This is a genomic window from Paenibacillus sp. J31P190 (assembly GCF_059692075.1).
In genome coordinates this window covers 631,437-687,631 of the sequence record NZ_JCAUAS010000002.1, presented here as the reverse complement: position 1 = coordinate 687,631, position 56,195 = coordinate 631,437, and the positions used below count along the sequence as shown (strand labels likewise).

Sequence of the window (56,195 nt, the reverse complement as noted above, 5' to 3'; positions counted from 1 at the left end):
ATGCGGATGGCAGGCTCAAAAGCATCATGTTTGCTTCTCATAACCAGAAGCTCGGTTTTATACCAAAAGAGGGAACGAAAGTGATCGCTCGCGGTAATATTTCCGTATACGAAAGAGACGGAGCGTATCAGTTCTATGTGACGGCGATGCAGCCGGATGGCATCGGCAGTTTGTATATGGCCTTCGAGCAGCTCAAGAAGAAGCTCGAAGGGGAAGGACTGTTCGCGGCGGAGCGCAAGAAACCGATTCCTCGGTTTCCGCGCGCGATCGGCGTGATTACGTCTCCGACTGGAGCCGCAGTGCGTGATGTCATCATCACGCTGCAGCGCCGCTACCCGTCGGTCCAGATTCTCCTGTACCCTGTATTGGTACAGGGTGCGCAAGCGGCTCCTTCGATCGTCAAGGCGATCGAAGCGATGAACCGGCTCGGTGAAGCCGACGTGCTTATCGTGGGCCGCGGCGGCGGCTCGCTCGAGGAGCTCTGGGCGTTCAACGAGGAAGCCGTTGCGCGGGCTATCTGCGCCTCCGCGATTCCCGTCATCTCGGCCGTCGGCCACGAGACGGACTTCACGATCGCGGACTTCGTCGCCGATCTCAGAGCACCGACGCCTACGGCGGCGGCTGAACTCGCGGTGCCGAACCACCTCGAGCTGAAGCAACAGCTGTCGCAGCAATCGCAGCGGCTGCACTACGGGCTGCTCCAGCAGCTGCGCCGCAAGCAGGAACGGCTGGAGCGCGCGAAGCGCTCCCCGTTCCTGACGAACCCCCGCAGGCAGCTGCTGATGCAGCCTGCGGAGCGGCTCGACCGGCTGGCGGAGCAGCTCGGTTACCGCATGCGCCAGCGCCTAACGCTGCTGGCGGAAAGACGATTGAAGCTGGAGCGCCGCTTATCCAGCTTCAATCCCAAAGAGCAGGCCGTGTCGGCAAGGCGGCGCTTGGATACTTCCAAGCGGCAGATGCTCACGGCCATGCAGACCCTCCTGCGTACGAAGAAGCAGGAGTGGCAGTCCGGCGTCCGTCATTTGGACGCCCTCAGCCCGCTGAAGGTCATGCAGCGGGGCTACAGCTTGGCGTACGACGAACAAGAGCAAGAGCTCATTCGTTCAGTCTCCCAAGTGAAGGTGGGAGATTTCGTTAAAATCCGTCTCAAGGACGGAAGGTTGAATTGTCAGGTATCGGGGATGGAGGAGAACAAAGATGTCTACGAGTGAAACGGAAGTAAGCTTTGAATTGGCCATAGAACAGTTGGAGCGCATAGTTGCCCAATTGGAAAGCGGCGATGTGCCTTTGGAGAAAGCCATTGAGCTATATCAGGAAGGCGTTCGGCTCTCCCATCTGTGCGGTGTGAAGCTTGAACAAGTGGAGAAGAAAATTGAGATGCTGGTTGAAGGTGAGTCGGGCACTGTGAGCAGGAAGCCTTTCCAACCTGTCTTAGAAGATAAGGGGAATTAGGTTGAATAAGACATCTACCATTCATGAATATATAGCTTCCCATGCAGAAATGGTTGAAGCGGCTTTAATCCAAGCGCTGCCTGCAGCATGGGACGTTCCTGGTTCACTGCGTGAGTCCATGAACTACTCCTTAATGGCTGGAGGCAAGCGCTTGCGTCCCATTCTGGTGCTAGCAGCAGCTGAAGTGCTAGGGGGATCCCTAGAAGCAGCGATGCCTGTTGCTTTAGCCATAGAGATGGTTCATACATATTCCCTGGTTCATGACGATTTGCCTGCAATGGATAATGATGATTATCGCCGAGGTAAACTGACGAATCATAAGGTATATGGTGAGGCCATGGCCATTCTAGCTGGCGATGCATTGCTGACTCATGCATTCTTCAGCATTACGCAGGCCCATAAAGGCCATGGCATTCCAGCTGAACGTGTGCTCTCCATCACAGAAGAACTTGCCATATATGCAGGGGCGAGAGGGATGGTTGGCGGTCAAGCTGCCGATATGCTCGGGGAGCAAGGCATTACAAAACTTGAAGAATTAGCTTTTATTCATATGCATAAGACGAGTGATCTCATTGTTTTCTCCTTGCGTGCCGGCGGTCATATTGCCGGAGCCACGGATGCGCAACTTCGCGCACTTAGTGAATTCGGCAATGCCATTGGTCTTGCATTTCAAATTCAGGATGATATTTTGGATATTATCGGCGATGAGAAAAAGTTAGGTAAGCCTGTTAAGAGTGATGAGAAGCAGCAGAAGGTAACTTATCCCTTTTTCATCGGGATCGAAGCCTCGGAGCAGAAGGTTAAGGATTTAACGAATCAGGCCAAAGAAGCGCTGCTTCGTGCACAGATTGCGCACCCAGAAAGGCTTCTTCAACTGGCGGATTACTTAATGCAGAGAGATCATTAATCCTTTATTGGGTGTATTATTCCCTTGCCTTTTTGTCGTTTTACACGAAATACCCAATTTATGATATAATAGTGAAATCGATCTCAGTATTTTCACATTGAAAGTGAGGAAACAAGCGTGCTGCTCGAACAAATCAATCGGCCTGAGGACTTGAAGCGTTTATCCTTGACGGAGCTTGAGATATTGGCTGGTGAAATCCGTCAATTTCTGATTGAGAAGCTGTCCGTTACAGGTGGACACTTGTCCTCCAATTTAGGTGTGGTTGAGCTCACCATTGCTTTACATACCTTGTTCCACAGCCCGTATGATAAATTTATTTTTGATGTGGGTCATCAAGCTTACGTACACAAAATTTTAACCGGTCGCAAAGATAAATTCGATACCCTGCGCAAGTACAAGGGACTTTGTGGATTCGTGAAACGTTCTGAAAGTGAACATGACGTCTGGGAAGCCGGACATAGCAGTACTTCGCTGTCAGCCGCAATGGGAATGGCGATGGCTCGCGATCTGAAAGGTGAACATAATAAAGTTGTTGCCGTTATTGGTGATGGGGCGATAACCGGTGGTATGGCGTTAGAAGCAATGAACCACATTGGTCATGAGAAAAAAAATATTATGGTCATTCTGAATGACAATGAAATGTCGATTGCGCCCAATGTCGGGGCTATTCATAATTATTTGAGCAAAATTCGTTCGGATCGTCATTATTTGAAGGCCAAAGAAGAAGTTGAACATTTACTTAAGAAAATTCCTGCCATCGGCGGCACCTTGGCCAAAACCGCGGAAAAGCTGAAGGACAGTCTGAAATATTTTGTGTTAAACGGTGTTTGGTTTGAGGAATTAGGGTTCACTTATATTGGGCCTGTAGATGGACATAATTTACCGGTATTGCTCGACACGCTTAAACAGGCCGAGAAAGTCAACGGTCCTGTACTTGTTCATGTCGTAACGACCAAAGGTAAAGGGTATACGCCAGCTGAACAGGATTCGCACAGTTGGCATGGTCCAGGACCTTACAAGATTGAATCAGGTCAGGTGCTTAAATCCGTAGGTCCTCCTATGTATACAGAAATTTTCGGTAATACGTTAATCGAGCTTGCTGAGAAGGATTCCAGAATTGTTGCTGTTACGCCAGCTATGCCTGGAGGTTCTGGGTTACTGAAGTTCGCGAAGCAGTTCCCCAATCGGATGATTGACGTCGGGATTGCGGAGCAGCATGCGGCAACCTTATGTGCAGGTCTTGCGAGTGAAGGTTTGAAACCCGTATTTGCGGTATATTCCACTTTTCTACAGAGAGCTTACGATCAAGTCGTCCACGACATTTGCCGTCCTAAGTTGAATGTTACATTTGCTATTGACCGTGCAGGGTTTGTGGGTCCAGATGGCGAAACCCATCATGGTGCATACGACATTTCATTTCTACGTTCGCTGCCGAACATGGTGCTTATGATGCCTAAGGACGAACGTGAATTAAGAGATATGATGCAGACTGCTCTTGAGTACAATGATGGACCAATCGCATACCGCTATCCTAGGAATAGTGGAACGGGATCGAGTGTTGTTGAAGCGCCAAAAGCGATTCCAATCGGTACGTGGGAGACATTGCGTGACGGGGATTATGCGGCTGTACTTGCTGTTGGACCGATGGTGCAGATTGCGGAAGAGGCAGCCGAACAATTAGCTAAGGAAGGCATCAACCTTCGCGTTGTCAATGCAAGATTCATTAAACCGCTTGATGAAGCTTATTTACTCCAGCTAGCAAGTGAGTCCATTCCAATCATCACGATGGAAGAAGGTTCTATCCAAGGCGGATTTGGCAGCAGTGTAGTAGAATTCTACGCAGCCAAAGGGGTCGTTGGATTGCACGTTCAAATCATGGGTATCCCGGATTACTTCGTTGAGCATGGAAGCGTGAAGGAACAACGTGAAGAAGTTGGACTTACCACACAAAACTTAATCACGGAAGTGAAGAAGCTAGTGCCACGTAAACGACAACGAGCTTAGGCTATGGATGATAAGAATAGGAGTAACACAAACACAATGTCATCGGATAAAGAACGATTAGATTTATTGCTTCTTGAGCAAGGCTATTTCGAAAGCAGAGAAAAGGCAAAGGCCGCCATTATGGCAGGCCTTGTTTTTGCTGATGAAGAACCTGTAGATAAAGCAGGTATGAAGATCAGCCGGAAGGCTGTATTGAAAGTGAAAGGTGCGCTTCATCCTTATGTGAGTAGAGGCGGCCTTAAGTTAGAGAAGGCATTGAAACAATTTGATATCGATTTAAATGGAGCAGTTATGCTTGATATTGGAGCCTCGACTGGCGGATTTACAGACTGTGCTCTGCAAAATGGTGCTTCTTCTGTGTACGCCGTCGATGTTGGCTATAATCAACTGGACTGGTCGCTTCGTAATGATGAACGTGTTCATGTTATGGAGAGAACGAATTTCCGCTATACGAAAATGGAAGATTTGAACGGTCCGCGACCTACATTTGCAAGCATTGATGTATCTTTCATTTCGCTTCGAATTATTTTACCGCCACTGAAAGAGATCTTGTTAGATCAGGGGCATGTGGTTGCCCTCATTAAACCTCAGTTCGAGGCAGGTAGAGAGAAAGTCGGCAAATCCGGTGTTGTACGCGATCCAGATGTTCATGTGGATGTGCTGACCACTGTGTTAACTTTTGCAGAAGAGTTAGGCTTTCGCTTGAAAGGGTTGACATACTCACCAATCACAGGAGGGGAAGGGAATATTGAATTCCTTGCCTATTGGTCTAGTGATTCTGATGACGTTGCTTCTCTTGCTGACGCTTCATCCCTGAAAGAGTTGATCGCAGTGACGGTCAAAGAAGCACAAAAATTGCATGGCAAATAAACTCATCTTTGAGAACGCCTTTTTGCGGCCCAGAGATGGGTTTTTTCAGTAGATAGGAAAATATCCGTTTTATACTTTTCTACATGGTATCTATCTTGATAAACGCACTCGTCCCTAATGAACGATGGAGTCATTTATCCTTGCTTCAAAAAAAGGATTTTCCGGGTAAATCCGCGAATACTATGGCGAGGTGAGGGACATGGAACAAGGCGATGTTAAAGTCATTTTGTTAATCCTGATCATAGTTGTAGGCATTATCTTTTGGCGATTCCAAAGGTGGCTAGACGGACCCAATAAGAAGAGAAGAAGGATTCCTAGACACTCAGAAATACCGCAGGATGAAGTCGTGGAGCTGCTTGAAGGAGCAGGTTTCGATGTGCTTGCCGGAAAAACCAAAATTCCCATCACCATGAAGGTCAACGAAAGAGAACAGCTGGAAAGCCGGTTATTCATCGACTATTTTGCCCAGAAAGAAGAACAAATTTACCTCGTAAAAGTAGCGAAGGAACGTAAACCGCTTGAAATGACAGGAAGCGCTGTTCGCGATATGCTTCTAGCCTATAGTTTAATTTATCCAGAAGCTGACGGCGTGCTTTATGTGGATATGGCACTAAACAAAATTAAAAAAATCACATTTCATATAGAGGTGTAAGGATGAAAGGTCAAAGGCATGTAAAAATCAGAGAGATTATTACGAACCACGAGATTGAGACGCAGGATGAATTGGTGGAGACTCTTCGGGCTGCTGGCTTTCATGTCACACAGGCGACAGTCTCACGCGATATCAAAGAGCTACATCTGATTAAGGTTCCTTTGGATGATGGCAGATATAAGTACTCCATGCCGGCGGATCAGCGATTTAATCCGATGCAAAGACTGCGTAGAGCTTTGAGTGACCATTTTGTTAGCATTGACCATACCGACAATCTTGTCGTTATGAAATGTTTGCCAGGCACAGCCAACACGATTTGCGCACTTATTGATAATCTAGAGTGGAACGGTGTCATGGGAACGATTTGCGGAGATGATACCATTCTTGTGATTTGCCGCGGCAAAGAGAACAGCCTCACTTTTGTGAATGATGTCATGTCATTACTATCTTAATTTCAGGAGGAGCACATGCTTACAGAACTTTCGATTCGTAATTTGGCTGTTATTGAACATGTACATATTCGTTTCAAAGCTGGTTTTCATGTCCTAACAGGAGAAACAGGCGCAGGTAAATCGATTATTATCGATGCTTTAACACTCATAGTTGGTGGTAGAGGATCTTCGGAGTTGGTACGTTACGGTGCAGACAAAGCAGAAATAGAAGCAATGTTTGAATTACCATCCACGCATCCGGTTTGGCATACGCTTACAGAACTCGGCATAAGTGCAGATGCCGGTGAGCATTTGCTCATTCGAAGAGAAATTACGGCAACTGGTAAAAGCTCCAGCCGAATTAATGGCCAACTTGTTAACTTGACAATGCTTCGTAAAACGGGTGAGTGGCTGGTTAATATTCATGGTCAGCATGAGCATCAATCCCTGCTGAATGTTGATGAGCACATTCATTCTCTTGATTTATTTGGTGATGCTGAAGTTGAGGCTGCAAAGAAAAACTATCAAGCTAGCTTTGATCAATATATGAAGCTGCAAAAAGAGCTGAGAGAGCTTCAAGAAACAAGTAAACAAGCGCTTCAAATGCTAGATTTATATCGTTTTCAAATCGATGAGATTTCGGCTGCAAAGCTCAAAATGGGGGAAGATGTGACCTTAATCGAAGAGAAGCGAAAACTGGCTAACGCGGAGAAATTATTTCAAAGCTCTTCCGAAGCCTATGATTTCCTTTATGCGACGAATCGCGGGTTAGATGCTGCCGGAAAGGCGGTTTCCAGACTGCAGGATATCGTACAACTTGATCCAACGAAGCTAAGTCCTCTTCTCGAGCAGGCGCAATCCGCTTATTATCAGATGGAAGACGCAGCTTTTCAACTGCGTGACTATCGAGATGGCATCGAGTTTAACCCGTCGCGTTTGGATTTTATTGAACAAAGATTAGATATGATCACGTCTCTTAGGCGGAAATATGGAGAGAATATTAAAGAAATACTCGGTTATTTGGATAAAATAAAAAATGAAGTCGATACCATTGAAAATAAAGATGAGCATATTCGCAAATTAGAAGACAAGCTTGCGACCGAAGAAAAGCAGTTGGGCGTGGCGGCTTTAGATCTTTCCAATTTGCGCAAAGGGATAGCAGAACAGCTTGCGAATCAAATTGAGCATGAACTTCGCGATCTGCAGATGGAACGCACACAGTTCCGAGTTAAAGTAGAGCAAACACTTGATGAACGCGGCATTCTTGTTGAAGGAAACAAAGTTCGATACTCACGGCAAGGAATTGATCAAATTGAGTTTCTCATGGCACCCAATCCTGGAGAGCCTTTACGCGGTCTTAGTAAAATTGCTTCTGGCGGAGAGCTTTCTCGTATTATGCTCGCGATGAAAACCATATTTGCACGCATTGATCAAATTCCTGTCCTTGTTTTCGACGAAGTCGATACAGGTGTAAGTGGCCGCGCGGCCCAAGCTATTGCAGAAAAAATGTCCGTTTTGTCAACTAACTGCCAAGTTTTCTCGATTACGCATTTACCTCAAGTGGCAAGCTTCGCTGATGTACATTTCTATATCCGGAAAGAAGTGGATCAAGAACGTACGTTTACACGTGTTCAAGATATGCCTGATTCTGGACGAATTGAGGAATTAGCGAGAATGCTTGGCGGAGTCGAAGTGACGGAAACCACCCTGCATCATGCTGGGGAAATGCTTACCATGGCAAGAAATAAGAAAGCAAGGGCATGAAAGTATAGATAGTCAGCATTTTCAGTTATAAAACGGGGAGAGTGGGGTTAACTTAAAGGTACGCATTTGACGACACCCATCGTCAGGGCTCAAGGAAGTGTGAAGGAGCGTGAAGATATTGCAATCCAGCAAAAGAAAAAGATTGTTCGGACTCCTGCTCGTCTTCTTCGTTTGTATGGTAAGTTTGTCTCCGCCTTTTCAAAGCTTTGCCTCCTTCCCTCAGGAACTTCGCTTATTCAGCGGTCAGGGGAAGCAGCTCCAACTAACAATGCCGGTCAACGCCCAAGTCACGGTAAAAGATACGGATATTGTAAAGGTTAACGGCAATGCCAAGCACTCATTTCAAGTTAATTTGAAAGAACCCATCTCTTTGCAATCCGATCACTCTGGGCAAACAGAAATGAAGCTCAAGCTGTTCGGTGCAATCCCCATCAAGACAGTTAAAGTCAATGTAGTACCGGATTTGAAAGTCATCCCAGGAGGTCAAACGATCGGTGTGAAAATTAAGTCTGCCGGTATTTTGGTCGTAGGTCATCATTTAGTAACTGTTGCCCAAGACCAAAAAGTTTCACCTGGTGAAGAAGCAAAAATTCAAGTAGGTGATTTAATTACTAAGATCAATGGCAAAGATTCCAAGGATGTTAGTAAGGTTGCTGATCTTGTAGCCAAATCCGGAGAAAGCAAAACACCGCTGGAGCTAAAAATCCTTCGTAACAATGAAGAGATGATTGTGAAGCTGCAGCCTGTCTATGACGTCGTAGATAAGTCGTATCGCTTAGGCCTGTACATTCGAGATTCAGCTGCGGGTGTTGGTACTCTAACCTTCTACGCACCAGATCAAGGCGTGTACGGGGCACTGGGACATGTTATCACGGATATGGACACCCAAACGCCAATCATCGTTGGTGACGGCGATATTGTGTACTCTAATGTGACTTCTATTTCTAAGAGTCATAATGGAGATCCCGGTGAGAAACATGCTACCTTGTACAAAGATAGTAAAGTTATAGGTAATATCGAAAGGAACACGGCATTCGGTATTTTTGGAAAAATGTATGCTGCTCCTGACCACAGCTTGGATAAAGAAGCCATACCTGTTGCTTTCGCTGAAGAAGTGAAAGAAGGGCCTGCTCAAATTTATACGGTCGTGGAAGGACAGAAGGTTGAGAAATTTGATATTCAAGTTGTCCATGTATCCAAACAAGACATTCCCGGAACAAAAGGTATGGTAATTAAAATCACTGATCCACGGTTGTTAGATAAAACAGGCGGTATTGTTCAAGGTATGAGCGGCAGCCCAATTATCCAGAATGGCAAGTTAATTGGAGCTGTCACACACGTATTCGTGAATGATCCTACAAGTGGCTACGGTTGTTTCATAGAATGGATGCTTCAGGACTCGGGTATTATCCTTAGACCTTCATCAGGAGCTTCGTACAAAGAATCAAAGGCGAGCTAAAAGCCTTTGATTCTTTATTTTATTTTAACCTCATTCTACATGGAAAAACACGGCTTCATGTGAAATTGTCGAAAAATGTTGGAAATAGAAGATAAATATATTATTATATAAGAAAGTGAATTAAAAGAAAAGAAAAATAATATTCGACAGAAGGAATTTAAGTTGGGGTGTCGAATACCTTTACTTAAGAGAGAATTACCAACTTGTATGAGTAGCTAAAGGAGGATTTTAAGTTGCAAAAAATTCAGGTGTTACTGGCAGATGATAATCGTGAGTTTACCCATTTATTATCAGAGTTCATTGGTGAGCAAGAGGATATGGAAATTGTAGGAGTGGCGTACAACGGTAACGAAGTTCTTCGTTTTCTTGAACAACAACGTGAATTGCCGGATGTACTCATTTTAGATATTATTATGCCTCACTTGGATGGTCTGGGTGTACTTGAAAAAATGCGTGAGATGAATCTTCCCACACAACCGAAAATCATCATGCTAACCGCTTTTGGGCAAGAAAATATCACTCAAAAAGCTGTGCAACTTGGAGCCTCTTACTACATTCTTAAGCCTTTTGATATGGAAACGTTAACGAATCGTATTCGCCAGCTTGTTGGCAACAATCAAGCATCTGCAACAACTTCAACGTCGCGTGCAAATATTGTACATATGCCAAAAGGTAAAAACTTAGATGCTAATATCACTAGCATCATACATGAAATCGGCGTTCCTGCGCATATTAAAGGATATCAATATCTTCGGGAAGCGATCACGATGGTTTATAACAATATCGAAATCCTTGGTGCGATCACCAAAACTTTGTACCCAGCTATTGCTGAGAAGTACAAGACTACACCTAGCCGCGTTGAGCGTGCTATCCGTCATGCGATTGAAGTCGCTTGGACGCGCGGCAATATTGACAGCATTAGCTTTATTTTTGGCTACACGATTAATATCTCGAAATCGAAGCCGACGAATAGCGAATTCATCGCCATGGTCGCCGACAAATTGCGCATCGAGCATAAGGTTTCTTGAGAGGGTTAGAATCTTTGTAATGTTTCGGAGGTCATCAGAATGAAATATGAGCTCGGTCGCTGCCTACTTAGTGAGCGATTACTTGAGTCCAACATGACTATCGGTGAACTCGCTCGAACATTGTTCTACAAGCCAGAGCGGATTACCGACTTTGTTGAAAACAAAAGAATCATGCCGCTTAAGTCTGCTATATCTATCGCTGACACCCTTGGGTGTGATGTGAATGATTTGTATGAATTGGTTACGATCGAGTCTAATGTTTTGAATTGATGGCTGTAATTCTATATATCAAAAAGCGGGCGCTCTTATCCAGAGCGTTCTTTTTAGTTTGTTTTTAAATTTAGAATGAAGAAAGGAATGTTAGAAAGACTACCTATGAAGATAGGTAGCCCTTCTATATTGATTTCTAATTACCAAACAAATGCGCTAGTGATGATAACCAGCAAAATGAACAGTACCAAGATTGCTGCTGGAGAAGTATAACCTACGCCAGTTCCACAACTCATCCGAATCAACCTCCAACTGTTATTGGTTTGTGTTTCAAGATAGCTTATGACTATTTTTGAGGAAAGTTTGGGCGAATCGAATGATTGTGCTAATGTCCCTGCTCTTGAAAAAATGCGATGGGAGGTTGTTAATCAAATCTTGGAACCACACGATGCGGATTTACGTTATTACATCTAGTCGATTTATTTTCATTTGAAATTAACAAGACTATTCCATTAAGTTTAAGCTTGGAGGCGGCATAGAAGTTGTTATTTATATTGACGAGTATCGTAGTGGGAATTGTGTGCGTTATTGTTCTATTTATGAATGTTTACCCTGTTTTTGGACGGAAACCATCGAAGGAGAAGACTCTGGCTTTCTCTCGATCCTCTCAATATTTGAATGGGAAATTCGAAAATCCTGTTCCTACCATGATGAATATGGGCTTCAAGAATACAATGGGGATCTTGCTCGATTTTGCGAAAAGCAGTCCTAATCGACGTCCTAATACGCAATTAGTTATGGGAACCCCCGATTTGACCAAGGATCTGGAAACGAAAGTGACCTGGTTTGGTCATTCGGCTTCCTTACTAATGATCGATGGGAAAGCCCTTTTATTAGATCCCATGTTCGGGAAAGCTCCTTCTCCGTTTCCATGGCTCGGGAAGGGAAGATATAGCGGTGGATTGCCTTTTGAAATTGAGCAGCTGCCTGTGATTGATGCCGTCATTTTGTCACATGACCATTATGATCATTTGGATTATGGAACGATCATGAAAATTAAGCATAAAGTGAACAAGTTTTTAGTCCCGCTCGGGGTTGGCGGTCATCTGATCAGATGGGGTGTCCAGCCAGTGAAGATCGAAGAGTATGATTGGTGGGATGAGTTAACGTTTGAAGGTTTAACGTTGGCCTGTACGCCAGCTATACACTTTTCGGGGAGAAGCATGACGGATCGCGGTGCTACCCTATGGTGCTCGTGGGTGATCAAAGGAAAGCAGTCCTGCATCTTTTTCAGCGGTGATAGTGGGTATTCCCCTCATTTCAAAGAAATTGGGCTTAAATATGGTCCGTTCGATCTTACTTTGATGGAGTGCGGTCAATACGATGATCGCTGGTCTGATATTCATATGATGCCAGAAGAAACGGTTCAAGCCCATATGGATGTGAAAGGGAAGCTGATGATACCGATACATTGGGGGGCATTCACGCTGGCCTTGCATGACTGGACAGATCCGGTAGAACGTGCCACAAGGGCAGCGCATGTTAACAAAGTGTCAATTGTCACACCGAAAATAGGTCAAACTGTTACCGTGGATGCCGCGGAATGCCCGATAGAAACTTGGTGGAAGTAGAGGAATCAATGCCAACTATACGACAGGAGTTACTTATTCATGCATCTATCGAGGTGTGTTTTGATTTGGCAAGGAGTATAGATATCCATGCGGAATCGACCTCTCATACGAAGGAACGAGCAATAGCAGGCAGGACTCAGGGATTGATTGAGCATGGAGAAACAGTGACTTGGGAAGCTTATCATTTAGGTATTAAGCAGCAGTTGACTGCCCAGATTACTGAGATGGAGAAGCCGAATTACTTTGTAGATGAAATGGTAAGAGGGGCATTCAAGCGATTTCGTCATACACATGAATTTGTTACTGTAGATCAAGGTACTTTGATGGTAGATACGTTCGATTACACTTCGCCTTTTGGAGGATTGGGGAAGATTGTTGATCACTTGTTTCTAGCAAAGTATATGACTCAATTTCTTAAAATGCGCAATGACTATGTGAAGAAGATTGCTGAAGAGATAGCCCGGTCTACAAGGTCTGTTAGGTAAGAACTGGATACTAAGACTCCCACATGGTATTATGGATAAGGCTGGTAGGTCGAAGTGATCAGGAGAGAAGAAGAATCTATGGTTGAACAAAAAAGTGAACGAAAATTTCATTTTCTGGGTGTACTGCTTGGTATAGCGGTCGATAACTTAGGGACTTTGATATCGACTACGTTAATTGGCGGTATATATTTTGCTAATCGCCCGGTGGATGAGCAAGATGTAAGTGTTATATATTCGAATGTAGGCCTATTACTTTTGCTTTTGGTAGTTGGTTTGTTCTGGTCGTTTCTTGGCGGATACATCGCCGCTAAGGTTGCGAAGCGTGCCGAATACTTCAATGCGGCCATTATTGGCGTCATCGGTGCTGCAATCGGATTTGATTCCATGTTAACGAATCATAGCATTCCATTATGGTATGAGTTGATTGGTTTTGTCGTCATCGTACCAGTTTCACTGTTAGGCGGATTTGTGGCCTTGAAGAGGAAAAAAGCCCCATTAAAATGAATGTAGGATCGTAAAAAAGAGACTCGGTGATGTCGCTCACCGGGTCTCTTGGCGTTATTACCACATTTAACTAGTTGTAGTTGGCATGTGAGCGAGCATGGTTGCCTTTACTTTGTCGATCGTTTCTTGTAAATTCATATTCTCAAAAACATGCTCACAATCTTTGCGGTAGGAGACTTCCTCTATGTAGTGGTTCATGTAGTGGTCTATGACGTCCGTTGGCGTGTTTCGAGCAAGCATGCGTTCCATGATCGTTTGTTTGTTGACATAGATGAACAAGCGGATTGCTCTTTCTCCAAATGTATACTTAAATCGGTTAGCTGCATAACGATTCACAATGACATAGATAAGTCCGTCTTTGCGAAGCGCTTCATCGATGTCCGCTTTCTTAATCCCATAGAAATTCCCGTCAATTTCAACAGTTTGAAAAAATTCACCAGCAATGTCACAATCGATGAAAACTTTGCGTGAGATGAAATTATAATCTTTCCCGTTGACTTCTTTGGGTCTAGGTGTTCGAGTTGTGTAGGAGACGACAGATGAGAAACCAAGTTCTTTGGCAATGTGATGGGCAATTGTTTTACGACCGGAACCGCTTGTGCCAGTAAATACAAACACCAATCCATTCGTTTCATGACTGCTCATATCAATTCCTCCTTCATATAATGAAAGCGATATCTTGATAGATTCATTATAGTATGAAAATTCTGAAAATTAAAGAAATACTTTCTCGTATGATAGGAATCAAAGGGTAAAAATACGCTATAATAGATAGCATCACTTCGTTTAAATGGAAAGGAATCTAACTATGCCTAAATATGCGAATTTGAGTGCGGAAGCAACGGAATTTTTACGTCAAAAAACCGGAAGCAATCACTTAGAGTGCTATACCTATATTGACCCGGAGCGTGGAGAGGATAGTTTTTTTATTGTTAAAACGATCAACAAGGTCATTCAAGTTTCTTTTGCCGAAGTGACCTATGATCCAAGCAGTTACCAGAGTTTGATGGAAGGACTCTACCAAGCCATCTATGAATAAATACGTGACAACCCTATCGATAGATGGTAGGATGATCGTAATTGCATATCAATGGAATTAGGTGCCATATATCCTTTCGGATTTATGGTTAAAAGGGAAGACCGGTGAAATACCGGCACGGACCCGCCACTGTAAAAATCGCCGTTATTACGGTAACTCCTTGCAACATGCCACTGGGTATCAACCTGGGAAGGTGCAAGGGGATGATTAAGTCAGGAGACCTGCCTAGTTCAACAACACAATAACCCTACGAGGAATTAGGGAGTGTTAGAGAGCGGTTACTTCTGGTTTTATTAACTGTAGTAATTTACCAAGCATTTCTAACATGACTTATGTTAGGGATGCTTTTTTTGTTTGTGTAATTATGGGGAAGGGTGATACAAATTGTCAGGAAAACTGCTCATAATCGGCTTTGGGCCGGGGAGTTTTGAACATATTACGAAGCGTGCACGGGAAGCGATTCAGGAAAGTGAAGTTATCATTGGATATAACACCTATGTGGATCTTATCGCAGGTCTGTTAACTGAACAGCAAGTAGTTCGAACAGGCATGACGGAAGAAGTGAGTCGTGCGCAAGAAGCTGTGCGGCAAGCGAAGCAGGGGAAGAAAGTTGCTGTTATTTCCAGTGGAGACGCCGGCGTGTATGGGATGGCCGGTCTTGTCTATGAGGTATTGATGGAACAAGGCTGGACACGTGAGGATGGTGTCCAAGTGGAAGTGATTCCTGGCATTTCAGCTGTTCATTCGGCTGGATCTCTGCTAGGTGCTCCAATTATGCATGATTCATGCACTATAAGCTTAAGTGATCATCTTACGCCATGGGAGCTGATCGCTAAGCGGGTTGAGGCAGCGGGGATGGCTGATTTCGTTATTGCCCTCTATAACCCGCGAAGCGGTAGACGGACCAGACAAATTGTTGAGACTCAGCGCATTCTCCTTAAGTATCGTTCTCCTTTAACGCCTGTAGGGATTGTTAAGAGTGCGTATCGAGATCGTGAGCATGTTGTAGTGACGACGCTTGCTGATATGCTGAATCATGATATTGGCATGCTAACGACCATTATTATTGGTAATTCCGCTACCAAGCTGTATGACGGTCTCATGATAACACCACGCGGTTATCAGCGGAAATATACATTAGGGGCTGAAACACAGCCACTTAAGCCACATCAGAGGCTGAAATCCGAGGCCGAGCCATGGGCTTTGGAACAATTTGATGAACAAGATTGGGATGAATCTTTGGAAGAGTTCGATGAGGAAGATGAACTCATGGATGATGAGGTTACCGAAATGAAAGAACCATCCCAGTTGAAGTCTTCGCCGAATCTGTCACCAAGTAACTCCTTACAACTTGCAATGGAAGCGTTGCAACTAGTATCCAAAGGGAATGAAGAGGTGCCATTTGAATTTGATAACAAGCTGACTGCGACCCAATCAATCTTTGAGTTTGCAGTAAGCCCCGGCATCGCGAATAAAAAGTTAACAGCAGCCCAACTATGTGCGTTAGGCGAGATTGTTGGAGATCGGGGAGATATTGAATACTCACCGCATCATCAACTGATTGTTCGTGTGCAAACCAATAACCCTAAGCAGATTACATCCGAGTTAAGTGCACTAGGATTATTATTATCACCGATTGGTGATGTTGCCCAAATCAAAGCTTGCGACTTTTGTAATTTGGAAAAAGGAGAATCTATTCCTTATGCGGAAGCCATCCATCATCGGATTGGCAATCTAGAAGTACCTAAAGAGTTGAAAATTGGGTTCAACGGGTGCGGAATGGCTTGTTATGGGGCTGTTCAGCAAGATATCGGCATCGTGTACCGCAAAGAGAAATTTGATCTATTTCTTGGCGGAAAAACAGTAGGTCGAAATGCACATGCTGCTCAGCCCGTTGCAGAAGGAATTGACCCTGAGGAGCTTGTTGAATTAGTTGGCAGAATCGTGGAACGTTACCAAAAAGAAGGACACCCGAACGAACGATTTCATAAATTTTTCAAGCGTGTTAAAGAAATTGAAGGTTACCGCCATCAAGAAATGGTTGGTTTCGTCATCGAAAATGCCATTTGCGGCGATTAGAATGAGGGGGAAATAAAAGATGAATGCTGTTTTATTTGTGGGTCATGGGAGTCGGGAAGAAGGCGGGAATGAGGAAGTTCGCCTCTTTGTTTCAGAAATTGCGAGTAAGATGCAAGAGCAAATTGTGGAGACATGTTTCCTGGAATTTGTTCAACCAACGATTATGCAAGGAATTGATCGCTGTGTAGAGCTAGGGGCTACTCATATTGTGGTCATTCCGATTATCTTATTTGCGGCTGGACATGCGAAAATTCATATTCCGTCTTCTATCGATGATGCGAAATTAAAATATCCTTTAGTGAAATTTACATACGGTAGACCTATTGGGGTACACGAACAAATTCTGGATATTTTATCCTCTAGGGTAGAAGATCTCGGAGTTCAATTGAAAGAGGACTTAGGTGAAACAGCTTTACTTATTGTTGGACGTGGAAGCAGTGATGCAGATGCGAATAGCGATCTGTTTAAAATCTCTCGTTTATTCTGGGAGAAGCTTCAGGTGAAATGGGTGGAAACAGCCTTTATTGGCGTTACAGCGCCTCTGATGGATGCTGGAATTGAGCGCTGTTTGCTGCTCGGTGCAAAGAAGGTAATCATTTTGCCGTATTTCCTGTTCACTGGTGTTTTGATTCAACGAATGGAACAAATGGTTCAAGGGTATCGGGAGACATATCCAGATAAACAATTCCAAATGGCTCCATATTTTGGATTCCATCCGCTGCTTCAAGAGATTTTGATTGGACGCGCACAGGAAGCGCTACAGGATGAAGTGAAGATGAACTGCGACATGTGCCAATATCGGCTAGAGGCGATGAAGCATATCGATCATCATCACCATCATGATCATGACGATCATCACCATCACCATCACGATCACACTCACGACCACGATCATCATGACCATGGGCATAAACACGACCACGACCACGATCATCACGAGCATGATCATGACCATGCTCATTCAAGAGGTGACAAACGATGATTCTCGTTCTTGCAGGTACGAGTGACGCTAGGGAGTTGGCGTTAGGAATTCGCGCAGCAGGATATGATGTGCTCACAACAGTTGTGACCGAGAGCGCAGCAAAGAGCATGGAGGCAGAAGGGCTTCCGGTACTCACGGGTCGCCTAACCGCGGAAGACATGAACCAGCTAATTCAAGATAAAGGTTTACACGTGGTTGTTGATGCGACCCACCCTTTTGCGGAGGAAGCGTCAAAGAATGCGATGGCGGCGGCTAAACTGGCGGCTGTACCTTATGTTCGTTTCGAACGTCAAAGCTTGTCCATCGAGCAAAGTGCACTTGTTACGACGGTTGATGATTATAAACAGGCTGCAGAGCTTGCGGCTGAGAAGCGTGGCAGCATTATGCTGACAACCGGCAGCAAAACATTGAAGATTTTTGCTGAACGCCTAATTGGGCTTCCCGATACGAGGCTCATTGCGCGGATGCTTCCACGCCAAGATAATATGGAGAAATGCGAAGAACTGGGTATTGAGCAGAAAAATATTGTAGCCATGCAGGGCCCTTTTTCCAAAGAGTTAAATAAAGCTCTTTATGACCATTACAAAGTTACCTTGATGATAACGAAAGAAAGCGGGAAAGTCGGAGCTGTGGATGAGAAGCTCGAAGCAGCGCTCGAAATGGGTATTCCGAGTATTGTGATAGGAAGACCGGAACTAGAATATGGGACGCTCTATTCAGACTTTCAAGGCGTTATACAATTTGTAAACGATAGCATTCATAAGGAGGGCTAAATACGATGGATTTTCACACGGATTTTAAACCGTTAACCGTACAACCGCAAGAAATCGAAGAGAAAAGCTTTGAGATGATTACTGAAGAATTAGGCGAGCATACGTTTACACCGGAGCAATATCCGGTTGTACAGCGTGTGATTCATGCTTCAGCGGATTTTGAATTAGGACGCAGTCTTGTCTTTCACCCGAGAGCCATCGAGGCAGGTATTGCTGCCATTCGAGCTGGCAAACTCGTTGTTGCCGACGTTCAGATGGTGCAAGTCGGCATCAGCAAACCGCGTATCGAGCAATTCGGCGGCGATGTTAGAGTATATATCTCGGACAAGGATGTCATGGAAGAAGCAAAGCGTCTGAACACGACTCGGGCAATAATTTCAATTCGCAAAGCGATTAAGGAAGCGGATGGTGCTATTTATGCCATCGGGAATGCACCGACAGCCCTGCTGGAGCTGATTCGACTCGTCAAAGAAGGAATCGCGAAGCCGGGGCTCATCGTTGGTGTGCCTGTTGGATTCGTTTCCGCAGCGGAATCGAAAGATGAACTGGCCAAACTGGACATTCCGTTCATCACGAATATTGGCCGCAAAGGCGGCAGTCCCGTTGCCGTCGCCGCCGTCAACGCGCTGTCCATTATGGCGGCGCGTAAGGAGTAGCGCCTATGGAGGAAGTACCGGGCAAGCCGCTGCGCCACGGCTACACCACCGGCTCCTGCGCAACCGCAGGAGCCAAAGCAGCACTAGTGGCGCTCATCGAGCAAGCGCCGCAAACGCACGTGCACATCCGTATCCCCATCGGGGAAACGGTTGAGTTTGCTCTGCACAGCTGCACGTTCACGCAGCTGTGGGGCGAAGCCGCCGTCATCAAGGACGGCGGCGATGATCCCGATGCGACGCACGGTGCGGAGATCATCGTGCGCGTAAGCTATCGTGCCGAGCCCGGCGTCGGCATCGATGGTGGCATTGGCGTCGGGCGCGTGACGAAGCCCGGCCTGCCGGTTGAGATCGGTCAAGCAGCGATCAACCCGGTTCCGCGGAAAATGATCCGAGAAACCGTGCAAGAAGTGCTTGACCATTACGAGATCGTGCACGGTGTAGACGTGCTCGTATCTGTGCCCGCCGGCGAAGAAATCGCCAAGAAGACGCTGAATGGGCGTCTTGGCATCCTCGGCGGCATCTCGATTCTCGGCACCCGAGGCACGGTGGTGCCGTTCTCGAGTGCGGCCTATAAGGCCAGTGTCGCACAGGCGATTCGCGTAGCCGTGAAATGCGGCTGCAAGCATCTGGTGCTCTCGACCGGCGGCCGGACGGAAGTATTCGGGATTAGCATGTATCCCGAGCTTCCAGAGGAAGCTTTTATCGAGATGGGCGATTTCGTTGGGTTTGCGCTGATACAAGCTCAAAGACAAGGCATTCGTAAGGTGACGTTGGTCGGCATGATGGGCAAGTTCTCTAAGGTGGCACAAGGTGTAATGATGGTGCATTCGAAGAGCGCTCCGGTTGATTTTGGGTTTCTTGCGCAGGTCGCGATCGAATCGGAAGCATCCGATGCGCTTATTGAAGAAATCAGGGGCGCCAACACAGCCTCGCAGGTTGGAGATTTAATGGCTTCTACGGGGAATTTGCGTTATTTTGAGCGATTATGCGAGCGCTGCAACTTAGCTGGACTAGAAGGGGTTGCAAGAGACGGGTTTGATTTCATAGAAACAGTGATCATTTCGATGAAAGCCGAACTCTTAGGGAAATCGGCGATGGTGAAGCGAAGCGAGAATGGAGAGTTGGCATACGAATGAGTAGAAGTGTAAAAGTGATTGGTGTCGGCGATAACGGATTAGGGAGCCTGCTCCCTTTATATATCAAATGGATTAATGAAAGTGAAGTACTTGTAGGCGGAGAGCGGAATCTTGCCTTTTTTCCTGAATATAAAGGCGAGAAAATCGTTATAAAAGGCAGCTTGCCAGAGCTCATGAGTAAACTTCAGAAAGAAGAACGTTCCGTAGTCATCCTGGCTTCGGGTGACCCGCTCTTTTATGGGATTGGCGGTTATGTTGTGAAGAAGCTGGAAGGTGTACAAATTTACCCGGCTGTTAGCTCGATTCAACTGGCTTTTGCCCGGATGGGGGAAAGCTGGCACGATGCTTATATCACAAGCGTTCATGGACGGAGCATCAAGGGCTTGGCGCAGCGAATAGACGGGAAGGACAAAGTGGCCCTTCTCACGGATGAAACGAATTCACCGAGTGCGATTGCGGCTTATTTGCTTTCTTTTGGCATGACCGAATATCGTGCCTTTGTGGCTGAGAATTTGGACGGAGCCGAAGAACGTTGTGGTTGGTACGATTTGGACCAGCTGGTCACGGCAACATTTTCACCACTCAATGTGGTTATTTTGAAAAAACAAGCCCCAGGACCTGTTTGGCCGCTTGGTATTGAAGATGATCAGTTCGCTCAACGCAAACCGGATAAAGGGTTAATAACGAAAAAAGAAATTCGCGTACTAAGCATCAGTCAATTATCTTTACAAGTGGATAGTGTCGTTTGGGATATTGGAACTTGTACAGGCTCCATAGCCATTGAGGCGGCACGTATAGCTAGAGAAGGTGCTGTATTTGCCATCGAGAAAAACGAAGACGATCTTGGGAATTGCCTGGAAAACAGCGCCAAGTTTCGCGTTGATCTGACAGCCGTGCATGGCAGAGCACCAATGGGTCTCGGTACTTTTGCAGATCCGGATGCGATCTTTATTGGCGGAAGCGGTGGAGAGATGCAAGAGCTGCTAGAAATATGCGCAGCTAGACTGAAGCCAAATGGCAGGATTGTGTTGAATGCAGCGACGATAGAGACGTTATACGAGGCTGATAAGACTTTTGAGAAGGTTGGTTTTACAACGCAGATATCGCTTGTACAAGTATCGCGCAGCAAGCCTATCCTCCATATGAAACGATTCGACGCACTGAATCCGATCTACATCATCACAGCGCAGCGCAAGCAGTCAGATATGGAGGGAGGAACAGGCAATGAGTAATCTCGGCACGTTATATGGTTTGGGTGTTGGCCCAGGCGATCCTGAATTAATTACGGTCAAGGCTTTTCGATTGTTAAAAGAATGTCCGGTCATCGCTTACCCAAGAAAGAAGCGTGGAGCCAAGAGCTATGCGCTAGCGATTACGGAGCTGTACGTGAATACGGAGCAAAAAGAAATGATGGGGCTCACTTTTCCCATGACAAGGGATAAAGAAGCACTTGAAATGCAGTGGACGAAGACGGTTGAAAGTGTTTGGGCACATTTGGTGCAAGGGAAAGATGTTGCCTTCGTGACGGAAGGCGACCCGATGATTTATAGCACCTACATTCACTTGATGCGTCTTATGAATGAACGTCATCCTGAAGTAAAGGCTATCTCTATTCCAGGGATTTCTTCGATTAATGCGTCTGCTTCCCGTCTGGGCATCCCCTTAGCGGATGGTGATGAGCAAATTGCCATCGTCCCTGCTATGGACGACTACGACAAGATGCGCAAGGCCATTGAAGAACATGATTGTGTCGTGTTCATCAAGGTCGCTAAAGTGATAGATTTGATGCTATCCGTACTTCGCGATCTCGGACTCGTGAATAAGGCATCCGTTTTAACCAAAGTCACTTCCTCGGAGGAAGAGATTTGGCGTAATATGGAAGAACTGCAAGGACGAGAATTAGAATATTTAACCTTGATGGTGGTGAGAAAATAGATGAAACTCTATATTATTGGTGCGGGACCAGGAGATCCGGATTTGATCACTGTGAAAGGCTTAAAGCTTCTTCAGCAAGCAGATGTTGTGATGTATACGGACTCGCTTGTGAATGAAGAATTGATCGCAAAGGCGAAGCCTGAAGCAGAAGTACTGAAAAGCTCGGGCATGGAGCTGGTGGAAATGGTTGGCATCATCGTCGATCGCCTTAAACAGGGAAAGATGGTCGTGCGCGTGCACACCGGAGATCCGGCCATGTTCGGGGCAACGATGGAACAAATCGCTCTGCTGCGTAAAGAAAACATAGGCTATGAAATTATTCCAGGCGTAAGCTCTGTTTTCGCTTCAGCCGCGGCAGTTGGGGCGGAGCTCACGATTCCAGACCTTACCCAAACGGTTATTCTAACTCGAGCGGAAGGTCGTACGCCAGTTCCTGAGCTTGAGAAATTGCGCGATCTTGCCGCACATCATTGTACGATTGCTTTGTTCCTGAGTGCTACTTTAATCAAGAAAGTTGTTAGCGAGTTTGTTGAGGCGGGTTGGAGCGAGGAGACACCTGTTGCGGTCGTTCAGCGTGCTACGTGGCCGGATCAGTTAATTGTTCGCACGACGGTAGGGAAGCTGGAAGAGGATATGCGGAGCCATGGCATCCGCTCGCATGCGATGATTCTGGCAGGCTGGGCGCTGGATCCGGAAATTCACGGCAAAGAGGAGTATCGCTCCAAGTTATACGATAAATCATTTACACACCGCTTCCGCAGAGGGGTTAAGCCATGACGATCAGTCTGCAAGAAGGAGTCATTCCTGTTATACGACAGCAAAATGACTATGCGATCGTAGCTATTACGAAACATGGTGTTGAGATTGCACGCAAGCTGAATGAACGAATGAGCGGCACAGATGTCTATTACATGAGTAAATTCGTCAAAGGTGATGAAGAGCAGCGCTCGATTCAACTTTTTACAGGAAGTGTTCGGTTACTTTTTCCTGCCTTATTTCCTGCCTACAATGGACTTATTATCATTATTTCACTAGGTGCCGTCGTACGTATGATCGCTCCCTTACTTCAGGATAAGAAGAAAGATCCTGGTGTTGTTGTTATTGATGATAATGGGGAGCATGTCATCAGCGTGCTTTCTGGGCATTTGGGCGGGGCTAATGAGCTAACCCATGAGGTCGCAGCTGCAATTGATGCAAGGGCTGTTATTACTACGGCATCGGATGTTCAGAAAACGATTCCTGTTGATCTCTTCGGCCGCCGTTTCGGCTGGGTTTGGGATTCGGCAGATAAACTGACCCCAGTCAGCGCTGCTGTCGTTAATGAAGAGCGAATTGCAGTTATTCAGGAATCGGGTGAACCGAATTGGTGGACGCATGAGCGACCTATACCCGCCAATATTAGGCGGTTCACATCGATTTCGGAGGGTCGAGCAAGCGAGCCGAATGCCGTTCTGCTCATTACGCATCGGCTTTTGGAGCCAGAGGAGGAGAGTATTCTAACTAACGGTGTGCTGTACAGACCGAAAGTTATTATACTCGGAATAGGCTGTAACCGCGGTACTTCAGCAGATGAAATTGAACAAGTCATACAAGTAATACTTGAAGAGCTATCATTTTCCATTCGAAGCGTGAAAGCAGTGTGTACGATCGATTTGAAGAAGGACGAAGTTGGCTTGCTCGAGGTTACCCGTAATCACGGCTGGGAGTTCATCACCTATACTCCTGATGAGTTGAACACAGTGACCGTTGAGGCGCCGTCTGAGACTGTGTATCAGTTTACAGGAGCGTATGCGGTGAGTGAGCCGGCTGTTAAGCTTTACACAGGCCAAGACAAACTAGCAGTAGTTAAGAAAAAATCAGGAAATGTCACCATTTCTGTGGGATTACTCGACTTTACAGGTTCTGCTCCATTCGAGCGAGGTATCTTGTGATGGATCGGCGGATTGTCATTGCGGGCACAGGCAGTGGTGTAGGAAAGACCACCTTGACCATCGGGATTATGGCTGCTTTACAGAAACGAGGAATTACGGTTCAGGGATTTAAGTGTGGGCCCGATTATATTGATCCAACCTATCATTCGGCAGTGACGGGCAGGCCTGCACGCAACTTGGATTCATGGATGACTGGGCGTGAAGCGGTGAAGGAAATATTTGAACGCGGAAGCCAAGGGTCAGATATATCGATTATCGAAGGTGTTATGGGGATGTTTGATGGCAAAAACCCGCTAACAGATGAAGGCAGTACCGCAGATATAGGACGCATTCTAGGTGCTCCGATCGTGTTGATTGTCAACATTGCCAGTATGGCAAGAAGCGCCGCTGCGATTGTTAAAGGCTTTCAGCAGTTTGGTCAAGGCGATAACATTGTAGGTGTTATTGCCAATCGAGCAGGTAGCGAAGGGCATTATAAGATGGTTAAGCAAGCCATCGAGCAGGAATGCGGTGTTCCTGTCTTAGGGTATCTGCCGCGCGACACAAACATTGAACTACCTGAAAGGCACTTAGGTCTGGTTCCATCGATTGAGCGAGGTGAGCTCCAACCTTTTTTTGAGCTTTTGGCTGACAAAGTGACGGCACATATAGATCTGGACCTTTTGTTAGATTTAGCCGCAGCTGAGCCAATAAATAGTAAGTCGGTTTTATTCACTAGCAAAGATCAACTTGACGAACCTAAACGAGTTAAAATCGCGATTGCCAAAGATGCCGCATTTCACTTTTATTATCCTGAAAATCTGGAGCTGTTAGAGGCGAGCGGTGCGGAATGTGTATTCTTTTCGCCGCTTGCTGGTGAACAGGTTCCTCCTGATGCAGATGGACTTTACATAGGCGGAGGGTTTCCTGAGGAATTCGCAGAGCGATTAGCTGCTGAAAATGGGGTTAAGGCGTCTGTCCGCAGCCGAATTGAGGAAGGTATTCCGACACTCGCTGAATGCGGGGGATTTATGTTCCTGACGGAAAAAATTGTAGATACGACGGGAAATGAATTTCCAATGGTTGGCATGATCCCCGGTAAAGTCACCATGCAGACAAAGCTAGCAGCATTAGGTTACCGCGAGGCTACAGGTGTAGAGGGAAACTTTTTGCTGCCCTTTGGTGAAGAGGCTCGCGGCCATGAATTTCATTATTCAACTTTTCAAGCTAATGAGGGTGCGGATGTGAAAGCTGCCTTTCAATCGAAGGGTAGGCTTGGAACCAAAGCAGACGGGTATCTCACCGGGAATCTTGTTGCCGGTTATACACATTTGCATTTCGCATCAAATCCGAATATGGTGAAAGAATGGATTCATGCGTGTACGCAGTATCAACAAAGTCGTAACTAACAATGAAACCCCTTAGCTGAGTTAGCTAGGGGGTTTCGTCATGCCATTATTTTATGAAGGTTAGCGCTTGATCCGCGATTGAATATTTGTAACGGTCAAGACAGTTGCAAAGGTAATCTTTGCGGCAGATCGGACAAGGTTCTTTCATTAATCTATTCAAATCAGTCACTTTGCCGATACCCGTTTCGGAATCTCTTTCGAAGAAAAGACGGCATTTGTTGCGGTCTTTCAGTGAGACAACGACTTCGAAAAGACCATTTTTTTTGTTATCACTAACTATTGTTGCATCTACTACTTGCGGATCGTATGCCATTGTAATTCCTCCTAAGAGTTTTGCTTTAGCAAAACTTTCTACGTAAGCTTAAGCATAAACTAGCATTGTCGTATAGGGACCCTTGACCTGCGATCAAAGTCTCACCTCGTTGTTTAGCTTGTGCGCATTAGTATATTATATAAATAAAAAAGATTTAATTCAATAGGAGGGCCTACACTCGTGATTATGGACTATTGTGAACAGGAAATGACGGAAGGGAAGGTACAACTCCATATCGGCCTTCAGTTTGAAGATGAACCTGATTCCTTATATGTAGCGGAGTTAGAGCTGGGAGATAACGGAGTTGTGAGCGAGTGGAAGCTGTTCTTTAACGGGTTTGATTGTAACTATACTTTTCGTCCTGCGGAAAAAGAAGCGTTAGTCCGTTATGCAGCGGAACAAGGAATTACGATCCAAGAACGTTATGAAGCATGAAAAAAGGAATCGTCACCATGCGAATGGTTCAAATTCCTTGATTTGTGTTTATGATTTTGTTTCGTTAGTAATTGTTTCAGTGTAGGCGTCGTTTTCGTTACTGGGTTGACTCCATGCCAGTGCAGTCGATGGATAGCAGGATCTAGCTTACCTTCGCGTAAACTTCGTTGTCGATTTTTTTGTGCTTGGGTTCGTGACATTCGGATTCCTCTTTTCTTCATTCAAATTGGATTGTTACTCTTGTTCATTGTAATTAATCAGTTGCCTAGCTGCAATGGAAAGTTTTCTTATCAATTATATATTCACTTCATTTAGAAAAGGGTGAGGGTTTGCGTATTCAAATTCAATTAGCCGTATCAGGCGAAATGGTTAAGCAGGATGTACTTGAAATACCGGAATATAAACTTGGTGAAATGACGGATGAAGAAATCGAAAGTGCGATTGAAATAAAAATCCGCACATGGGTAGATCGCATGGTGCAAGTTGAATGGGAAGTGCTGGAATAACGAAGAAAATAACGTAGTTCGTAAAGAGCTCCGAAGGAGATTAATCCCCTTCGGAGCTCTTTGTGTGCAACGGTATGTATGTTTAGTGAACGATGTTGCCAACTCCGGTCTTTTGCAAGGCGTGCTCCCAGCTTGGGTAATAATACAGGGCATTTTTCATAAGATCAGGATGCAGCTTCTTCACATTTTTTTTGGCTAGCGACTCTCCGGTGTTGTGAAGCTGTACAATGTGGCCTAACACTTCGTCTGCGCTCATGTTTAGCTCCATGGATGTTTCATCTCCTTTCAATTAGAATATAACCCAATACTTGCCATTGGATAGGTAAAATATACATAGAATATAGTGGCAAAGGGCAAAATAAGCGAGCCAAGAGACGAAAGGAAAGTCGGTGTCTATCATGAATTGGCCCTCGTTGTCATTGTTTTCTTCGAAGCCGCTGCCGCTCTGCAAAGGGAAGATTAACGTTGGGGCGATTACGAAAGTATTGCTGCGTGATTTGCCGCCAGGCCGAATCGTTGTTCTTCAGCACCGTGACTTGGATGAAGTCATTGCACAGGAACTCATCGATCGTAAAGTCAAAGCGATCATTAATTGCCACCAAACGATGAGTGGCACATATCCAACCCAAGGCCCTCTGCTGCTGCTGCAGCAGCATATACCGATTTGGGAAGTGGAGTCGTCGGCGTTCGAAGTTTTTGAACCAAGTAAGGAGATTGCGATTTATGAGGACAGGATCATCATTGGAGATCAGCATATTGCCTGTACCGCATTTACACGTGAGAACTGGATGAACTTGCAGCAAATTGCGAACGATCAATCGTCAAGGCTATTGGAGCAATTTATTGATAATACGTTAACCTATGCAATTCGGGAGAAACAAGCTGTTATGGAGCCGCTGCCCACACTACACCTTAGGGTAAATTGCGAGGGTAAGTATGTATTGGTTGTTTCCAGAAGGAAAGGGTATAAGAAGGATTTGCTTGCCGCAAAAGCATTTATCTCAAAGGTCAAGCCGATTCTGATTGGGGTTGATGGGGGAGCAGATGCGCTGCTGGAGTGCGGTTATCAGCCGCATCTCATTATTGGGGATATGGACAGTGTAACAGATCGAGCCCTTTTGTGCGGTGCGGAGTTAATAGTCCATGCTTACCCGAATGGAACGGCACCGGGGATAGCTCGTACGAACGCATTAGGGTTATTCGCGCATATACTGCCTTGTTTCGGAACCAGTGAGGATGCGGCGCTTTTACTCGCCTTTGAGCAGCGGGGGGAGTGGCTAGTTACGGTTGGTGCGCATACCCATATGATTGATTTTTTGGAGAAAGGGAGGGAGGGCATGGGAAGCACGCTTCTTGTTCGGATGAAGGTAGGGTCGCGTTTGGTAGATATCAAAAGTATAGGCGCCCTGTATAAGCAGCCGTATCTATGGACGAAAGAGGTTGCCACCACTGCTTTTCTTTCACTTTTGTTTATTGCTTTAGGGCTTTTTCAGCTTCACTGGATATTGAAACGAGTTGCTCACGTAGTTTGGAATCTAGGAGGTGAAGGATGAAGCCTTATCTATCCATCATTATTCCAGCTTGGAATGAAGCGAGCACGATTCCGAGTACACTTCAACATTTGTTAAATCAGGCCGACTTTATTAAGAGGGCGGGAATGAGGTTCGAAATTATTGTGGTCGACGATGGCAGCGCTGATAATACCTATGAAGCTGCTTGGCCTTGGGTGGACAAGCTGGTCAAGCATGATCGCCGGCGCGGCAAAGGAGCGGCGATGCAATCAGGTGTCGCCAAGGCTCGCGGCGACCTGCTGCTCTTTCTTGACGCCGACTTGCAGGCTACGGCCGGGGAGGCGCTCGTCCTCATCGAGCCGCTGCTGCGGCGCGAAGCGGATATGGCGATAGCGAAGCTGCCGCCGTCCGGCGCCAAAGCAGGCTTCGGCTTGGTCAAGGGCTTGGCCCGCCGCGGTATTCACCGGCTCAGCGGCTATAAGACCGAAGCTCCCTTGTCCGGACAGCGAGCGGTGCGTGCTGATCGGCTGCGGGAGCTTGGAGGGTTCGCGCGCGGCTTCGGCGTGGAAGTCGCGCTAACGATCGATGCGGTGAGGCATGGCCTGCGCATCGTGGAGCTGGACGTGCCAATCACGCACCGGGAAACGGGGCGGGATTGGCACGGATACATGCACCGCGGCAGGCAATTCGCCGCGGTCGGTTTCACGCTCCTGACTCGCTGGAAGGAGAGGAAGCGGGTATGGTTCTCATCGGATCGATCCTCGATCTGATTGTGCTTGGAGCGGCAGGGTGGTGGATGCTGCCGCACGTAAGGCGCTTTCTGGAGGCCCATGGGCAAGTAGGGCCGAACTATCTTGGCCATACCATCCCTCGCGGGATGGGGGTCGTTCTTTGGTTGCTCTTATGGCTTCAGGAGCTGGTTCTTCAAGGTGCTGTTAGGTTAGAATCTTCGGGCTTGATAGGCGAAAGTTCATTCCTGAAAGAGCTTAGTACCCTTGAAGTGAATAATCGGGCATTCACTTTTTCCGCTACATTTATTTTCTTATTAGGTTGGACAGATGATTTAATAGGCAGTAAAGCCGTAAAAGGTCTAAAGGGACACTTCCAATATTGGATGGAGTCAAAGACTTTATCGATGGGAGCCGTTAAGGCGTTAGGCACATTAACAATTGCCGCATGGCTTGTTGTAGCGGTCGGAAACGATCAAACCCCCATCTGGCAGATGGGGGTTGAGCTTATCCTGCTGATACTCATGACGAATACCTTGAATTTGCTTGACGTTCGCCCAGGTCGTTCCTTAAAAGCATTTTTGGGTAGTTCTTGTGTGGTATTGTTCGTGGGCTTGTATTTTTTGGAATTGGAAACGAGTATGTTTTTTCCAATGATCCCAGTATGCATGGGTGGATTGATTCTTTATAGCCTTGATATTCGAGGCCTAGGGATGCTGGGTGATGTCGGATCGAATCTACTTGGTTTTACATTAGGTTATGGAATCATCATGATCTTGCCTTGGGAAGCACAATGCGTGATTGTTGCTGTAATCGGCTTCCTTCATAAACAAGCGGAAGTGAGTTCCATTACGCAAATGATTGAACAGAACCGATTCCTTCATTGGTTAGATCGTTTAGGCCGGACTTGAAAGTTCGGTCTATTTGCGGCGGTTTGGTTTAAATCTTGGTGCTACATAATTTCGTTTACGATCACGGAAAAACGTCCATCCCCCAATAAAAGCAACACCTAGAAGAAACAAAATAAGCCCAAGGATAAATTTTCCCCACAGGATATGACCGTCCGTATCGAATTGAGCGAAAAAGGCATCCTTCATGGCTAGGAACCCATAGGTAGCTGTCAAACCGGGAATGACGAGAAGAAGAATAGCAATAAATCGATAAAATGGCGCTCTCATAGCTGCTCCTTACTTTGCATGATACATGTTTTATATCATCATACTCTGAATCTGTTAGTGTGTCTAATTCACAAATAAGACTATGATTTGGTGACCAAAAAAGGGTAATATAATAGAGTGAAGTGTATACATATGAGGTAGTGAACGCTTAATAGGGAGGAAATACATAATGAGTGAACATAGATATGATGTCGTCGTTCTTGGTGGTGGTATTGGAGGTTATACCGCGGCTATACGGGCGGCACAATTAGGGAAAACTGTAGCTGTCGTGGAAAGGGACAAGCTAGGAGGCACTTGTTTACATCAAGGCTGTATTCCAAGTAAATCTCTCCTTCGGAGTGCGGAAGTATACGCAACAATGAAGAAAAGTGAGGAATATGGCATTTCTGCTGAATCCATCGAAGTCAAGTTTGACAGTGTGCTTAACCGTAAACAACGAATTGTTGATCAACTGCATCAAGGTCTGCAATTCCTGATGAAGAAAAATAAAATTACGGTCCATTACGGCAATGGCCGCATTATTGGGCCTTCTATCTTTTCACCACGCAGCGGTGCTGTTTCTGTAGAGAAGGAAGACGGGGATATCGAAACGCTTCTATCGAGTAATTTGATCATTGCTACAGGTTCCAGACCACGTAGTTTACCAGGTTTAGAGATCGATGGTACCCATATTTTAACGAGTGAAGACGCTTTGCGTATGGAGAGCCTTCCGAAGTCAATCATCATTGTAGGTGGCGGTGTGATTGGCGTAGAATGGGCTTCGATGCTGAGCGATTTTGGCGTAGCGGTTACCATAGTTGAGCTGGATAAACGATTAGTGAGCTTAGAGGATGCGGATATCTCCAAAGAGCTGGAGCGCTTGTTTAAGAAACGCGGCATTAATCTGGTTACTGGAGCAAAAGTGCTTCCTGATTCCGTTAAGGTGACGGAAGGCAGTGTTACTTTACATGCGGACAAGCAAGGGGAAATTGTTGAATTAACAGCAGATAAGGTGCTTGTTTCTGTTGGCCGAATAGCCAATATTGAGGGAATTGGACTTGAAAATACAGATATTAAAATAGATAAAGGTGTCATTCGTGTGAATCGGTTCATGCAAACGACGGAATCACATATCTATGCGGTTGGCGACGTTATTGGAGGACTCATGCTGGCTCATATGGCCGGTCATGAAGGGATTTTGGCTGCTGAACACCTGGCTGGTCAAACTCCGCATGAGCTGCAAGCGCATCTCGTTTCAAGATGTACGTATACAAGACCGGAAATAGCTAGTGTTGGTTGGACCGAACAACAGGCTGCCCTACAAGGACACAAAGTGAAAATTGGCAAATTCAGCTTCAAAGGGATTGGAAAAGCACTTGTATATGGAGATACAGATGGCTTCGTAAAGGTTATAGCAGATAGCGAAACGAATGATATTCTTGGTGTACATATGATTGGACCGCATGTGACTAACAGCATATCTGAAGCAGCACTTGCACAGGTACTGAATGCGACGCCTTGGGAAGTGGGACAAACCATTCATCCGCATCCCACTTTATCAGAAGCATTAGGAGAAGCAATGCTGGCCGTGGATGGGATTGCAATTAGCGGATAAAAATTGTAATCATAAACATTTGCGTTTATAATAAGCATATAGAGTCAAGTACTAGGACCAGGTAATAAATTTATGTGGTACCTAAAATTTCTAAAGGAGGCAACCTCCATGTCTATTGGTCAACTATATAAACATAGAAGTTTAGGTTTGTCTGACGACGAAGCCGTTCGTATGTATACAGTCATGAGTCTTGCTGCTAAATATGATGAGCGAGCTTTCATGCTTCAACGCGCAGGTAAAATACCTTTTCACGTATCTGGTATGGGACAATATGCGGGGCAGGTCGGGATGGCTTTTGCGATGAAAGCGCAGAAAGATTATTTTTTGCCGTATTATCGTGACTATGCGTTCGTACTATCTGTCGGCATGACAGTAAGGGATTTAATGCTGGCGGTTTTTTGCAAAGCAGAAGACGTTAACAGTGGTGGAAGACAAATGGCTGGTCACTTTGGCGATAAGAAAAATCATATCGTAACAGGGTCGTCCCCTGTTACGACTCAAGTTCCGCATGCTGCTGGTATCGCGCTTGCAGCCAAAATGAAAAAGCAAGACTTCGCCACCTTTGTTTCCTTCGGTGAAGGCTCCAGCAATCAAGGGGATTTCCACGAGGGCTGTAATTTCGCGGGTGTACATAAGCTGCCTGTTATTTTCGTTTGTGAAAATAATCAATACGCGATTTCTGTACCTCTTCATAAACAAGTGGCAGGAAAAATCGCAGATCGTGCGCTGGGGTATGGGTTCCCTGGTATTCAAGTAGATGGCAGCGATGTATTAGAAATGTATCGGGTGACGAAGGAAGCAAGAGAAAGAGCCGTTCGTGGCGAAGGTCCAACGCTCATCGAAATGATTTCTTATCGACTCATGCCTCATTCAACGTCGGATGATGACATGCTGTACCGGACGAAAGAAGAAGTTGAACAGAACCGTCAAAAAGACGGCATCCTTAAATTCAAAGAATATTTAATGGAATGCGGTCTATGGAGTGATGATCAGGATCGTGACCTTCAGGAACGGCAAAAGCAAGAGATTAATGAAGCTACAAAGTATGCGGATCTCGCGCCTTATCCGAAACCGGAAGATACGCTCCTTCATGTTTATGCAGAAGGAGATGACCAATAAATTATGGCTGTAATTACATATTTGGAAGCAATCCGTTCTGCCATGCAGGAGGAAATGCAGCAGGATGACAACGTCTTCGTACTTGGTGAAGATGTTGGTAAAGGTGGCGTCTTGAACACGACCAAAGGGCTGCGTGATTTATTTGGTGAAGAGCGAGTTCTAGACACGCCGCTAGCGGAGTCTGCCATTGTAGGCGTGGCTATTGGTGCTGCGATGTATGGGATGAAACCGATTGCCGAAATTCAGTTTGCTGACTTCATCTTCCCAGCAACGAATCAAATTCTTAGCGAAGCGGCTAAGATTCGTTATCGTTCTAATAATGATTGGACTTGCCCGATCGTCATTCGTGCTCCATATGGAGCGACCGGAGCAGGTGCCTTATACCATTCCCAATGTCCGGAATCTGTTTTCTTTGGCACGCCGGGTGTTAAAATCGTAGCGCCTTCGAATCCATATGATGCGAAGGGGCTGCTGAAGGCAGCAATCCGAGATGCTGATCCTGTGTTATTCTTCGAGCACAAGAAATGCTATCTGGCGTTATCTGCGGACGTGCCAGATGACGACTACATCGTGCCGATCGGTAAGGCCGACATCAAGCGCCAGGGCACAGACATTACAGTCATCGCCTACGGTATGGTTGTCAATTATGCATTACAAGCAGCTGAAGAGCTTGCGAAGGAAGGCATTTCCGCACATGTACTCGACTTGCGCTCCCTACAGCCGCTAGACAAAGAAGCTATTTTGGAGGCTGTTCGGAAAACAGGCAAAGTGCTCATCGCCCATGAAGACAACAAAACAGGCGGCGTTGGTGCTGAAGTGTCGGCGATTATCGCCGAAGAAATGCTGTTCGAGCTCGATGCGCCTATCGCAAGACTTTGCGGCCCAGACGTCCCGGCAGTTGGCAGCAATCCACCGATGGAGAAATTTTTTCTGCTCAATGCAGATAAGCTGAAGGATGCCATGCACCAGCTTGCTATGTTCTAATTTACACATCTAATATCCTTTCATTGATCATTTCCTGAACTTAGGAGGTACACGCATGAACCAAACCAACAGCCGACTAACCGAGGTCACAGTCCCGCATCTAGCGGAGAGCCTCGTTTCGGCTACAATAGGCAAATGGCTCAAGAAGCCAGGCGATTATATCGAACAATACGATGTGCTTTGTGAGCTTTTCACAGAGAAAGTGAATACGGAAATGCCTTCGCCAATTGAAGGCACACTTGTAAAAATTATTGTCGGCGACGGCGAGACAGCTGCTGTTGGTGAAGCCATTTGCTTGATTGAAGAGCCTGGTGCAGCTTTAGCGAACGGACCATCAACCGCTGCAGCTTCTAGTCATGCTGGAGCTGAACAGGCGGAAGACTCCGACCAAAGCATGCGCGGTCGTTATTCACCAGCTGTTCAACGGCTTGCCCAAGACAATCGCATAGATTTGTCTCGTGTCGCAGGAACGGGGCTTGGCGGAAGAATTACGCGTAAGGACGTTGAGCAATTTATCGCCTCTGGTGGAGCTAATGCAGCTCCTGCCGCCGTACAAACGAATCCACCGGCAGCTCCTGTTGCTCCACAAACCGCTACACCTGTGGAACCGCAGCAGGCTCACCAGCCTGTTCGCAGCTCGGGCATCCATTTATCCGCCAGTCCGCAAACGCCGTTGATTGAAGCGGAAGGACATTCATTAGACGCTCGCAATGAGCATTTCATTGACGTTACACCAATGCGCAATGCCATTGCTTCAAAAATGCGCCAGAGTGTAACAGAAATTCCGCATGCTTGGACAATGATTGAGGTCGATGTAACGAATCTTGTTGTTCTGCGGAATAAAGTGAAAGACGAGTTTATGCGCCGAGAAGGCATTAACTTAACGTACTTGGCCTTCATGCTGAAAGCGGTCGTCAATGCCATTAAGGATTACCCGATCATCAACTCCGTCTGGGCCGTAGATAAAATTATCGTGAAACGCGATATTAACATTTCGTTGTCTGTAGGAACGGAAGATTCGGTCTTGACGCCAGTCATCAAAAAAGCGGATCAAAAAAATATCGCAGGACTAGCCAGAGAAATTGATGAATTGACGAAGAAAACACGTGCGGGGAAATTATCGTTGAATGATATGGTTGGCGGGACATTTACTGTAAATAATACAGGCTCCTTCGGCTCGATTCTGTCTTATCCGATCATCAACTACCCGCAAGCTGCTATTGTGACCTTCGAATCGATTGTGAAGAAGCCCGTTGTTATTCAAGATATGATTGCGGTTCGTTCGATGGTTAACCTTTGTCTGTCATTGGATCACCGTATTCTTGACGGTGTCATCTGTGGCCGGTTCCTACAGAGAGTGAAAGAAAATTTAGAAAGTTATAACGCGGATACAAAGATTTATTAAACTATGAATCAAAAAATAATCCGGCAGTAAACAATATGCTTGATAGCAGCATCGTGATCAGCATTAGGTAAATCACGATTTTAAACCAACGCTTATTCTGTAACAATGAAGATTCACTCCTTTTTCGTGAAAAAGCTTGTACGGTTTTATTGTAACTCATAGAGTGTATCGGAGGAAAGTACATGATTCAGCAAAATCGTTTGGTGGAAGAGTTCATCTCCCTTGTGCAAGTAGACAGCGAGACCCGATTTGAGCAAGAGATTTGTGTCGTTCTTAAAGAAAAGTTCAGTCGTTTAGGGTTGCATGTTGTGGAAGATAATTCGATGGCGAAAAGCGGGCACGGATCAGGGAATTTGATCTGTACACTTGAAGCAACGGACAGCAACGCAGCAATTCCGACTATTTTCTTCACTTCTCATATGGATACGGTAGCTCCTGGGAAAGGTATCAAGCCGCAAATTGGCGATGATGGCTATATCCGCAGCGATGGAACGACGATCCTTGGTAGCGATGATAAAGCGGGTATCGCGGCGATGATCGAAGGCATTCAAGTGTTAAAAGAGCAAAACATTCCACATGGCCGCATTCAATTCGTTATTACGGCAGGGGAAGAGAGCGGTCTGAAAGGCGCCCGCGCCATGGATCGCAGTGTTATGGAAGCTGAGTTCGGCTTTGCACTTGATTCTAACGGCGCCATTGGCGATATCGCAACCGCAGCGCCTGGTCGTGCAGAAATTGAAATTATTTTCCACGGAAAGTCCGCTCATGCTGGCGTTAATCCCGAAGATGGCATCAGTGCCATCCAAGTAGCGAGTAAAGCGGTTTCGCGTATGTCGCTCGGTCGAATTGACAGCGAAACGACTGCGAATATTGGCAGTTTCTCAGGCGTAGGTCCTTTGAACGTGGTATGCGATAAAGTGAAGATGGAAGCGGAAGCACGCAGCATTGTTCAGCATAAGCTGGAAGCTCAAATCGCCGCGATGAAAGAAGCTTGCGAAGCAGCAGCAGCTGATGCTGGCACTACTTGCGAGTTTAATGCGGATATTGTGTATGCTTCCTATATGCATGATGACTCTGCTCCGATTGTACAATTAACCGCTAGAGCACTCTCAACCCTCGGATTGACAGCTCGAACCTTCCACTCCGGCGGCGGCAGTGATGCGAATATCTTTAACGGAATGGGCATACCAACCGTTAATCTCGCTGTTGGTTATCATGAAATTCATACAACAAAAGAACATATTGCCATCAGTGATTTAGTCAAAACGGCTGAATTACTCGTTGCTCTCGTGAAGGAAGCTGCGAAAGTTTAATTCACCACTTTTCTAGAGAACCGATTAGTCTGCCAATGACATGGCATGGCTGGTCGGTTTTTTTGTCATTCACCCGATAAATTGGGGTAAAACGAAATCAATCCTCATATGCTTCGAGTAAGACACGTCCAGGAAGGGGAAACTGGCTTGATGATACGGGATGAGGGAACGGTTGCGGATATTATTTCAGTCAGAGAGGGACTACAGATTGTCACTGTACGGATGCGGAGCGGTGAGCTTGAGCGTGCTGTACACTACACGGATACATTACCTTTGATAACTCCTGGGGATGTGGTTGACTTAAATGTAACAGCCATGAAGCTGAGGTTAGGTTCAGGGGGATTTCATATCGTAATTTCCATTCGTGACCGAGTATCAGACATCGATTCAGCATCTACATCATCAAATGGACACATTATGAAGCTCAAATATACCCCAATGCAGCGAAGTGTGCTCGCTATTGAAGAGCCTGCTAGTTCGTTTCATTCTTCATTTCAAGGTGATATGAATCTAGAGGGGATGCCCGTCTTGCTGGGAGAATTGCACAGTATGCTGCCTGTCGTGATGTGCTGGCTCAGATATCGGCATCAACAAAGAAACTCATCTGATCGTGCTTTGGAGGTCGCCTATATCATGACAGATGGGGGTGCTCTTCCACTCGCATGGAGTGAGCATGTGGCGATACTTGAGGGGATGCAATGGCTTAAAACAACCATGACTTATGGTCAAGCCTATGGAGGTAAGGTGGAGGCGGTTAACAAATTTAGTGCATTAGTTGCAGCGAAGCATGTAGTCAAAGCAGATATCAGTCTTGTAACTATGGGACCAGGCATTGTGGGAACGAATAGCCGATACGGTTTTTCGGGTCTTGAGGTTGGCGAGCTCGTGAATGCTGTATACGCTCTAGACGGGATTCCCGTGGTCATCCCTAGAATTTCTTTTGCTGATCCTAGGATTCGGCATCAGGGCATTAGTCATCATACGCTTACTGCGCTGCAGCTGGCAGCGAGATGTCCGGCTGTAGTGCCTCTCCCAATTTTGGGTGCTAAGGAAAATGCTATTGTGCAAAAACAAGCGCAGAATCTGCAGCTGCATCAAATAGAAGCCATGCCAAGTCCATCGATTGCGGAAATCGCTGAAGCTTTTTCGCAGTATCCACAGCCCATTACCTCGATGGGAAGGGGATTGTCGCAGGACCCGGCTTATTTCCAAGCGATTTGTGCGGCTGCGGATTGTGCAAGCCAGTTACATAATCCACTAGTGTAATGGTATTCCCACCTTGCTGCAGCATCAACTGCAATTGACGCTTGATTTCCCAGGCCTTCCCTACAAGTCGAATTTGACGGTCGGTTACATAGCTCTTCATATCCACTTTCCTCTTTTCAGGTGAAATTTTGATATAATGAACGATATGCGTGAATGGGACAAGTTAGACCAACTTTAACAAGGGTGAGGTGTTCGTATGACATTACACAAAAAATTCGAAGAAATAACGGTTAAGACGGAATCTATATTCAAAGGTAAAATCATTTCGCTGCAGGTGGATCATGTGAAGCTGCCAAATGGGGAGATTGCAACACGTGAAATCGTAAAACACCCCGGCGCTGTAGCTGTTATTCCGCTATTAGGAGATAAAATGATCGTTGTAGAACAATATCGAAAGCCGCTGGAGAAAAGTCAGGTTGAGATCCCGGCCGGCAAGCTGGATGTAGGTGAGGAGCCGCTAAAGGCAGCTCTACGCGAATTAGAGGAAGAAACGGGTTATCGCACGGATAATATGAAGCTAGTCAGTTCCTTCTATACCTCGCCAGGTTTCGCGGATGAAATCATTCATCTCTATCTCGCAGAAGATTTGGTAAAGGGCGAAGCGAATCCGGATGAGGATGAATTCCTCGAATGCGAAGCGATTACTTTGGAGCAAGCACAGCAGTATATGCGTGAAGGGCGAATTAGCGATGCGAAGACGATTATGGCTGTTTACGCTTGGCAGCTGTATCTTTTAACGGGTCAAATCTAAATGAATGCTTATTATGTTGATCTCCATATTCACATAGGTCGATCAGAGAAGGGACAAGCGATAAAGATTAGCGCTTCGAATGACCTGACTTTCTTCAATATTGCGCAGGAAGCTGCCGTTAGAAAAGGAATGGACATCATCGGTATTATCGATTGTCACTCGCCTTCTGTTCAGGATGACATTATGACGTACTTGGATCGGGGTGAGATGGAGGAGCTGGAGGGCGGCGGCATCCGGTATCAGGACACGACGATTATGTTGGGCAGTGAAATTGAGGTGCGGGATCCAGGCATGGGCCCGGCCCATTTGCTTGCCTATATGCCTAATCTGAAAGTGATGCAGGGGTTCACGCAATGGATGAAGGGGCACATGAAAAATGTGGAGCTAAGCTCTCAACGCATTTATGTACCCGCTCGCATTCTTCAAGAAGAAGTGCTAGGAAGAGGCGGTATCCTAATACCCGCGCATATTTTTACTCCGCACAAAAGTGTGTACGGAAGTGCGACTTCTAAGATGGAGTATCTTCTAGATCTTAAAGGCATCTCTGCTGTTGAACTTGGTCTAAGCGCTGATTCCGATATGGCCGGTTTAATTTCGGAGCTTGACCAATTCACATTCGTTACGAACTCAGATGCACACTCTCTTGGTAAAATCGGACGTGAGTACAACGAAATGAAGCTTGCTGCCCCTATGTATGAGGAACTCGTTAAAGCTCTGCATCGTCAAGAGGAACGCGGTATCATAGCTAACTACGGCCTTAATCCACGGCTTGGGAAATACCACCGAACTTATTGCAGCTTATGTGAATCCATTTTGGATGAAAGTGAAACGACTGTCCAGCGCTGTGCCGACTGTGGCAGCAATAAAATTATTAGAGGAGTCATGGATCGGATCCTGAACTTAGCAGACCGTGAAAAAGCTTTCCTTCCGTCTTATCGACCTCCGTATCATTTTCAAGTTCCACTTGAATTTATCCCAGGCCTAGGGCCTAAGAAGCTTGACCAACTGCTTCGCCGCTTCGGAACAGAAATGAATGTGCTGCATCGCACGACACCGGAAGAGCTTGCAAGTGAAATTGGTGAAGAAATTGCTTCTTATATTGTAAAAGCGCGAGAGGGCACCTTACAGCTTGAAGTTGGCGGCGGGGGTAGGTACGGCAAAGTTAAAAATCGTTCATAGTTTCCAGCACTCGCTCATAAGCTTGTCTTTGTAGAGGTTGACACAAGGAAGGAGCTGCGAGATGAATAGGAACCTAACAATGAAACAATATATGAAGGATAATTTGCCGCTATTTATATTCGTCTCCGTTCTTTTCATCATAGGGGTCGTGTTCGGCGCCGTGATGGTGAATGCACTTTCTTTGGAGCAAAAGCAAGAAATGACTCGTCATTTGGGTAGTTTTTTTCATGAAATTAACGAAGGTGCGGAGTTTGACAGCAGGCAATCGTTCGTTCAAGCTTTCGGCATGCATATGAAGTGGATTTTGTTGATATGGCTCTTTGGTTTGTCTATTGTCGGGCTGCCGCTGATTCTCGTTTTGGACTTTCTCAAAGGTGTGCTAATTGGGTTTACGGTTGGGTATCTGGTCGGCCAAATGTCATGGAAGGGCATGTTATTTGCGCTTGTTTCCGTTGCGCCGCAGAACCTGATTGTTATTCCGGCTATCCTATTTTGCAGTGTAGCGGCTATGGCGTTCTCCATCTATATGATCAAAAATCGCTTCATGAGCCGAAATGGCAACATATATCAGCCCTTTATGCGATATACAACGCTAACACTCCTAATGGGGGTATTCCTCCTTGGAGCAGCGCTTTGGGAAGGATATATGTCACAATTGATGATGAAATGGGTAACGCCTATGCTTGTTGGCCTATATGGATAAGAGATCCACTTATGTTTCTGTTTGACTTTGTCAGTCAGCTCCCCCTATAATAAAAAGAGTGGCTAAAACTGGGCTTGGATGCCCACCTTTCTGAGGGGGAGGCATATGGAAGCAAGGATCGAGAAGATTAAGCAGCAATTGCAATCCCAAGGGTACAAACTAACCCCTCAACGGGAAGCGACAGTACGCGTACTTTTAGAGAATGAACAAGATCATTTAAGTGCTGAAGATGTGTTTATGCTTGTAAAGGACAAGGCTCCAGAGATCGGACTGGCAACAGTTTATCGAACTTTAGAGCTGCTGAGTGAGCTGCATGTCTTGGAGAAAATGAATTTTGGCGACGGTGTCGCTCGTTACGATTTACGTGACGACAGTACACGTCATCATCACCATCACCTAATCTGCGTGCAATGCGGAGCCGTAGATGAAATTATGGAAGATTGGCTCGGACCTTTGGAAGAACGGTTAGAGCAAGATTTTCATTTTCAAGTGCTAGATCATCGACTTGATTTTCAAGGTATATGCTATCGCTGTAACGATCGAGGCAAACCGGACTCATTGGACAAATCTAAAATAACAGTTTCCGAATAGAAGCTGTTTATACAATGAAAATGCCTGTAAGCACACCCTGTGCATACAGGCATTTTTGTGTTCTTTTCATATACTAGGTAATAAGAAAAGTAGGATATTTACTCACATAATTCGCATAGAAGGATGGCACATTATGTTTAGTGATAATAAGGAAGAAGGTAGCAACTATGACTCAGCAACCTATTGTAGTCGGCGTTCCAAAAGAAATCAAAAACAATGAAAACAGAGTAGCTTTAACGCCTGGAGGAGCGGGTATGCTCTTGATGGGAGGACATCAAGTGCTTGTTGAAACTGGGGCTGGTGTTGGCAGCGGCTTCGGTGATGAGGACTATGCTCGCGAAGGTGCCGTTATTGTCGCGGAGGCTGCTGAGGTATGGGCTCTCAGCGATATGATTATGAAAGTTAAGGAGCCTTTACCAGCAGAGTATGGTTATTTCCGGGAAGGGCAGATGCTGTTCACCTATTTGCATTTGGCAGCGGCAGGAGACTTGGCTGAACATTTACTTAATAAGAAAGTGACAGGGATTGCCTACGAAACGATTCAACTTCCGAATGGCTCATTGCCGCTTTTGACACCGATGAGTGAAGTCGCTGGCCGGATGTCGGTACAAATTGGCGCCCACTTTTTGGAAAAATTCTATGGGGGACGCGGCATATTATTGGGTGGTGTACCCGGTGTGCCGCCAGCCGATGTCATTATTTTGGGCGGAGGGATCGTTGGGACGAATGCGGCCAAAATGGCGCTCGGTCTTGGAGCTAATGTTGTCATTATTGAACGGAGTGCCGATCGCATGAGAGCTCTAGACGACATATTCGGAGGAAGACTGCGAACATTGATGTCTAATCCTCATAATATTGCGAGTGCTGTACAGAAGGCGGATTTATTAATAGGCGCTGTTCTTATCCCTGGAGCTAGAGCTCCAAGATTAGTAACGGAAGCAATGGTTCAAAGCATGAAGCCAGGCGCTGTGATTGTGGATGTTGCCGTGGACCAAGGTGGATCGATTGAAACGATTGACCGTGTGACAACGCACAGTAATCCCACTTATGAGAAGCATGGTGTGCTGCATTATGCGGTTGCCAATATGCCTGGTGCCGTTCCGAGAACTTCAACACTGGGGTTAACCAATGTGACGATACCTTATGCCATGGAGCTTGCCAATAAAGGTTTTGAACAGGCTGTAGCAGCTAATTACACACTCCAATTAGGCGTGAATACGTACAAAGGGAGCGTAACGCATCCCGCAGTGGCTGAAGCACTAGGAATGCCGTATGTGAAGTTGTCCGATCTGTCATAATCATAGACCAAGCCTCATATCCTGATCATAAAAAGGGGATAGAAATGAGGACTGGCTATGATATTTTCATATCGAAAACTAATTGTTCGCTTACGCTTTATTTTACTTTTTATGACTTTGACTGTGATTCTATATCAAGTTATGCTTGTTCTAACGGGTTGGATTCAACCTGTGAACAAATACAGAACACCTACGGGAAAGTCGGTTAAGGTGTTTGGCCATCACGAGCATGCTTCGGTTTCGGATACAGGAACAATGAGTGACCGTTTGCGTTTATTTTATTGGTATGGGGAATAAAGAAAGCGTAAAAAAGAGGAGTTCGCACTGGAATCGTTGAATGCTATTCGGTATGAAGATATGGCATGATAACGAAGGAGTATATCGGCATGATGACGAAAGACTTGCAATCCTTCATCCGATTTTTGTCAGTTGAACGGGGACTATCCCGGAATACGTTGGAATCCTATGAGAGAGACCTACAGCAATTTGTTGATTATCTACAACAGCAAGGCATTACGACTTGGAGAGACACAGGAAAAACTCACATTGCTGGATACTTATCGCAGATGAAAATGCTCGGACGAGCATCAGCAACCTTGTCTCGCAATATGGTTTCCATTCGAGCACTTTATCAATATTTAGTGAAAGAACGTGTAATGGATTCTGATCCAAGTATTTATGTTGATGCTCCCAAGCTGGAAAAAAAGCTTCCTAAAGTGCTGTCGATTGGAGAGGTAGAGAAGCTCCTTGATGCACCACAACCTGAGCTTGTGAGCGGCGCGCGTGATAAGGCCATGCTGGAATTGCTCTATGCGACAGGGATCCGAGTATCGGAGCTCATTTCTCTGAATGTAACGGATATCAATTTGCAGATGGGCTTCATCCGCTGTATAGGGAAAGCGGATAAAGAACGTAACATTCCACTTAGCTCAATCGCCATTCGGTGTTTAACGACCTATATACATATTTATCGGATGAAGTTGTTGAAAAAAACGGCGGATGAAGAAGCCTTATTTATCGGACACTTGGGAACAAGGATGACGAGGCAAGGGTTTTGGAAGATTTTGAAAAAATATGCAAATGAGATGAATATTGCGAATGAGATAACACCTCATGCCTTAAGGCATTCTTTTGCTGCCCATTTAATTGAAAATGGCGCAGATCTGAGATCGGTTCAAGAAATGCTGGGACATTCCGATATTTCCTCGACACAAATGTATGTTCAAGTCACCAAGCTCAAAATGAAAGAGGTTTACAACCTTGCACATCCAAGAGCGAAATTATAACCTTACAGCGGCATTTCCCTAGGGGAAGCTGCTGTTTTGCATTCATAGAGTGGAAGTGAGATAATCGAGGGTGGATGACATTAGGAATTGATTTGGAGGGACAAGAGTGCGCTTTGAACGAATATGTTTAATTGTATTGGATAGCGTAGGCATCGGCGAATTACCGGATGCCAAGCAGTTTGGCGATAGTGGCGCTCACACACTAGGACATATTGCAGAGAAAGTAAGCGGATTTGCACTTCCTAATTTACAGCGAATGGGACTTGGGAGCATAGCTGATATTAAAGGGATTCCTGCAACTGATTCACCAGAAGGTTATTATGGAAAAATGGCTGAGGTGTCTGTTGGGAAAGACACGATGACAGGCCACTGGGAATTGATGGGGCTTCGAATGAATACCCCATTTAATGTATTTACGGATGGATTTCCAGAAAAATTGATTTCACAATTTGAGCAGGAGACAGGGCGTAAAGTCATTGGAAATAAGCCGGCCTCAGGCACCGAAATTTTAGACGAGCTCGGAGAAGAGCAGATGAAAACAGGGGCTTGGATCGTTTATACATCTGCGGATAGTGTATTTCAACTAGCTGCACATGAAGACGTCATTCCGCTAGAAGAGCTGTATCAAGCATGCAAGATTGCCAGAAGGTTGACCATGCAGGATGAGTTTGCGGTGGGCAGAGTCATTGCTAGACCGTACCTCGGGGAGCCAGGTGCTTTCAAACGTACTCCGAATCGCCATGACTATGCCGTGAAACCGCCAGCGCCAACGGTCATGAATCATTTGAAGGATGCTGGATTTGATGTGATTGCGATTGGGAAAATTAATGACATTTTTGATGGTGAAGGTGTTACAAAAGCCACATCAACAAAAAGTAATTTAGATGGTATACAGAAGACGATAGAGGTACTGGGCTCGTCGTTTAAAGGACTGGCATTTACGAATCTTGTCGATTTTGACTCGTTGTTTGGGCATCGTCGTGATCCTGAGGGCTATGGAAGATCACTGGAGGAGTTTGATGCTTATGTGCCTCAGCTCAAAGCGGGTCTAGGACCGAAGGATCTATTAATCCTTACGGCGGATCATGGCAATGATCCTGTGCATCCGGGAACCGACCATACGCGCGAATACGTGCCTATTTTGTTATACAGCCCAAGCTTCCAGTCCCCTGCTTCGCTTGGTATCCGCGGAACCTTCGCTGATCTGGGAGCGACCATCGCAGATAATTTTGGCGTGAGTGCAACCGATCAAGGCGAGAGCTTCTTGCATCTTTTAAAATAAATGATTACGAAATACTCAGTCTATGTGAACTGAAATCTCTTAGGAGGAATCCACCCATGTCCGATACGTCCATGATTCAAAAGATTCAAGAAGCAGCTGCATTTATTAGCAAGGAAACGAATATTAAACCCCAAATTGGACTGATTCTAGGTTCTGGTCTCGGCGTTCTAGCTGATCTTATTGAGCAACCTATCGTTGTAGACTACGCGAGAATTCCCCATTTCCCAGTGTCTACTGTGGAAGGGCATGCCGGAGAATTGGTCGTTGGTACGATTCAAGGCAAGCAAGTGTTAGTGATGAAAGGCCGTTTTCATGCTTATGAAGGCTATGGCGCGGAAACGGTTTCTTTTCCAGTAAGAGTTATGAAAGAACTAGGTGTAGAAACGCTGATAGTGACGAATGCAGCTGGCGGAATTAATGAATCCTATCAAGTTGGCGATCTTATGGTCATAAGTGATCATCTGAATTTGACATACCGCAACCCACTCATCGGACCGAATGACTCGGCTTTAGGTGTTCGCTTTCCAGATATGTCGGAAGCTTACAGCAAACGTCTGCGTAAATTGGCGCACGAAGTTGCGGCATCACAGAACTTCCACTTACAAGAAGGCGTCTATGTGGGACTCCTCGGTCCTAACTATGAAACTCCTGCTGAGATTCGCATGTTCCGCACATTAGGCGGTGATTCCGTTGGGATGTCGACGGTACCTGAAGTGATTGTAGCACGTCATGCAGGAATCGAAGTGCTTGGATTCTCCTGTATTTCGAATATGGCATCAGGTATATTGGACCAGCCACTCTCCCATGCAGAAGTCATGGAAACGACAGAGAAAGTAAAGCCTAAGTTTCTGAAATTAGTACTAGGCATTATTGAAGCACTTTAACTAGAAGAGGAGAACAAAATGGAACTGACTTACATAGATAAAATTAAAGAAGCAGCGAGCTTTATTGAGCAGCGTTTAGGCAAAGTTAAGCCTGTTATCGGATTAGTTTTGGGATCAGGCTTGGGAGATATGGCGAATCAGGTTGAGCAGCCCATAGCTATCGATTATAGCGAGGTTCCTCACTTTCCCGTTTCAACTGTTGAAGGTCATGAAGGCCGTTTTGTTGCAGGTACCCTTGAAGGTAAGCAAGTTATTGTTATGCAGGGGCGTTTTCATTATTATGAAGGCTACGATATGAAAAAGGTTGTATTTCCTGTTTACGTTATGAAAGCCATTGGCGTTCAGACGGTTGTGATGACGAACGCAGCAGGCGGGATGAATCGAGATTTCAAAGCTGGAGATCTTATGGTCATTAGCGACCATTTGAATATGACAGGTGATAACCCACTTATCGGACCTAACCATGCGGATCTCGGTGTTCGTTTCCCGGACATGTCGGAAGCGTACAACCGCGAATACCGCAAGCTGGCTCATGAGCTGGCACAAACGGTCGCAGGAGAAGATGGGGTGCCGCTGAAGCTGCAGGAAGGGGTCTATGCGGGGATTACAGGACCAACCTACTGTACGCCAGCTGAACTTACGATGTTAGCTCGCATCGGTGGCGACGCGATTGGCATGTCCACGGTAGGAGAAGTTATTGCAGCACGTCATGCAGGACTTAAGGTGTTAGGGATTTCGTGTATTACTGATATGGCGATAGGCGAAGAGCTGGAACCATTGACGCATGAGCAAGTTGTGGCTGTTGCAAATCGGACGAAACCGAAGTTCATTGCTCTCGTTAAGGCCTTTGTTCGCGAGGTTCGTCTGGGATAATTTGGCTATATTTTTTATGAACTTTTAATGAAAATAAGCTTCTGGAGACCTATGAATTCGGAGAAAGTCATGCTAATATATAGTTAATTAGAACTATATTAGAGGGTGTCATAGATACAGATACCCATTCCATAACAAGGATGTGATGGAGCATGTCAGTCCAACAATTAATGGTCGCTAACTGTCCTAGATGCGGGAAAGTGTTCCAGAAAAATTTGCGAAACCAATGTTCAGATTGCAGCCGCAGCATGGATTCCATGCTCACGAGCAGTCTTGAATTTCTACGTAAAAATCATCGCTCAACGAATAGGCAATTCAGCGAAGCGACAGGTGTTTCACAAGAGCAAATGCATACTTGGATTAAAGAGGGGAAGCTGCTGCTTTCGGATTATCCGAATTTGAACTATCCCTGCGCTTCATGCTCGAAACCGATTCGTGGACAAAAGCTCTGCCCGGATTGCACGTACCGAATTAATAGGGATATTAGAGAACTGAAAGAGAAAGACCGATCTTTTCAACCACTTCTTAGAGAAAAACAGACAGTATCCACTGGCGGTTTTCAAATACGTGAAAGACTTAGTGGTGTGTAATTTATAACAAAATGGGCAATAGTAATGGTGATATCCCCCGATAAGGGGGATGTTTTTACGAAAGGCTCAGTCACAATTTTGTCACAAAATATTCAAGGATTTGCCACTGACCATGTATGGGATTGTCTGAAGATGTTAGGTAGAATAGATGAAGTGAACACATTATGAGGGGGATATGCATGCAAAAGTGGATTTTCTTTGTGTTATTTATACTTGCGGGCGCATTGGGGCTGGGAGTCCTCTTTCAAGATATTTCTGACCGCCAAGTGGCTAAGGAAGCAGAGGCTGCCGCTGGCAAAGGTCAACAGCTTAAAATTGCTGCTTCTAACTGGCAGTTCGATTCTGCAGATTATACGGTTAAAAGCGGTGAGCCTACGAAAGTTACCTTGTCTTTAAAAGAGGGTGTACATGCGATTGAAATCGTAGGATTGGATATCAAGTTGGATAAAGAAAATCCTTCCAAACAAATAACTTTTGATAAACCAGGCACTTATGAAATTCAGTGTGTCCTTCCTTGTGGTGAAGGTCATGCCAAAATGAAATCCAAATTAGTTGTTTCTTAACCAATAATGGTAGTATCAGAGGGGGCTCTAGAGCTCCCTTTTTTCGATTTTGAAGAGTATGCGTACGATGCAAGTTTTCTAGCGAAAACTCTTAGGTAATCTTAAGGAGGAATGCACATGAGAATGGTTGATTTAATCCATAAGAAACGTTCTGGTGAAGTGCTTAGCGAACAAGAAATTACGTATATCGTTAGCGGATATACACGCGGTGATATTCCAGATTATCAAATGTCAGCTTTATTGATGGCTATTTTCTTCAATGGGATGACAAGTGAAGAGATCTCTGCACTCACGCTAGCTATGGCAGGATCGGGAGAAATGATCGATTTATCGAAGATTGCCGGGATTAAAGTGGATAAACACTCAACAGGCGGGGTTGGGGACAAAATAAGCCTGATCGTTGGACCTATTGTTGCTTCGCTAGGAATCCCAGTTGCCAAAATGTCTGGCCGAGGATTAGGGCATACGGGCGGTACGGTAGATAAGCTGGAGTCGATTCCAGGCTTTCAAATTGAATTGACGAAAGAAGCTTTTATTCATGCAGTGAATACGAATAAAATTGCCATCGTGGGCCAGAGTGGTAACTTAGCTCCTGCTGACAAGAAGATGTATGCACTTCGTGATGTAACAGCAACAGTTGATTCAATTCCCTTAATCGCTAGCTCTATTATGAGTAAGAAGATAGCTTCCGGGGCAGATGCCATTGTGCTGGATGTGAAAATCGGTTCAGGCGCATTCATGAAAACAGTGGACGATGCAAGGGCCCTAGCTCGTACGATGGTTGATATTGGAACGCAATTGAAGCGGAACACGATCGCCATGATTACAGACATGGAGCAGCCGCTTGGACGTGAAATCGGAAACGCAAATGAGATTCGTGAATCCATTGAAGTGCTCCGCGGTACCGGTGATAAGGAGCTGACGGAGGTAGCGATCTCGGTTGCAGCCTACATGTCGCTGCTGGGGAAAGTGTTTGAGAGCTTTGAGGAGGCTCAGGTGGCTGTCCGCGATATTGTCCTGAACGGGAAGGCATTAGAGACATTCAAACGCTTCATAGCAAGCCAGGGCGGCGATCCGAATGTGGTTGACCAACCTGAGCTCCTCCCGACGGCATCTTACCATTTCGAAGTGCTCGCTGAGAAAGATGGCTTTATCAATCAGATCAATGCGGAACAAATCGGTATTGCCGCGATGCTGCTTGGTGCTGGTCGTGCCAAGAAGGAAGATCAGATTGATTATGCAGTGGGTCTTACGTTGAATAGGAAAATCGGTGACGAGGTGCAGATTGGGGAATCTATCTGTACCATTCATGCGAATCAACAAGATGTGAAGGCAGTCGAGAGTATGATTCAAGGAGCCTATCGCATAGAGAATAGCAAACCTGCTCCCGTTCAATTAATTTATGATGTCATTGTTTAATAGCAAATGATTTGCACAAGCACTTTCCAAGCGGAAGGTGCCTTTTTTATTTTCTTCCTGTTGGAATATTTTGTGCGGAAATCGTCAAGACTGATTAGCAGTCATTCAAGCTGCAAGTGTCAGACTTTCACTTCATACATCACAGGAGGGGTACAATTGCTATGCGAAAAAAAGGGCTAATAAGTTTAATCTGTTTACAGCTATGTTTGATGCTGCTCTTACCAGCCGCATTTGCGGAAGAGAAGAAGGCGCCATCGGTCGATTTGACACCGAACGCACAATCCGCTGTATTAATGGATGCAGACACAGGCACGGTCATTGCCGAAAAGAATAAGGATGCAAAGCTTCCTCCGGCCAGTATTACGAAAATAATGACGATGCTGCTCATTATGGAAGCTGTCGACAAAGGCAATATTAAAATGGATGAGAAGGTCAAGGTCAGTGAATATGCGGCTTCCATGGGTGGATCGCAAATTTTCCTTGAGCCTGGCGAAGAGATGACGGTTGAGGAAATGCTGAAGGGGATTGCCATGGCTTCCGGGAACGATGCTTCTGTGGCAATGGCTGAGAAAATCGCAGGCTCGGAAGAGAATTTTGTGCAAATGATGAACGACCGTGCACAGCAGTTAGGCATGAAAAACACCCATTTCTCAAACTGCAACGGACTGCCTGTAGCCAATCATTATACAACTGCGAACGATATTGCCGTCATGTCGAGAGAACTGCTCAAGCATGAGGGGATTACTAAATTTACAGGAGCCTATCAAGACTATCTGCGAAAAGAAACGGCAACGCCATTCTGGCTGGTGAATACGAATAAATTGGTGCGCTTCTACAGCGGTGCAGATGGTTTGAAAACGGGATACACAAGCGAAGCGAAATTCTGCTTATCTGCAACAGCAAAACGGGATAATTTACGGGTCGTTGCCGTGGTGCTCGGTGAACCGAATACTAAAACACGGAATGCTGAAGTAACGAAGCTGTTTGATTACGCTTTTGCGCAATTTACGAACTATCCTTTGTTTAAATCTGGCGATAGTCTTGGAAATTTTACGGTTAATAAAGGTCAGGTTTCGACAGTACCGTTAGTCGCGAAGCAGAATTATAGTATTTTAATGAAAAAGGGTACCGTCACTGGGGAGATTCGACATGAACTGAAACTGGATCCAAACATAAAAGCACCGATTTCTATGGGGCAACCAATCGGAAGAATTGTTGTTTACAATGGCGATAATTTACTTGCTGAATACCCACTCGAGTCTCCAGTTGCTGTAGATAAAGCGTCCTGGTGGAAGCTATTCAAGCGGACCACATCGAATCTGTTTCATACGGATTAATGGTGAGATTTCGCGAATAAGCGCATTTTTCTTCTAGTTTTAGCAGTTTTCTTCTAGTTTTGTCGGGGGGCAGGAGAATCCATCTCAGCTGTAGAAACTTAAGTTTCATGACGGGATCTTTGAGTATGCTCAAAGTCTCTCAGCTGAGAGGAGTGAACATGTTGAGCCTGCAAATTGAATTCGAGCAAGGCCGAAGAGCGCTGATTGTTAGATTGAAAGGCGAGCTGGATCATCACACAGCCGATGTTGTGAAAGCAAGGATGGAGGAAGCGATTGCCAAAGAGCATACGCGTCATTTAATCCTTAGTTTGAAGGATCTATCCTTCATGGACAGCTCAGGTCTAGGCGTCATTCTCGGCCGCTATAAGCAGATTACGAGTAAAGGCGGCAAAATGGTCGTTTGTGACGTTGCTCCTGCTGTCTACCGCTTGTTCGAGCTTTCTGGAATGTTCAAGATTGTATCTATAGAGGACAACGAACGCAATGCAATGTCCAGTTTGGAGGTTGCATTATGAGTGAACATAACTTTATGACACTTGAGTTCGCCAGCCGTTCGGAGAATGAAGCTTTTGCTCGTGTAGCTGTTGCTGCTTTCGTTTCTCAATTGGATCCTACGCTGAATGAATTGACCGATATCAAGACGGTTGTTTCTGAAGCGGTAACAAATTCGATTATTCATGGTTATAACAATAGAACAGATGGCGTTATCATTATTTCGACGCAAATTGATGACGACGTGGTTCGTATTACGATCGAAGATAAGGGTTCAGGAATTGCTGATTTAGAACAGGCGAAACAGCCACTATATACATCCAAACCAGAGTTGGAACGCTCTGGCATGGGTTTCACAATTATGGAAAATTTCATGGACGAAGTAGAAGTTGTGACGGCCGTCGGAATCGGAACCAAAATAAACATGTTGAAGCGAATTGAATCTAAAAAAGCTTTATACAATTAGGGGTTTGATCTATGGATGTCGATCTGAAACATGCTTCTCATAGTTATTTAGACGATTCGGAAGTCAAACGGTTAATCGCCCTCAGCCAATCCGGAGATGGACTCGCTAGAGAAACACTTGTCAGCTGCAATATCCGCTTGGTTTGGTCTGTGGTTCAACGTTTTTTGAACCGAGGATACGAAGCCGAAGACTTGTTCCAGATCGGTTGTATCGGACTGCTGAAGTCCGTAGACAAATTCGATCTATCTTATGATGTGAAGTTTTCAACCTATGCGGTACCGATGATTATCGGTGAAATTCAACGTTTTCTTCGTGATGACGGAACACTTAAAGTAAGCCGTTCGCTCAAAGAATTGGCGAATAAGATTCGCAAAACGAAGGATGAGCTTTCGAAGCGGCTTGGCAGATTGCCTACGATCAAAGAGGTCGCAGAGGAGCTTATGATAACGGCGGAGGAAGTTGTTTTCGCGCAAGAGGCGAACAAACCTCTCTCTTCCATCCATGAGACCGTCTTTGAGAACGATGGTGATCCTATCACGTTAATGGATCAAATTTCGGATGAGTCCGGAGAAAAGTGGTTCGAAAAGCTTGCGCTGAATGAAGCTATTGGGACGCTTTCGGAGCGAGAACGGCTCATCGTTTATCTCCGTTATTTCCGAGATCAAACGCAGTCCGAGGTCGCGAGTAGGCTAGGTATTTCCCAAGTGCAAGTATCACGATTGGAAAAGAAAATTTTGCAATCGATTAAAGATCAGATTGCTCAATAACAGGCTTTTGAAATAAATAACCGTTCCTCCTCGGAGGAACGGTTATTTGACTATGTAGAGACATAGTCTCGATTTGTGAATAATAAATGCTGCAAATAACGGTCATTGCGTTCTCCATTCTAGCTGGTGTAGACCCAATGGTGGGCTTGTATGCTTCTTTCATCATTGCCATATTGATATCTTTCACAGGTGGTCGGATGGGGATGATTTCAGCTGCAACAGGTGCGATGGCCTCTCTAATGGGTCCTTTAGTTGCGAAATATGGACGGCTATAACTAAAACCATTTCGAAATATGAGCAACTGCATAAAAAAGAGCCGCTGATTACCCTAATTTTTATTGGGTAGTTTGCGGCTTTTTGGACCACGAACATGTTTATCGGGCAGAGTGCCTGTCGTCTGAATAAAATCTCACGCAGTAAATTCCGCATAAGCCCACTACCGTATAAATAATGCGACTTAGACCGGAAGATTCACGATGAGAATCTCCTCCCAATAAAGCAGAAACTAAATCCCACTCGAAAAGCCCAACCAAGAGCCAATTCAGCGCACCAATAATCACTAGTGTTAACGCGAATTTTTTCATGTTATCACCTTCTTTATATGGAATAAGTTATCGTTATTCAATCTTACTATGCCATAATGCAGATGACATTATTCCTGGAGAATTTACCATCTTATCAGGTGTTTATGGGAAGGAAAGATTTTGCATACTACTCCTATACATGGATGATTCACCGTAAAGCTCTGAGGGGAGTGAAACCATGGTTCAGGATGGAAAACCATATCTATACATCCGGCTTCGCCGAAAAGCTAGCATTCGCAAGGGGAATGTTGTGCATTTACGTCATATTGCTCAGATTTTCGTGGAACCTGAATATGAGCAAGCTCTGAACGAGTTGATTATTCATCATCCGCAACAAGAGGATGGCAATCGGGTTCTCATTGATATGATGCTGATCGTTCGTAAAGTGAAAGATCTTTATCCACAGCTGCAAATTGAGCATTTCGGAGAACCTCATGTGCTTCTCGAGATTATCTCCGATCCTAGAAAGCCAAGTCCAATACTTATCGGTTTGGTTTGGCTGCTTTTGTTCATCGGTTCGGGGCTGGCCATCATGAATTTCCATGCGGATGTTTCTATGCTGGAAGTTCACCAACGCATTTATGAATTGATGACAGGGAAAAAGGTGGAGCATCCGCTCATTCTGCAAATCCCGTATTCCCTAGGGATTGGTGTTGGAATGGTCATTTTTTTCAACCACCTGTTCAAGAAGAAATTCAATGAAGAACCAAGCCCGCTGGAAGTGGAAATGTTCATGTACCAGGAAAATATAAACCATTATGTGATAACGGAAGAATATATCAAAATTCATGAGGAAGGAGACCGTGCGTGATTACCCTATTTGGGGAAGCCCTCTTGGCGGCTTTTATCGGATTAGCAGGTGGAATCGCTGTTGGCAGCGGCATGGTCGCGTTCCTTGTGGTGCTGGATATTATTCCAAGACTTGCCCAGATCACACGTTCGTTTTCAAAAATTCATGCTTATGAAGCGGCGGTTGTGATGGGTTCACTCTTATTTACATGGGTTGATTTTAGCGATGCAAAGCTGCACCTTTTTCCGATGGGAACAGCAGTGGTAGGTATTTTTGCCGGTTGTTTTGTTGGCATGCTAGCGGCAGCTCTAACAGAAATCATTAACGTGCTGCCCATCCTCGCCAAGCGTGTTGGCATGGGATCCTATATGATTTTGCTTTTAATGGCGATGATTTTCGGTAAAGTATTTGGATCCTTGTTTGAATGGTTGTTTTATTAACGTGTGTTAAGGAGGAGTGCAAGTGAAGTTTATTGTGAAAAAAGGAAATGGAAGCGATAAGGATGACTCTAACGAATCAATCGAATCAAATGAATCACAGGGAGAGACAGAGAAACTGGCCGTAGATGAGGAGGGGAATTTATCTGCTTACAATCCAATAACCGACATGACGTCTGAGGAAAAAGCGCTCAAAATTCAGGAAGATATCCCTCGAAGCCTTCGAGAAGTTCGAAGAGTGCTGGAAGAACGAGTAGGACTCACGCGAAGCTTCGATCTCATCCTCAGAGAAATGGTGTTCGGTTCCAAGCGAGTAGGCATCTTCTATTGCAATGGATTTGCCAAAGATACGGTGTTAACCGATATCATTACACGTCTATCTTATGCGGACGAAGAAGCAGTCGCACATCATACCCTGGAAACATTCATTGAGAAATTAATTCCGCACATTCAAGTGAAGTCCTACAAGAAAATGTCTGAAGTCGTAGGACAAGTATTGATGGGCGGAACGGCGTTTTTCATTGAAGGGGAGACAGCAGGTATTACGATCGATGTCAAAAGTTATCCCGTTCGCTCGATCGCTGAACCCGACTTGGAGCGGGTTGTCCGAGGTTCACGAGATGGCTTCGTGGAAACTCTTTTATTGAATGTGACATTAGTCAGACGAAGAATTCGCGATGAAAGATTTAAGCTGGAAATCTTGCAAATCGGCAAACGAACCAAAACGGATGTCTGTGTAGCTTATATTAACGACATTGCTGACGCGGACTTAGTCCAAGCTGTAAAAGATAAAATAAAGAATGTTGAAATAGACGGCCTTCCTCTGGCTGAAAAACAACTGGAAGAAGCGATTGTGAATAAGGGGTGGAACCCATACCCGATGGTTCGATATTCGGAACGGCCGGATGTTGTATCCGCCCATTTACTTGAAGGACATGTCTGTGTTTTTGTGGACACGTCGCCGAGCGTCATGATCCTGCCGACAACGTTTTTCCATCATGTACAGCACGCAGAGGAATATCGACAAACACCTTTCATCGGTACTTATTTAAGGTGGGTACGCTTTGCTGGCATTATGGCTTCGATTTTCCTGCTCCCTCTTTGGTTTATGATGGTAATGGATCCTTCCTTAAAGCCGCCGGGACTAGAATTTCTCGGTCCGCAGAAGGAAGGAACCCTGCCGCTATTGGTTCAGTTCTTGTTAGCGGATATAGGGATTGATCTCATGCGAATGGCAGCCGTACATACACCAACACCGCTCGCTACCGCAATGGGTTTGGTGGCAGCCATTTTGATTGGTGATATTGCGGTAAAAACGGGTCTCTTTATCAATGAGGTTATCCTGTATTTGGCGCTCGCCTCCATTGGGATGTTCGCGACACCGAGCTATGAATTGGGACTAGCTAATCGAATAGTAAGGCTTGCTCTGTTAATCATCGTATCGATCTTCCATGTCCCCGGATTTGTAGTAGGCTCAACAATATGGTTGATTCTGCTAGCGACAAGGAAATCCTTTAATGCACCCTACATGTGGCCCTTTATTCCATTTAACGCCAAAAGCTTCTTTGCCATCCTGGTTCGGCGTCCGGTGCTTGCAGGCAAAACGCGGCTTAGTATTACAAAGCCGATCGATGGCACACGTCAACCAAAATCCAAATAGCAGAAAAAGGACAGGGAATTCTCTTGTCCTTTTTTGCTTTTATGTCGAAGCGTGTATTGTCAAAAGCGCATGCCATATGGTACTTTTAATAGTAATGTACATTAACCTCTTTGGCGGAATATAGCAAGAAGATGGTTCAGGGAGAGAGGGAAATAAAGCTATGTATTTACATGGTACTAGTAAAATAAACGACCAAGGCCACCTCGAAATCGGCGGTGTCGATGCAACGAAATTAGTTGCTGAATACGGCACACCTTTATATGTATTTGACGAAGCGTTAGTACGTGGGCGCTGCCGTGAATTCGTAGATGCTTTCAAAGCATCTGGTCTGAAATTCCAAGTGGCTTATGCAAGTAAAGCATTCTGCGTAATGGCTATGTGCCGAATTGTAGATGAAGAGGGAATGTCACTTGACGTTGTTTCCGATGGTGAGCTTTATACGGCGCTACAAGCCGGCTTCCCAGCGGACCGCATTCATTTCCATGGCAATAACAAAACAATCACTGAATTAGAAATGGCGATCGATGCCAAAATTGGCTGTTTCGTCGTAGATAACTTTATCGAACTTCAAATGT

The 56,195-nt window shown here is 45.5% G+C and carries 65 protein-coding genes, 2 pseudogenes and 1 riboswitch (2 of these 68 cut by a window edge); of the genes and pseudogenes, 58 read left to right on the top strand and 9 right to left on the bottom strand.

Annotation, left to right across the window (positions count from 1 at the left end; translation table 11 throughout):
• The 11 genes from xseA to AC58U0_RS06820 all read left to right on the top strand — a co-directional run.
• Positions 1-1,211 carry the 3' portion of an exodeoxyribonuclease VII large subunit gene (xseA, locus tag AC58U0_RS06870; protein ID WP_497378208.1) on the top strand. The gene continues 160 nt to the left of window position 1, outside the view, so the window shows 1,211 of its 1,371 coding nt (coding positions 161-1,371); the start codon falls outside the window, past its left edge; its stop codon occupies positions 1,209-1,211.
• Positions 1,198-1,452, top strand: coding sequence for an exodeoxyribonuclease VII small subunit (gene xseB / locus AC58U0_RS06865; RefSeq protein WP_057306412.1), 255 nt, complete (start codon positions 1,198-1,200; stop codon positions 1,450-1,452). Before xseA ends, xseB begins: the two co-directional genes overlap by 14 nt.
• 49 nt (positions 1,453-1,501) lie before the next feature.
• The gene (locus AC58U0_RS06860; RefSeq protein WP_497378270.1) at positions 1,502-2,359 is read left to right on the top strand and encodes a polyprenyl synthetase family protein; all 858 of its coding nucleotides are present in this window, start codon (positions 1,502-1,504) and stop codon (positions 2,357-2,359) included.
• Between the two features lie 117 nt (positions 2,360-2,476).
• Positions 2,477-4,363 carry a 1-deoxy-D-xylulose-5-phosphate synthase gene (gene dxs / locus AC58U0_RS06855; protein ID WP_497378207.1) on the top strand — a complete coding sequence of 629 codons (1,887 nt, stop codon included), beginning with the start codon at positions 2,477-2,479 and terminating at the stop codon, positions 4,361-4,363.
• Positions 4,364-4,399: 36 nt separating this feature from the next.
• Positions 4,400-5,233 (top strand): TlyA family RNA methyltransferase, encoded by an 834-nt coding sequence (locus tag AC58U0_RS06850; RefSeq protein WP_497378206.1) that lies wholly within the window; start codon positions 4,400-4,402, stop codon positions 5,231-5,233.
• Positions 5,234-5,432: 199 nt separating this feature from the next.
• Positions 5,433-5,885: a hypothetical protein gene (locus AC58U0_RS06845; protein ID WP_057306408.1), complete on the top strand. Its 453-nt coding sequence runs from the start codon at positions 5,433-5,435 to the stop codon at positions 5,883-5,885.
• 2 nt (positions 5,886-5,887) lie between these two features.
• Positions 5,888-6,337, top strand: coding sequence for a transcriptional regulator AhrC/ArgR (ahrC, locus tag AC58U0_RS06840; RefSeq protein WP_057306407.1), 450 nt, complete (start codon positions 5,888-5,890; stop codon positions 6,335-6,337).
• Positions 6,338-6,352: 15 nt separating this feature from the next.
• Positions 6,353-8,080 (top strand): DNA repair protein RecN, encoded by a 1,728-nt coding sequence (recN, locus tag AC58U0_RS06835; protein ID WP_497378205.1) that lies wholly within the window; start codon positions 6,353-6,355, stop codon positions 8,078-8,080.
• A 118-nt stretch (positions 8,081-8,198) separates the two neighbouring features.
• Complete coding sequence (gene spoIVB / locus AC58U0_RS06830) at positions 8,199-9,539, top strand: SpoIVB peptidase (RefSeq protein WP_497378269.1); 1,341 nt, start codon at positions 8,199-8,201, stop codon at positions 9,537-9,539.
• Positions 9,540-9,772: 233 nt separating this feature from the next.
• Positions 9,773-10,567, top strand: a complete 795-nt coding sequence (gene spo0A / locus AC58U0_RS06825) for a sporulation transcription factor Spo0A (protein ID WP_047673954.1) — start codon at positions 9,773-9,775, stop codon at positions 10,565-10,567.
• 39 nt (positions 10,568-10,606) lie between these two features.
• A complete protein-coding gene (locus AC58U0_RS06820) occupies positions 10,607-10,837 on the top strand; it encodes a helix-turn-helix domain-containing protein (RefSeq protein ID WP_497378204.1) in 231 nt (76 codons plus the stop codon).
• A gap of 140 nt (positions 10,838-10,977) precedes the next feature.
• Here the strand turns inward: AC58U0_RS06820 and AC58U0_RS06815 are convergent, their stop codons facing one another.
• Positions 10,978-11,073 carry a YjcZ family sporulation protein gene (locus AC58U0_RS06815; RefSeq protein WP_156390218.1) on the bottom strand — a complete coding sequence of 32 codons (96 nt, stop codon included), beginning with the start codon at positions 11,071-11,073 and terminating at the stop codon, positions 10,978-10,980.
• 378 nt (positions 11,074-11,451) lie between these two features.
• On the opposite strand from AC58U0_RS06815, the gene AC58U0_RS06810 reads away from it, so the two are divergent.
• From AC58U0_RS06810 to AC58U0_RS06800, 3 genes are all read left to right on the top strand, one after another.
• Entirely contained in the window at positions 11,452-12,408 is a 957-nt protein-coding gene (locus tag AC58U0_RS06810; RefSeq protein WP_497378268.1) for an MBL fold metallo-hydrolase, read from the top strand.
• An 8-nt stretch (positions 12,409-12,416) separates the two neighbouring features.
• Positions 12,417-12,893: an SRPBCC family protein gene (locus tag AC58U0_RS06805; RefSeq protein WP_497378202.1), complete on the top strand. Its 477-nt coding sequence runs from the start codon at positions 12,417-12,419 to the stop codon at positions 12,891-12,893.
• Between the two features lie 78 nt (positions 12,894-12,971).
• On the top strand, positions 12,972-13,397 hold the full coding sequence (locus AC58U0_RS06800; RefSeq protein ID WP_057306402.1) for a hypothetical protein: 426 nt from the start codon (positions 12,972-12,974) through the stop codon (positions 13,395-13,397).
• 66 nt (positions 13,398-13,463) lie between these two features.
• Here AC58U0_RS06800 and AC58U0_RS06795 read toward each other — a convergent pair whose 3' ends face one another.
• On the bottom strand, positions 13,464-14,042 hold the full coding sequence (locus AC58U0_RS06795; RefSeq protein WP_497378201.1) for a guanylate kinase: 579 nt from the start codon (positions 14,040-14,042) through the stop codon (positions 13,464-13,466).
• Between the two features lie 163 nt (positions 14,043-14,205).
• On the opposite strand from AC58U0_RS06795, the gene AC58U0_RS06790 reads away from it, so the two are divergent.
• The 11 genes from AC58U0_RS06790 to AC58U0_RS06740 all read left to right on the top strand — a co-directional run bounded on the left by AC58U0_RS06790 (position 14,206) and on the right by AC58U0_RS06740 (position 25,316).
• The gene (locus AC58U0_RS06790) at positions 14,206-14,436 is read left to right on the top strand and encodes a hypothetical protein (RefSeq protein ID WP_261301198.1); all 231 of its coding nucleotides are present in this window, start codon (positions 14,206-14,208) and stop codon (positions 14,434-14,436) included.
• A gap of 42 nt (positions 14,437-14,478) precedes the next feature.
• Positions 14,479-14,679, top strand: a riboswitch (cobalamin riboswitch).
• Between the two features lie 141 nt (positions 14,680-14,820).
• Positions 14,821-16,515 (top strand): precorrin-3B C(17)-methyltransferase, encoded by a 1,695-nt coding sequence (cobJ, locus tag AC58U0_RS06785; protein ID WP_497378200.1) that lies wholly within the window; start codon positions 14,821-14,823, stop codon positions 16,513-16,515.
• Between the two features lie 19 nt (positions 16,516-16,534).
• Complete coding sequence (locus AC58U0_RS06780) at positions 16,535-17,497, top strand: sirohydrochlorin chelatase (RefSeq protein ID WP_497378198.1); 963 nt, start codon at positions 16,535-16,537, stop codon at positions 17,495-17,497.
• A complete protein-coding gene (cobK, locus tag AC58U0_RS06775; protein ID WP_497378196.1) occupies positions 17,494-18,270 on the top strand; it encodes a precorrin-6A reductase in 777 nt (258 codons plus the stop codon). The genes AC58U0_RS06780 and cobK overlap by 4 nt, the downstream gene beginning before the upstream one ends.
• Positions 18,271-18,275: 5 nt before the next feature.
• Positions 18,276-18,926, top strand: coding sequence for a precorrin-8X methylmutase (locus AC58U0_RS06770; RefSeq protein ID WP_029192918.1), 651 nt, complete (start codon positions 18,276-18,278; stop codon positions 18,924-18,926).
• Positions 18,927-18,931: 5 nt separating this feature from the next.
• Positions 18,932-20,062, top strand: a complete 1,131-nt coding sequence (locus AC58U0_RS06765; RefSeq protein ID WP_497378195.1) for a cobalt-precorrin-5B (C(1))-methyltransferase — start codon at positions 18,932-18,934, stop codon at positions 20,060-20,062.
• A complete protein-coding gene (gene cbiE, locus AC58U0_RS06760; protein WP_497378194.1) occupies positions 20,059-21,294 on the top strand; it encodes a precorrin-6y C5,15-methyltransferase (decarboxylating) subunit CbiE in 1,236 nt (411 codons plus the stop codon). The genes AC58U0_RS06765 and cbiE overlap by 4 nt, the downstream gene beginning before the upstream one ends.
• A complete protein-coding gene (gene cobI / locus AC58U0_RS06755) occupies positions 21,287-21,997 on the top strand; it encodes a precorrin-2 C(20)-methyltransferase (RefSeq protein WP_497378193.1) in 711 nt (236 codons plus the stop codon). The genes cbiE and cobI overlap by 8 nt, the downstream gene beginning before the upstream one ends.
• Positions 21,998-22,774, top strand: coding sequence for a precorrin-4 C(11)-methyltransferase (gene cobM, locus AC58U0_RS06750; protein WP_464645454.1), 777 nt, complete (start codon positions 21,998-22,000; stop codon positions 22,772-22,774).
• Entirely contained in the window at positions 22,771-23,928 is a 1,158-nt protein-coding gene (locus AC58U0_RS06745; RefSeq protein ID WP_497378192.1) for a cobalt-precorrin 5A hydrolase, read from the top strand. The genes cobM and AC58U0_RS06745 overlap by 4 nt, the downstream gene beginning before the upstream one ends.
• A complete protein-coding gene (locus AC58U0_RS06740) occupies positions 23,928-25,316 on the top strand; it encodes a cobyrinic acid a,c-diamide synthase CobB (protein ID WP_497378190.1) in 1,389 nt (462 codons plus the stop codon). Before AC58U0_RS06745 ends, AC58U0_RS06740 begins: the two co-directional genes overlap by 1 nt.
• A 46-nt stretch (positions 25,317-25,362) precedes the next feature.
• On the opposite strand, the gene AC58U0_RS06735 is transcribed toward AC58U0_RS06740, so the two are convergent.
• Positions 25,363-25,629, bottom strand: coding sequence for a hypothetical protein (locus tag AC58U0_RS06735; protein WP_029192924.1), 267 nt, complete (start codon positions 25,627-25,629; stop codon positions 25,363-25,365).
• A 180-nt stretch (positions 25,630-25,809) separates the two neighbouring features.
• On the opposite strand from AC58U0_RS06735, the gene AC58U0_RS06730 reads away from it, so the two are divergent.
• On the top strand, positions 25,810-26,064 hold the full coding sequence (locus AC58U0_RS06730; protein WP_497378189.1) for a hypothetical protein: 255 nt from the start codon (positions 25,810-25,812) through the stop codon (positions 26,062-26,064).
• On the opposite strand, the gene brfA is transcribed toward AC58U0_RS06730, so the two are convergent.
• Positions 26,052-26,264 (bottom strand): ribosome rescue factor BrfA, encoded by a 213-nt coding sequence (brfA, locus tag AC58U0_RS06725; RefSeq protein WP_057306389.1) that lies wholly within the window; start codon positions 26,262-26,264, stop codon positions 26,052-26,054. The genes AC58U0_RS06730 and brfA overlap by 13 nt on opposite strands.
• A gap of 129 nt (positions 26,265-26,393) precedes the next feature.
• Here brfA and AC58U0_RS06720 point away from each other — a divergent pair, with 129 nt between their 5' ends.
• Positions 26,394-26,570 (top strand): hypothetical protein, encoded by a 177-nt coding sequence (locus AC58U0_RS06720; protein WP_164484201.1) that lies wholly within the window; start codon positions 26,394-26,396, stop codon positions 26,568-26,570.
• An 82-nt stretch (positions 26,571-26,652) separates the two neighbouring features.
• Here AC58U0_RS06720 and AC58U0_RS06715 read toward each other — a convergent pair whose 3' ends face one another.
• Positions 26,653-26,838 (bottom strand): hypothetical protein, encoded by a 186-nt coding sequence (locus AC58U0_RS06715; RefSeq protein WP_047674694.1) that lies wholly within the window; start codon positions 26,836-26,838, stop codon positions 26,653-26,655.
• 130 nt (positions 26,839-26,968) lie between these two features.
• Between AC58U0_RS06715 and steA the strand changes: the two genes are divergently transcribed.
• From steA to AC58U0_RS06700, 3 genes are read left to right on the top strand one after another with little or no spacing between them, the layout of a single operon-like run.
• Positions 26,969-28,123: a putative cytokinetic ring protein SteA gene (gene steA / locus AC58U0_RS06710; protein ID WP_497378187.1), complete on the top strand. Its 1,155-nt coding sequence runs from the start codon at positions 26,969-26,971 to the stop codon at positions 28,121-28,123.
• Complete coding sequence (locus tag AC58U0_RS06705; protein WP_497378186.1) at positions 28,120-28,851, top strand: glycosyltransferase family 2 protein; 732 nt, start codon at positions 28,120-28,122, stop codon at positions 28,849-28,851. Before steA ends, AC58U0_RS06705 begins: the two co-directional genes overlap by 4 nt.
• Positions 28,821-29,720, top strand: a complete 900-nt coding sequence (locus tag AC58U0_RS06700) for a hypothetical protein (protein WP_497378185.1) — start codon at positions 28,821-28,823, stop codon at positions 29,718-29,720. The genes AC58U0_RS06705 and AC58U0_RS06700 overlap by 31 nt, the downstream gene beginning before the upstream one ends.
• A 9-nt stretch (positions 29,721-29,729) precedes the next feature.
• Here AC58U0_RS06700 and AC58U0_RS06695 read toward each other — a convergent pair whose 3' ends face one another.
• On the bottom strand, positions 29,730-29,987 hold the full coding sequence (locus tag AC58U0_RS06695) for a DUF2627 domain-containing protein (protein ID WP_029192929.1): 258 nt from the start codon (positions 29,985-29,987) through the stop codon (positions 29,730-29,732).
• A gap of 169 nt (positions 29,988-30,156) precedes the next feature.
• Here AC58U0_RS06695 and lpdA point away from each other — a divergent pair, with 169 nt between their 5' ends.
• From lpdA to AC58U0_RS06675, 4 genes are all read left to right on the top strand, one after another.
• Complete coding sequence (gene lpdA, locus AC58U0_RS06690; RefSeq protein ID WP_497378183.1) at positions 30,157-31,581, top strand: dihydrolipoyl dehydrogenase; 1,425 nt, start codon at positions 30,157-30,159, stop codon at positions 31,579-31,581.
• Positions 31,582-31,689: 108 nt separating this feature from the next.
• A complete protein-coding gene (locus tag AC58U0_RS06685) occupies positions 31,690-32,700 on the top strand; it encodes a thiamine pyrophosphate-dependent dehydrogenase E1 component subunit alpha (protein ID WP_057306383.1) in 1,011 nt (336 codons plus the stop codon).
• A gap of 3 nt (positions 32,701-32,703) precedes the next feature.
• On the top strand, positions 32,704-33,684 hold the full coding sequence (locus AC58U0_RS06680; protein ID WP_497378182.1) for an alpha-ketoacid dehydrogenase subunit beta: 981 nt from the start codon (positions 32,704-32,706) through the stop codon (positions 33,682-33,684).
• Between the two features lie 55 nt (positions 33,685-33,739).
• Entirely contained in the window at positions 33,740-35,089 is a 1,350-nt protein-coding gene (locus AC58U0_RS06675) for a dihydrolipoamide acetyltransferase family protein (protein WP_497378181.1), read from the top strand.
• 1 nt (position 35,090) lies between these two features.
• On the opposite strand, the gene prli42 is transcribed toward AC58U0_RS06675, so the two are convergent.
• Positions 35,091-35,249, bottom strand: a complete 159-nt coding sequence (gene prli42 / locus AC58U0_RS06670) for a stressosome-associated protein Prli42 (protein ID WP_156390217.1) — start codon at positions 35,247-35,249, stop codon at positions 35,091-35,093.
• Positions 35,250-35,271: 22 nt separating this feature from the next.
• On the opposite strand from prli42, the gene AC58U0_RS06665 reads away from it, so the two are divergent.
• On the top strand, positions 35,272-36,402 hold the full coding sequence (locus AC58U0_RS06665; RefSeq protein WP_497378180.1) for a M20/M25/M40 family metallo-hydrolase: 1,131 nt from the start codon (positions 35,272-35,274) through the stop codon (positions 36,400-36,402).
• A 150-nt stretch (positions 36,403-36,552) separates the two neighbouring features.
• Entirely contained in the window at positions 36,553-37,668 is a 1,116-nt protein-coding gene (locus tag AC58U0_RS06660; RefSeq protein WP_497378267.1) for a DUF3866 family protein, read from the top strand.
• Positions 37,669-37,702: 34 nt separating this feature from the next.
• Here AC58U0_RS06660 and mciZ read toward each other — a convergent pair.
• A pseudogene (mciZ, locus tag AC58U0_RS06655) lies at positions 37,703-37,768 on the bottom strand (Z-ring formation inhibitor MciZ); the annotation flags it as partial.
• A 96-nt stretch (positions 37,769-37,864) separates the two neighbouring features.
• Here mciZ and AC58U0_RS06650 point away from each other — a divergent pair.
• The 18 genes and pseudogenes from AC58U0_RS06650 to AC58U0_RS06565 form a co-directional block, all read left to right on the top strand.
• Positions 37,865-38,419, top strand: a complete 555-nt coding sequence (locus AC58U0_RS06650; RefSeq protein ID WP_497378179.1) for an NUDIX hydrolase — start codon at positions 37,865-37,867, stop codon at positions 38,417-38,419.
• Positions 38,420-39,598 (top strand): endonuclease Q family protein, encoded by a 1,179-nt coding sequence (locus AC58U0_RS06645; RefSeq protein WP_497378178.1) that lies wholly within the window; start codon positions 38,420-38,422, stop codon positions 39,596-39,598.
• 61 nt (positions 39,599-39,659) lie between these two features.
• The gene (gene spoIIM, locus AC58U0_RS06640) at positions 39,660-40,301 is read left to right on the top strand and encodes a stage II sporulation protein M (protein ID WP_057306376.1); all 642 of its coding nucleotides are present in this window, start codon (positions 39,660-39,662) and stop codon (positions 40,299-40,301) included.
• A 105-nt stretch (positions 40,302-40,406) separates the two neighbouring features.
• Positions 40,407-40,892 (top strand): ferric iron uptake transcriptional regulator, encoded by a 486-nt coding sequence (gene fur, locus AC58U0_RS06635; RefSeq protein WP_057306375.1) that lies wholly within the window; start codon positions 40,407-40,409, stop codon positions 40,890-40,892.
• A 182-nt stretch (positions 40,893-41,074) separates the two neighbouring features.
• Positions 41,075-42,190, top strand: coding sequence for an alanine dehydrogenase (gene ald, locus AC58U0_RS06630; RefSeq protein ID WP_497378266.1), 1,116 nt, complete (start codon positions 41,075-41,077; stop codon positions 42,188-42,190).
• 57 nt (positions 42,191-42,247) lie between these two features.
• Entirely contained in the window at positions 42,248-42,487 is a 240-nt protein-coding gene (locus AC58U0_RS06625; protein ID WP_497378177.1) for a DUF4227 family protein, read from the top strand.
• A gap of 92 nt (positions 42,488-42,579) precedes the next feature.
• On the top strand, positions 42,580-43,476 hold the full coding sequence (gene xerD / locus AC58U0_RS06620; RefSeq protein ID WP_497378265.1) for a site-specific tyrosine recombinase XerD: 897 nt from the start codon (positions 42,580-42,582) through the stop codon (positions 43,474-43,476).
• A gap of 106 nt (positions 43,477-43,582) precedes the next feature.
• Entirely contained in the window at positions 43,583-44,758 is a 1,176-nt protein-coding gene (gene deoB, locus AC58U0_RS06615) for a phosphopentomutase (RefSeq protein WP_497378176.1), read from the top strand.
• Positions 44,759-44,814: 56 nt separating this feature from the next.
• A complete protein-coding gene (locus AC58U0_RS06610) occupies positions 44,815-45,642 on the top strand; it encodes a purine-nucleoside phosphorylase (RefSeq protein WP_497378175.1) in 828 nt (275 codons plus the stop codon).
• A gap of 18 nt (positions 45,643-45,660) precedes the next feature.
• Positions 45,661-46,515 carry a purine-nucleoside phosphorylase gene (locus AC58U0_RS06605; protein WP_497378174.1) on the top strand — a complete coding sequence of 285 codons (855 nt, stop codon included), beginning with the start codon at positions 45,661-45,663 and terminating at the stop codon, positions 46,513-46,515.
• Between the two features lie 152 nt (positions 46,516-46,667).
• The gene (locus AC58U0_RS06600; protein ID WP_497378173.1) at positions 46,668-47,105 is read left to right on the top strand and encodes a flagellar protein; all 438 of its coding nucleotides are present in this window, start codon (positions 46,668-46,670) and stop codon (positions 47,103-47,105) included.
• Positions 47,106-47,284: 179 nt separating this feature from the next.
• Positions 47,285-47,668 (top strand): cytochrome c oxidase subunit II, encoded by a 384-nt coding sequence (locus tag AC58U0_RS06595; protein ID WP_057306369.1) that lies wholly within the window; start codon positions 47,285-47,287, stop codon positions 47,666-47,668.
• Positions 47,669-47,785: 117 nt separating this feature from the next.
• Positions 47,786-49,087 (top strand): pyrimidine-nucleoside phosphorylase, encoded by a 1,302-nt coding sequence (locus tag AC58U0_RS06590; protein WP_497378172.1) that lies wholly within the window; start codon positions 47,786-47,788, stop codon positions 49,085-49,087.
• Positions 49,088-49,248: 161 nt separating this feature from the next.
• On the top strand, positions 49,249-50,424 hold the full coding sequence (locus tag AC58U0_RS06585) for a D-alanyl-D-alanine carboxypeptidase family protein (protein ID WP_497378171.1): 1,176 nt from the start codon (positions 49,249-49,251) through the stop codon (positions 50,422-50,424).
• Positions 50,425-50,585: 161 nt separating this feature from the next.
• Positions 50,586-50,939 (top strand): anti-sigma F factor antagonist, encoded by a 354-nt coding sequence (gene spoIIAA / locus AC58U0_RS06580; protein ID WP_497378170.1) that lies wholly within the window; start codon positions 50,586-50,588, stop codon positions 50,937-50,939.
• Entirely contained in the window at positions 50,936-51,382 is a 447-nt protein-coding gene (spoIIAB, locus tag AC58U0_RS06575; protein WP_029192951.1) for an anti-sigma F factor, read from the top strand. The genes spoIIAA and spoIIAB overlap by 4 nt, the downstream gene beginning before the upstream one ends.
• An 11-nt stretch (positions 51,383-51,393) precedes the next feature.
• Complete coding sequence (gene sigF, locus AC58U0_RS06570) at positions 51,394-52,149, top strand: RNA polymerase sporulation sigma factor SigF (RefSeq protein ID WP_029192952.1); 756 nt, start codon at positions 51,394-51,396, stop codon at positions 52,147-52,149.
• 86 nt (positions 52,150-52,235) lie between these two features.
• Positions 52,236-52,415 (top strand): annotated as a pseudogene (locus tag AC58U0_RS06565) (SulP family inorganic anion transporter); the annotation flags it as partial.
• 108 nt (positions 52,416-52,523) lie between these two features.
• Here AC58U0_RS06565 and AC58U0_RS06560 read toward each other — a convergent pair.
• Positions 52,524-52,733 (bottom strand): DUF378 domain-containing protein, encoded by a 210-nt coding sequence (locus AC58U0_RS06560; protein WP_057306365.1) that lies wholly within the window; start codon positions 52,731-52,733, stop codon positions 52,524-52,526.
• A gap of 178 nt (positions 52,734-52,911) precedes the next feature.
• On the opposite strand from AC58U0_RS06560, the gene AC58U0_RS06555 reads away from it, so the two are divergent.
• From AC58U0_RS06555 to lysA, 4 genes are all read left to right on the top strand, one after another.
• Positions 52,912-53,544 (top strand): stage V sporulation protein AA, encoded by a 633-nt coding sequence (locus AC58U0_RS06555; protein ID WP_497378169.1) that lies wholly within the window; start codon positions 52,912-52,914, stop codon positions 53,542-53,544.
• A complete protein-coding gene (locus AC58U0_RS06550; RefSeq protein WP_057306363.1) occupies positions 53,541-53,963 on the top strand; it encodes a stage V sporulation protein AB in 423 nt (140 codons plus the stop codon). Before AC58U0_RS06555 ends, AC58U0_RS06550 begins: the two co-directional genes overlap by 4 nt.
• Positions 53,964-54,129: 166 nt before the next feature.
• Positions 54,130-55,620 carry a spore germination protein gene (locus AC58U0_RS06545; protein ID WP_497378264.1) on the top strand — a complete coding sequence of 497 codons (1,491 nt, stop codon included), beginning with the start codon at positions 54,130-54,132 and terminating at the stop codon, positions 55,618-55,620.
• Between the two features lie 160 nt (positions 55,621-55,780).
• Positions 55,781-56,195: the 5' end (the start) of a diaminopimelate decarboxylase gene (lysA, locus tag AC58U0_RS06540; RefSeq protein WP_497378168.1), read on the top strand. It continues 917 nt past the right edge of the window; the window shows 415 of its 1,332 coding nt (coding positions 1-415); its start codon is at positions 55,781-55,783; its stop codon lies beyond the right edge, outside the window.

Excerpts from the sequence above, each read along its gene's own strand:
- xseB (WP_057306412.1), top strand. The coding sequence starts at position 1,198 with ATGTCTACGAGTGAAACGGAAGTAAGCTTTGAATTGGCCATAGAACAG.
- AC58U0_RS06645 (WP_497378178.1), top strand. The coding sequence starts at position 38,420 with ATGAATGCTTATTATGTTGATCTCCATATTCACATAGGTCGATCAGAG.
- AC58U0_RS06820 (WP_497378204.1), top strand. The coding sequence starts at position 10,607 with ATGAAATATGAGCTCGGTCGCTGCCTACTTAGTGAGCGATTACTTGAG.
- AC58U0_RS06735 (WP_029192924.1), bottom strand. The coding sequence starts at position 25,629 with ATGGCATACGATCCGCAAGTAGTAGATGCAACAATAGTTAGTGATAAC.
- AC58U0_RS06770 (WP_029192918.1), top strand. The coding sequence starts at position 18,276 with ATGGATTTTCACACGGATTTTAAACCGTTAACCGTACAACCGCAAGAA.
- AC58U0_RS06675 (WP_497378181.1), top strand. The coding sequence starts at position 33,740 with ATGAACCAAACCAACAGCCGACTAACCGAGGTCACAGTCCCGCATCTA.
- AC58U0_RS06585 (WP_497378171.1), top strand. The coding sequence starts at position 49,249 with ATGCGAAAAAAAGGGCTAATAAGTTTAATCTGTTTACAGCTATGTTTG.
- AC58U0_RS06605 (WP_497378174.1), top strand. The coding sequence starts at position 45,661 with ATGGAACTGACTTACATAGATAAAATTAAAGAAGCAGCGAGCTTTATT.
- AC58U0_RS06780 (WP_497378198.1), top strand. The coding sequence starts at position 16,535 with ATGAATGCTGTTTTATTTGTGGGTCATGGGAGTCGGGAAGAAGGCGGG.
- cbiE (WP_497378194.1), top strand. The coding sequence starts at position 20,059 with ATGAGTAGAAGTGTAAAAGTGATTGGTGTCGGCGATAACGGATTAGGG.
- ahrC (WP_057306407.1), top strand. The coding sequence starts at position 5,888 with ATGAAAGGTCAAAGGCATGTAAAAATCAGAGAGATTATTACGAACCAC.
- spoIIAB (WP_029192951.1), top strand. The coding sequence starts at position 50,936 with ATGAGTGAACATAACTTTATGACACTTGAGTTCGCCAGCCGTTCGGAG.
- recN (WP_497378205.1), top strand. The coding sequence starts at position 6,353 with ATGCTTACAGAACTTTCGATTCGTAATTTGGCTGTTATTGAACATGTA.
- AC58U0_RS06705 (WP_497378186.1), top strand. The coding sequence starts at position 28,120 with ATGAAGCCTTATCTATCCATCATTATTCCAGCTTGGAATGAAGCGAGC.
- AC58U0_RS06800 (WP_057306402.1), top strand. The coding sequence starts at position 12,972 with ATGGTTGAACAAAAAAGTGAACGAAAATTTCATTTTCTGGGTGTACTG.
- AC58U0_RS06860 (WP_497378270.1), top strand. The coding sequence starts at position 1,502 with ATGGTTGAAGCGGCTTTAATCCAAGCGCTGCCTGCAGCATGGGACGTT.
- AC58U0_RS06660 (WP_497378267.1), top strand. The coding sequence starts at position 36,553 with ATGATACGGGATGAGGGAACGGTTGCGGATATTATTTCAGTCAGAGAG.
- AC58U0_RS06650 (WP_497378179.1), top strand. The coding sequence starts at position 37,865 with ATGACATTACACAAAAAATTCGAAGAAATAACGGTTAAGACGGAATCT.
- AC58U0_RS06595 (WP_057306369.1), top strand. The coding sequence starts at position 47,285 with ATGCAAAAGTGGATTTTCTTTGTGTTATTTATACTTGCGGGCGCATTG.
- steA (WP_497378187.1), top strand. The coding sequence starts at position 26,969 with ATGAATTGGCCCTCGTTGTCATTGTTTTCTTCGAAGCCGCTGCCGCTC.
- AC58U0_RS06700 (WP_497378185.1), top strand. The coding sequence starts at position 28,821 with ATGGTTCTCATCGGATCGATCCTCGATCTGATTGTGCTTGGAGCGGCA.
- AC58U0_RS06765 (WP_497378195.1), top strand. The coding sequence starts at position 18,932 with ATGGAGGAAGTACCGGGCAAGCCGCTGCGCCACGGCTACACCACCGGC.
- fur (WP_057306375.1), top strand. The coding sequence starts at position 40,407 with ATGGAAGCAAGGATCGAGAAGATTAAGCAGCAATTGCAATCCCAAGGG.
- AC58U0_RS06545 (WP_497378264.1), top strand. The coding sequence starts at position 54,130 with ATGACGTCTGAGGAAAAAGCGCTCAAAATTCAGGAAGATATCCCTCGA.
- AC58U0_RS06680 (WP_497378182.1), top strand. The coding sequence starts at position 32,704 with ATGGCTGTAATTACATATTTGGAAGCAATCCGTTCTGCCATGCAGGAG.
- AC58U0_RS06695 (WP_029192929.1), bottom strand. The coding sequence starts at position 29,987 with ATGAGAGCGCCATTTTATCGATTTATTGCTATTCTTCTTCTCGTCATT.
- sigF (WP_029192952.1), top strand. The coding sequence starts at position 51,394 with ATGGATGTCGATCTGAAACATGCTTCTCATAGTTATTTAGACGATTCG.
- cobK (WP_497378196.1), top strand. The coding sequence starts at position 17,494 with ATGATTCTCGTTCTTGCAGGTACGAGTGACGCTAGGGAGTTGGCGTTA.
- AC58U0_RS06850 (WP_497378206.1), top strand. The coding sequence starts at position 4,400 with ATGTCATCGGATAAAGAACGATTAGATTTATTGCTTCTTGAGCAAGGC.
- AC58U0_RS06740 (WP_497378190.1), top strand. The coding sequence starts at position 23,928 with ATGGATCGGCGGATTGTCATTGCGGGCACAGGCAGTGGTGTAGGAAAG.
- AC58U0_RS06555 (WP_497378169.1), top strand. The coding sequence starts at position 52,912 with ATGGTTCAGGATGGAAAACCATATCTATACATCCGGCTTCGCCGAAAA.
- AC58U0_RS06745 (WP_497378192.1), top strand. The coding sequence starts at position 22,771 with ATGACGATCAGTCTGCAAGAAGGAGTCATTCCTGTTATACGACAGCAA.
- spoIIM (WP_057306376.1), top strand. The coding sequence starts at position 39,660 with ATGAATAGGAACCTAACAATGAAACAATATATGAAGGATAATTTGCCG.
- AC58U0_RS06715 (WP_047674694.1), bottom strand. The coding sequence starts at position 26,838 with ATGGAGCTAAACATGAGCGCAGACGAAGTGTTAGGCCACATTGTACAG.
- cobI (WP_497378193.1), top strand. The coding sequence starts at position 21,287 with ATGAGTAATCTCGGCACGTTATATGGTTTGGGTGTTGGCCCAGGCGAT.
- AC58U0_RS06665 (WP_497378180.1), top strand. The coding sequence starts at position 35,272 with ATGATTCAGCAAAATCGTTTGGTGGAAGAGTTCATCTCCCTTGTGCAA.
- AC58U0_RS06560 (WP_057306365.1), bottom strand. The coding sequence starts at position 52,733 with ATGAAAAAATTCGCGTTAACACTAGTGATTATTGGTGCGCTGAATTGG.
- cobM (WP_464645454.1), top strand. The coding sequence starts at position 21,998 with ATGAAACTCTATATTATTGGTGCGGGACCAGGAGATCCGGATTTGATC.
- AC58U0_RS06625 (WP_497378177.1), top strand. The coding sequence starts at position 42,248 with ATGATATTTTCATATCGAAAACTAATTGTTCGCTTACGCTTTATTTTA.
- AC58U0_RS06815 (WP_156390218.1), bottom strand. The coding sequence starts at position 11,073 with ATGAGTTGTGGAACTGGCGTAGGTTATACTTCTCCAGCAGCAATCTTG.
- AC58U0_RS06685 (WP_057306383.1), top strand. The coding sequence starts at position 31,690 with ATGTCTATTGGTCAACTATATAAACATAGAAGTTTAGGTTTGTCTGAC.
- AC58U0_RS06845 (WP_057306408.1), top strand. The coding sequence starts at position 5,433 with ATGGAACAAGGCGATGTTAAAGTCATTTTGTTAATCCTGATCATAGTT.
- AC58U0_RS06600 (WP_497378173.1), top strand. The coding sequence starts at position 46,668 with ATGTCAGTCCAACAATTAATGGTCGCTAACTGTCCTAGATGCGGGAAA.
- lpdA (WP_497378183.1), top strand. The coding sequence starts at position 30,157 with ATGAGTGAACATAGATATGATGTCGTCGTTCTTGGTGGTGGTATTGGA.
- AC58U0_RS06790 (WP_261301198.1), top strand. The coding sequence starts at position 14,206 with ATGCCTAAATATGCGAATTTGAGTGCGGAAGCAACGGAATTTTTACGT.
- AC58U0_RS06795 (WP_497378201.1), bottom strand. The coding sequence starts at position 14,042 with ATGAGCAGTCATGAAACGAATGGATTGGTGTTTGTATTTACTGGCACA.
- prli42 (WP_156390217.1), bottom strand. The coding sequence starts at position 35,249 with ATGAGTTACAATAAAACCGTACAAGCTTTTTCACGAAAAAGGAGTGAA.
- xerD (WP_497378265.1), top strand. The coding sequence starts at position 42,580 with ATGACGAAAGACTTGCAATCCTTCATCCGATTTTTGTCAGTTGAACGG.
- brfA (WP_057306389.1), bottom strand. The coding sequence starts at position 26,264 with ATGTCACGAACCCAAGCACAAAAAAATCGACAACGAAGTTTACGCGAA.
- AC58U0_RS06610 (WP_497378175.1), top strand. The coding sequence starts at position 44,815 with ATGTCCGATACGTCCATGATTCAAAAGATTCAAGAAGCAGCTGCATTT.
- AC58U0_RS06805 (WP_497378202.1), top strand. The coding sequence starts at position 12,417 with ATGCCAACTATACGACAGGAGTTACTTATTCATGCATCTATCGAGGTG.
- AC58U0_RS06590 (WP_497378172.1), top strand. The coding sequence starts at position 47,786 with ATGAGAATGGTTGATTTAATCCATAAGAAACGTTCTGGTGAAGTGCTT.